Origin of the sequence: Aeromonas allosaccharophila, from assembly GCF_000819685.1 — a bacterium.
GTDB lineage: Bacteria > Pseudomonadota > Gammaproteobacteria > Enterobacterales > Aeromonadaceae > Aeromonas > Aeromonas allosaccharophila.
Genome location: NZ_CDBR01000053.1, coordinates 57,344 through 115,014 on the forward strand (window position 1 = coordinate 57,344; position 57,671 = coordinate 115,014).

The window sequence follows — 57,671 nt, forward strand, 5'->3', positions numbered from 1 at the left end:
AGGGTTGGCCTGAGAGGGTCCAGCTCAGCTGATAATCAAGGCCATGTTTATCCAGCAGCGCTTCGACCCGCTCGCGGATATCCATGTCGGTCAGTTGGGTGCTGAAGCGGAAGTTGAACTGCACCTGCAACTCGCCCGGAATGACGTTGGAGGCGCCAGTGCCCGCCGAAATGTTGGCGATCTGGAAGCTGGTGGGGGGGAAGTAGGCGTTACCCTCATCCCACACGGTGGCGGCGAGCTCAGCCAACGCTGGCGCGGCGTTGTGAATGGGGTTGTCCGCCAGATGGGGATAGGCCACATGCCCCTGCACCCCGCGCACCAGTAGATCGCCGGTGATGGAGCCGCGGCGGCCGTTCTTCACCACATCCCCCACCACGGCGGTAGAGGAGGGCTCGCCGACGATGCACCAGCGGATCTTCTCGTTGCGGGCCTCCAGGGTGTCGATCACCCGGGTGGTGCCATTGATAAAGGGCCCCTCCTCATCTGAGGTGATAAGGAAGGCGATGGACCCTGCGTGATCCGGATGCTCGGCCACGAAACGCTCGACCGCCACCACCATGGACGCCAGCGAGCCCTTCATATCGGCGGCGCCACGGCCGTAGAGTACGCCATCCTTGATGGTCGGCTCGAACGGCGGGGTGTGCCATTTGTCCAGCGGCCCGGCGGGCACCACGTCGGTGTGTCCGGCGAAGCAGAACAGCGGCCCCTCGCTGCCACGGCGGGCCCAGAGGTTGGTGGTGTCTTCAAACACCATGGGCTCGATAACGAACCCGATCCTGGCGAGGCGCTCCGCCATCAGGGTCTGGCACCCTTCATCGAGGGGGGTAACGGAGGGGCGGCGGATCAGATCCTTGGCCAGTGCGATGACATCCGACATCAGTTGTCCTTAGTTGTCCTTAACGGGAGAAGAGGGATTGGTAGTGATCGGCCTTGAAGCCCAGGGTCAGCTCGCCGTCACGATCCAGCAGCGGGCGCTTGATCATGGCCGGGTGCTCCAGCAGCAGGGTACGCGCCTTGGCGGTGTCGAGCCCCTGTTTGGCCTCATCCGGCAGTGCGCGGAAGGTGGTGCCGCGGCTGTTGAGCAGGGCTTCCCAGCCGAGTTGTGCCAGCCAGCAGTCCAGATCGTCCGGGTTCAGGCCGTCGGCGCGGTGGTCGTGAAAGCGGTAGTCGATACCGGCCTCATCCAGCCACTTGCGGGCTTTCTTGATGGTGTCGCAGTTCTTGATGCCATAGAGGGTGATGGCCATGGGGAGTCCTTCTCTTGTGGGCGCTGCCGTGGGCCGCGTCCCGAAAATCCGAATCAATACAGTGCAAGGGCCTGATTCTGGCATTGTGGCGATCTCATGGCAACGCCGATGGTCTGGAGTGAGGGGATTCTCGTGACTGGTCGCACCTGAACGGCGCTTTTGAGCTCAAGGTCAGGAGCACTGTAGCGGGAGTGCCCAATGGCGCGGTTATTGCGGGAGAAAAGCGGTTATTGCGGAAAAAAAGAGACGGGGGTAAACGCCAGATAGCCAAAACGCGCCAGCGGGCGCGTTTTGGTCGGCATCTTCAAGCACGTCAATCAGTGCAGGGTGGTCCACTCATGGTCAAAGACCCGGGCCCGTTCCCAGGGGGCATCAGGCAGGCTGGAAGAGAGGCCTGTGTATTTGCCCACGTCGTCCACCACGATGGCGGAGAGGATCGGCAGGTTGTTTTCAGTGCAGTACATGCGGATGCGTTGCAGCAGGGTGCGCAGTTCATCCTGGCACTGCTCCAGCCCGGCCTGCTTGGCCAGTTTGGAGTAACGAATGGTAGTGCGTTCCTTTGCAGACTCGACGAGGATGTCCCACAGCTTGTAGTCGCAGGTCGAAGCACCTGCGGTGGCTTGGCTTGTCATAACTCTCTCCGGCGCGAAATGGTCGCTATATGTCGAAGCGCATCTTCGCCACTTCGGCGCCGTCATATGTTGATCCAACGCAAAAAAGAGGGGAGTCACGTCACACAATTCCCCGATAAGGGCGGACAAAGGTTTTCCTGCAGTTGAAATAACGAAAATTTGTTACATGACCGACATATTATGCTGATGAATCCCGATGACGGCACCTTTCTTGATAGGGATCAAAGGCAAACTGTGGTCAGAACACTAGATTTCGCTCTTCGATAAATTTATCAGGAGTGAATATTGGAACTGCTATTCGTCTTGCTCGTACTGGTTGCCGTGGTCTACGGCATTATCAAGGATTACAACCCGCAGGCGGTGCTGGCGCTGGCGGGCATGGCCATTTTTGCGGTGGCCTACTGGCTGGGGCTGCACCCCATTCTCCCCGCTGACAAGAGCACCGGCTTCGCCCTGTTCGACCTGTTCGAAGTGTTCAAGGGGATCTTCTCCTACCGCGCGGCGGGGCTCGGCCTCACCATCATGGCGGTCGCGGGCTTTGCCACCTACATGTCCCATATCGGGGCCTCCCAGGCGCTGGTGCGGGTGGCGGTCAAACCGGTGGCGGGCATCCAGTCCAGCTACCTGATGCTCTCCATCTGTTATCTGGTGGCGGTATTTGTCTCCCTATTCGTCACCTCCGCCACCGGTCTCGGCCTGCTGTTGATGGTCACCATGTATCCGGTGATGCGCAACCTCGGCATCAGTCCGGCCTCCGCCTGCGGCGTCATCGCTACCTCCCAGGCGTTCGAGATTGGCCCGACCCAGACCAACGCCATCTTCTCCGCCGGTCAATCCGGCATGGATCCGACCAGCTATTTTGTCGACTACCAGATCTGGTTGGTGGCCCCCATGCTGCTGGTGACCATGGTGCTGCACTTCTTCTGGCAGCGTCACTGCGATAGCAAGGATGGCTGGGATCCGGCCCAGCATCGCGGCGATCACGCCGAGCTGGACGAGCAGGGCGCCGAGAGCGTGCAGGCGCCCACCTGGTATGCCCTGCTGCCCGTCATCCCCTTCGTGTTGATGATGACCTTCTCCAAGCTGCTGGTGAGCGATATCAAGATGAGCGTGGAGGTAGCCATGCTGCTGTCGGTCTTTATCGGCATGCTGTGCGAGCTGCTGCGTAGCCGCTCGGTGCGCACAGCCATGGCGGGGCTCTCCAGCTTCCTCGATGGCATGGGCAAGGTGTTTGGCCCGGTAGTGGCGCTGATCGTCTGTGCCGAGCTGTTTGCCGAATCGCTGAAAGCCATCGGCGCCATCGATACCCTGCTGCACTCTGCCAGCAATGCCGGTATCGGCAGCGGTCTGATGACGCTGGTGATGGTGGCGCTGATCATGGTGGCGGCGGTCATCATGGGCTCCGGCAACGCGGCGTTCCTCAGCTTCTCGACCCTGGCACCGGCGGTGGCGGCCAAGTTTGGCGTGCCTGCGGTGACCATGCTGCTGCCGATGCAGCTGGCCTCCAGCATTGGCCGCACCATCTCCCCCATTGCGGCGGTGCTGATCGCCTGTGCGGGGATTGCCAAGGTATCGCCCTTCACTGTGGTCAAGCGCACCAGCGTGCCGATGGCGGGGGCACTGGTGACGGCGTTGACCCTCAACTATCTGCTGTTCATGTAGTGATATGAGTTATGTAGTGGTGTTTGGAATTTAGCGGTCGGGCGGGTGGCATGGCTGCCCGCCTTTTTCTCACTGTGTCGCATTGTTGCAATTGACGATTGGCCATCAACGCTGATTGTTGCATGGAGAAGATAATGACAGTTGTAAAGAGCCCGTTTTCCCTCGAGAGCTATCTGGCCGATCTGGCCCCGCTGATCAATCTCGATTGCGGCACCCGCACCCCGGCCGGGGTGGCTCGGGTGGCCGACATCATGACCGAGAAATATGAGGCCATCGGCTGGCAGGTGACCCGTCACCAGTTCGCCGCCGAGTGCGGCCCCTGTCTCGAGATCACCAATGCGCCGGGCGCCGATCACTACGACGTGATGCTGTGCGGCCACATGGATACCGTCTTCCCCGAGGGGACGGCGGCCAAGCGCCCGCTGAAAATCGAAGGCAATCAAGCCTTTGGCCCCGGCGTGTCGGACATGAAGAGCGGCCTGCTCTCTATCTGGTATGCCCTCAAAGAGATGGATCCGGCGCAGCTGGCCAAGCTCAAGGTGCTGGTCTGCTACAACTGCGACGAAGAGATTGGCTCCCCCTGGTCGAAGAATTGGCTGGTCGAGCGAGCCAAGCAGAGTGGCTGCGTGCTGGTAGCTGAAGCGGCGCGCCCCAACGGGGATCTCATAAGTGCTCGCAAGGGCAATGCCAAGTACCGCATCACCTTCCACGGCAAGGCGTCCCATGCCGGTTCGGCGCTGACCGAAGGGGTCTCTGCCATCACCGAGCTGGCGCACTGGGTGCTGGCCATCAACGAGCAGGTCAACATGACCACGGGCACCACCATGAACGTCGGCGTGGTACAGGGCGGCACCGGCGTTAACGTGGTGCCGGACTTTGCCGAGGCGATCGTGGACCTGCGCTTCTGGAGCAACGAAGAGGCCGCTGCGGTGCACGACCGGCTCACCTTTATGGCCAACAACCCCTTCCTTGCGGGCTGTCGGGTCGAGGTGGATCGCCAGACCTTCAAGCCAGCGATGCGCCCGAGTGGCGATACCGAGGCGCTGATGACGCTGGTAGAGGCAGCAGCCAAGGAGGAGGGGATCCCCTTCAACTGGCTGGAGGCCGGTGGCGGCTCGGATGCCAACTTTACCGCCGCCGCGGGCGTACCGTCGCTGGATGGCTTCGGCCCCATGGGGGGCGGCTTCCACTCGGAGGCGGAGTTTCTGCTGCTGGGCAGCATCGAGCCGCGCATCCGCCTGTTGCAGCGGGTGCTGGGCAAGCTGGCGAAATAAGCCGGTTTATCCCTTGTTCTGGTCGCTATTGGTCCGCTCAAAATTGGCCCGCTAAAGCCCAAACGGGAGACTGTTGCCTCCCGTTTTTTTATCTCGATTTTGCGCGCACTGAGTGAGCGGGCCAGATAGTTTGGCGCCGTTATTACCCCTGCGGCTTGGCCAGATAGGCCAGATGATCCTGCCGCGCCACCTGCCAGCCATCGAGGCGCAGCGGGGCGGCAAAACCCGGGCCGTCAGTCACCATTGTGTGGTATTCCCCCTGCTCGCCGCAGGCATCAAATCCTTCACGCTCGGCCAGTTGCTGCAATTCGGCGAGGGTGTCGGCATTGAGCGTGCGTCCAGTCCACTCGGGGGCCAGCACCCGGGTATCGACGCAGGAGAGGTGGGCGACGATGCCGCGGGCCAGCATATCCGCCAGCAAGGTTTGACGAGATTGCTGCCAGAGCGGGGTATGGACGGTGAGCCCGAGCGGGCGGCAGCGTTCGCGGATCCAGTTTGGTGCGCCCCCCACGCTGTCGATATCGCCGGTCACCACCCCATCCAGAATCCACTCCTGCTGCAAGCGGCTCAGCGCCGTCTCATAACTCTGCTCGAATGGCGCTTCTATGGTGACCAGCAGATGGGGCAGCCCGAGGGCCGCCGCCTGACGGCGCACCAGCAGCAGGGGATGAGCGAGAAAGCGAGGCGCTGGCGGGGCAAAGGTGGCCAGTGCCACCACCTGATGGCCCGCAGCGCGGGCATGACAGAGCGCCAGCATGGCATCTTTGCCACCGCTCCAGAGCAGGATGACGCGAGACATGGATGAGATTCCGGTGGTGAACGAGGGGGCATGCTACCCAGCGGCGGGGGCGCAGGTAAAGCGGATGGGTCAATCGGAGCGCAAAAAAGCAACGGGCCCGCGATGGGGCCCGTTGAGCGGTGACGTGATAAACGCCGCTGCGATTACAGCAAAATGGTGGTCAGCAGATAACCCACGGCACTGGCGCTGCTCACCCCGATCAGCCCCGGAATGATGAAGCTGTGGTTGATGATGAACTTGCCGATGCGGGTGGTGCCGGAGCGGTCGAAACCGATACAGGCCAGATCGCTCGGGTAGGTCGGCAGCACGAAGTAGCCGTAGCTGGCCGGCAGGAAGGCGATCAGCAGTTTCGGCTCAACGCCCAGTGCCAGACCCATGGGGGCGATGGCGGTCAGGGCGGCGGCCTGGCTGTTCACCAGCTTGGAGATAAGGAACAGGACCAGGGCGTAGGTCCAGGGCTGGGCCTGTACTACGTGGGCCAGGGTCTCTTTGAGCAGCGGCATGTGGGCCTGGAAGAAGGTCTCACTCATCCATGCAACCCCGAACACGGAGAAGATGGCGACCATGCCAGCCTTGAAGACGGCGCCGTTGGAGATATCACCCGGCTTGACCTTGCAGCGCATCAGGATGATGGCACCGGCGATCAGCATCATCATCTGGATCACCAGGTTCATGGAGAGCGGGCCGGTCTTGTCCTTGATGGTGAACACCGGACGCAGACCTTCGTTGGCACCGAGCAATACCACGGCGGCGATGGCGGCGAAGAAGATCCAGGTAGACCAGTAGGCCTCTTTCGGGAACTTGGTGTTGAGCAGGGTTTCACCGCCGCCGTAGATGAAGGCGCGTTGCTCCGGATCCTTGATCTTGGCCTGGAACTCTTCGTCCTTGTCCAGATCCTTGCCGCGACGCAGGCTCCACAGGGCCGCCATGGCCACACCGGTCAGTGAGGAGGGGATGGCGACCATCAGGATGTCGAGCAGGCCGTAAGCCTGACCGATGCCGTGACCGGCAGCCAGAATGGAGACCATGGAGACCACGGCAACGGAGACCGGGGAGGCACAGATCGCCATCTGGGAGGCAACGGATGCCACGGCCATCGGACGCTCGGGACGGATGTTCTTCTGCAGCGCGATGTCAGCGATGATGGGGAACATGGTGTAGACCACGTGGCCGGTACCGCACAGGAAGGTGAGGGTCCAGGTCGTCAGCGGCGCCAGGATAGTGATGTATTGCGGGTGACGGCGCAGCAGACGCTCGGCCACTTGCATCATCAGGTTGAGGCCACCGGCAGTCTGCAGGGTGGCGGCACAGCCGATCACCGCCAGAATGGTCAGCATCACCTGCACCGGCGGTTCGCCCGGCACCAGGCCGAAGACGAAGGTCAGCAGGAAGAGACCGATACCACTGATGAGACCGAGTCCCATGCCCCCAAAGCGGGTACCCAGCAGCAAGCAGCCGAGTACCACTAAAAATTCCATCAAGATCATTCCGTTACCTCGTGTGATTCAACCCATATTGCCGCGGGTAGCCTGAACCATGAATTGTCGTTGTCTGTTTTATTTAGCCCAAAAGGGTTAGTTGCTATTCTGCTCCCCTGCAAAAGTGAAAAAATTGAGTTACTTCAATAACTCGATGAATTTTAGATTAAACCACTTAAAAACCACGTGCTGATAAAAGCATCACTTCTTCACGGGTATGGTATCACTCTGGACTCACCCGTCAGGTCGCCACAGAGGGCGTCATGACGGGAAAAAAGGCTGCAAGGGAGGCGTCAGAAAAGGTCTGGATCACCGGAGAATAGGTGCTAAAAGCGAGGGTTCGGATGATATTTCCCGCCAAGTTGGGGGTTCTGTGAGTCTGATTGTCAGGGGGCAGGCGGTGACTGCAGATAGCGGCGCTGATAATCCTCGCTCAGCTGCACAATATCGAGTCTTGCAATGGCCTGTGCCACCCGTTGTTGCAGTGCCTGCTGGTCGGGGTGAAACATGATATGCAGGCTCTTGTGCTCGAGGATCCGCGGGTGAAACTGCAATCCGGCCACTTGCAGTTGGCGATCGTGATTGATCAGCCAATGAAAGACATCCCGGTCGATGACTGCCAGATCGAGCCGGTTGCGCTGCAGTTTGCGCAGATTGAGCAGGTCTTCATCGACGGCAAACGTATTAAGGCGCTTGTTCACCATCAGGGTATCGAACTCTCGGGTATTGACGTACCCCTCCACCACGCCGATCCGGTAGGGGGCGAGATCCTCGAGCTGCTGCCAGAGGATAGGCGCCCCGGCCCGCTGCGCCATGCCAAGCACGCTGTCGCCCACGCTGGGGGATCTGCGCCACAGGGTGGGCAGGGTGTCGGAGAGGTACTCGGGAAAATAGCCGCTGTAGGGCTCGGCCGGATCGGCCGCCAGCCGCACCGCCCGTTGCCAGGGGTAGAAGTCGAACTCCACTTCCAGTCCCGCCTCGGCAAAGGCGCGCTTGACGATGTGACCGGTGAGGCCGCCATCGGGCAGGCTCTGGCTGGTGTAGGGGGGCCACTCCAGCGTGGCCAGCCGAACGGGCTTGGCCCACAGTGGAACAGGCATGCAGAACAGCAATAGCGAGAGCAGCAGGCGATATCCCATGGGCGACCAGTTCCTTGTGCCGATTGGTTCTGAGTATCACCCATAACGGTGACAATAAAAAAGCCGACCCACAGGTCGGCTTTTGCAATGCAGTGGCAAGATGCCGCTGATCAGAACTCGGCGGTACGCGGTGTACGCGGGAACGGGATCACGTCGCGGACGTTGCCCATGCCGGTCACATAGACCACCAGACGCTCGAAGCCCAGACCGAAGCCGGAGTGCGGCACGGTACCGTAGCGACGCAGGTCGCGATACCACCAGTAATCTTCCTTGTTCAGGCCCATCTCGGCCAGGCGGGCATCCAGTACCTCCAGACGCTCTTCACGCTGGGAACCACCGATGATCTCGCCGATGCCCGGTGCCAGTACGTCCATGGCGGCAACGGTCTTGCCGTCGTCGTTGAGGCGCATGTAGAAGGCCTTGATATCTTTCGGGTAGTTCTTCACCACCACCGGAGACTTGAAGTGCTCCTCGGCCAGATAGCGCTCGTGCTCGGAGGAGAGGTCGATACCCCAGGAGACCGGGAACTCGAACTTCTTGCCGCAGTTCTTCAGCACTTCGATGGCAGCGGTGTAGTCGATCTGGGCGAAGTCGGAGGAGACGAAACGCTCCAGACGGTCGATGGCATCCTTGTCCACGTGCTGGGCGAAGAACTCCAGATCGTCGCGACGCTCGGTCAGCACGGCGTTGAAGACATACTTCAGCATGGCTTCGGCCAGTGCGGCGTTGGCGGCCAGATCGTTGAAGGCCACTTCCGGCTCAACCATCCAGAACTCGGCCAGGTGACGGCTGGTGTTGGAATTCTCGGCGCGGAAGGTCGGGCCGAAGGTGTAGACCTTGGAGAGGGCGCAGGCATAGGTTTCGGCGTTCAGCTGGCCGGATACGGTCAGGAAGGCCTCTTTGCCAAAGAAATCTTCGTTGTAGTCCACCTTGCCGGCATCGGTGCGTGGCAGGTTTTCCAGATCCAGGGTGGAGACGCGGAACATCTCGCCGGCACCTTCGGTGTCAGAGGCGGTGATGAGCGGAGTCGCAACCCAGAGGAAACCCTCTTCGTGGAAGAAGCGGTGGATGGCTTGCGCCAGGCAGTGACGAACGCGGGTCACGGCGCCAACAATGTTGGTGCGCGGGCGCAGGTGGGCCTGTTCACGCAGGTATTCGATGCTGTGGCGCTTGGCGGCCATCGGGTAGGTGTCCGGATCTTCGACCCAGCCCACGACCTTGACCTCGGTCGCTTGCAGTTCGAAAGCCTGGCCGCTGCCCTGGGAGGCGGCAACCACGCCGGTCACTTCCACGGAGCAGGCAGTGGTCAGACGCAGCACTTCATTCTCGTAATTGGCCAGGGTATTGGGAACAACCGCCTGTACCGGATGGAAACAGGAGCCATCGGATACGGCCAAAAATGAGATCCCCGCCTTGGAATCACGGCGAGTCCGGATCCACCCTTTTACTGTTTGGGTGGTGCCAACCGGATACTTACCGGCCAGCACATCTACTACGGATGCGTGCGTCATCGAAATATTGTCTCCAGCTTGTTCTTGCAGCGCTATTTGCAACACTAGGGGTCTGACCCGGGCACAGATGGCCCACCATGGCAGACTAAGCCGACAATCTTACCCGCGCGGGTTTGATAAACAAGCAAAAATGTCGGACTCTGGTGGGGTTTTCAGCATGGTTCACCCAAGCAGGGTTCCCTCGGGACAGGAGATGCGAGTGAAAGAGAGGCGGCAGGGGCCAGATTGGCTGACACGGGTGTTGCGGGTGCTGGTGCTGCTCTGCTGGAGCGGCTTTATCGTGCTGCTCTCGCTCTATCACTATGCCCGCCCGGAGATTGCCTACGGTTTTCTGGTCTACGGCGGGATCAAGGTGCGCGACTATTGGGACCCGGCGCTCACCCCCTGGCTGGTGTACGGGCTCTGGGGCTGCTGCGGTCTGACGCTGGCGGTCTTGCTGCTGGAGCGCAAGCGCAGCCGCCGTCGCGATGACGCCCTGCATGTCAATCTGGCGATCCTGTTGCTGGTGCTGATCGCCGGATTGCTCTTCTATTACGTCGGCTAATCGCCCGCCTCAACGGGGCTGATCCGGCTCCTGCCTGCTGGCCTTGGGGCGCTTGCCGAGCTGGCGCTCCACGCTGTCGAGCATCTGGTTGTAGGCCACGGCCACCCGGCCAATCTCGTCTCCGTCATCCCCCTCCAGCCGGTGGCCGAAGTCGTGCAAATCGGTCGCCTCTTCCATGGAGCGGGTCAACTGGTTGAGAGGCCGCACGATCCAGGTGCGGATGACCCAGAGGGTCAGCAGCAGTCCCAGCCCGAAGATGCCGGTGAGAATGAGCGCCGAGGTGAGGATATTCTGCTCGACCCGGGTAAACAGCGAGTCGAGGGAGTAGTCAAAGCGCACCGCGCCGAGCACGGTATTCTCCGGCACCAGATGGCAGCTGGTGCAGTCGGTGCCGCGAAAATCCTTCTTGGCCAGCAGCGGTCGGGTGACCACCAGACGGCTGTGCATGCCGTCGTGCACCACCTCCAGACTCCCTTTACCGGCCAGTGCCAGCTGATCATATTCATCCTTGCTCTGTTCGCTCTCCCGGCCCGGCCCGTACTGTTTGCTCACCGCCTCGCCACGGACGATGCGGGCATCTTCCACATGGGCGTGATCGAGAAACTTGCCGCGCAGGGTATCGCGGGCATCCATCTTGCCGGTCAGCATCAGCATGTTGAGGCCGTCGAAGTAGGCTTCGGTCTGCTCGCGGCTCTGCTCCTTGATGAGGGTCAGGATGAGATCGCGCTCGCGCACCGCCTGATAGGCGGCGGAGAAGACCAGTACCATGGAGAAGATGAAGAGCAGGAAAAAGTTGATTTTGGCAGCAATGGAGAGGCGCATGGGCAGTCTTTCTTGATGGTAAAACCGCAGCAGTTTACCCCTCTTGGCGCCTCAGGTCTGGTGTTTTGCTCACATTACGGCAAGTGAAACTGCAGTGACGGGGATAAAGTCGCCCTCTTTATATATCAAATGCGGATAGTCAAACGGGCGGCTGCGATGGCCGCCCGTCGCTTGCCTTAAAACTCGCTCTCGGCGATGGCCTGACTGATGGCGCCGGTCAATACACGCAGTTCTTCCGGGGTGATGACGAAGGGAGGCATCAGGTAGACCAGCTTGCCAAACGGGCGGATCCAGGCGCCCAGTTCGACAAACTTGCGCTGGATGCGCGCCACATCGACTCGCTCTTTCATCTCCACCACCCCGATGGCGCCGAGTACCCGCACATCGGCGACCGCCGGGTGCAGGGTCAGCTGCACCAGCTCGGTACGCAACTGATGCTCGATGGCGCGCACCCGCTCCTGCCACGGTGAGGCCAGCAGCAGATCGATGGAGGCGTTGGCCACCGCGCAGGCGAGGGGATTACCCATAAAAGTAGGGCCGTGCATAAAGACCCCCGCCTTGCCGTCGCAGATGGTGCGGGCGACATGCTCGGTGGTCAGGGTCGCCGAGAGGGTGAGATAGCCGCCGGTAAGCGCCTTGCCCAGACACAGGATGTCGGGGCTGATCCCCGCCCAGTCGCAGGCAAACAGCTGGCCGGTGCGGCCAAAGCCGGTGGCAATCTCGTCGGCAATCAGCAGCACACCGAACTCGTCGCACAGGGCGCGCACCCACTGCAGGTAGCGGGGGTGATAGAAGCGCATGCCGCCAGCCCCTTGCACGATGGGCTCCAGCACGATGGCGGCGATCTCTTCGTGATGATCGGCCACCAGCGTTGCCAGCTCTACCACGCACTGCTCGTCCCACTCGGCGTGGAAGCGGCAGCTGGGGGCCGGGGCGAAGTAGTGCTCTGGCAGGAATCCCTGGTAGAGCTCATGCATACCGCCGTCCGGATCGCAGACGCTCATGGCGCCAAAGGTATCGCCGTGATAGCCGCCGCGCAGGGTGAGGAACTTGGCTCTGGGCGTCCCTTTGCTGTGCCAGTACTGCTGGGCCATCTTGAGCGCCACTTCCACTGCCACCGAGCCGGAATCGGCCAGAAACACCCGATCCAGACCTGCCGGGGTGATCTCCACCAGCTTGCGACAGAGCTCGACCGCCGGAGCGTGGGTCAGGCCGCCAAACATCACGTGGGACATCTTGCCGAGCTGGGCGGTGGCGGCAGCATCCAGTTCCGGCACCTGATAACCGTGCACGCAAGCCCACCAGGAGCTCATGCCATCCACCAGTTCGCGGCCGTCGCTGAGGGTGAGGGTCACGCCCTTGGCGCTGGCCACTTCATAGCAGGGCAGGGGGTGAGTGAGGGAGGTATAGGGGTGCCAGATGTGGTGCAGGTCGAATTCTTGATTGGTCATTTGTTGTTCTGTTGTCAATTGGTTTGATCTGGTCGGTGTTGACAGTCTACGCGTGCTCTCTACACTAGCCAACAATTTCAGCCACTTGGCACTGCGCATCACCATGAGCGCGCAGGCCCGGCGGCGGGTTTTGTGGTCGCCCATCCCGGGATGGCGGGCGCAGGATCCCACTAATAACAACCGGAAGCCATGTATGAATGCTCTCACCGCGGGCGGTCACGCCCTTCGTCATGACTGGACCCTCGCCGAGGTTCAGGCCCTGTTTGCCCTGCCGTTCAACGATCTGCTGTTCCAGGCCCAGACTGTCCATCGCGCTCATTTCGACCCGAACGAAGTGCAAGTGAGCACTTTGCTCTCCATCAAGACCGGCGCCTGCCCGGAAGATTGCAAATATTGCCCCCAGAGTGCCCGCTACCATACCGGCCTTGAGGCCGAGCGGCTGATGGAGGTGGAAAAAGTGCTGGAGCGGGCTCGCGAAGCCAAGGCCAACGGCTCGTCCCGTTTCTGCATGGGGGCCGCCTGGCGCAACCCCAAAGAAAAAGACATGCCCTACATCATCCGGATGATTGAAGAGGTGCGCGGGCTGGGGATGGAGACCTGCATGACCCTGGGGATGCTCACTGCCGATCAGGCGGCGCGTCTGGGCGCTGCGGGGCTCGATTACTACAACCACAACCTCGACACCTCGCCGGAGTTCTATGGCGAGATCATCTCCACCCGCACCTATCAGGATCGGCTCGATACGCTGGAGCATGTGCGCGGCGCCGGCATGAAGGTCTGCTCCGGCGGCATCGTCGGCATGGGCGAACAGGCCAAGGATCGGGCAGGCCTCTTGATGGCGCTCGCCAACTTGCCCCGTCACCCCGAGAGCGTGCCCATCAACATGCTGGTCAAGGTGAAGGGGACGCCGCTGGAAAACGAAGAGAGCCTCGACCCGTTCGAATTTATCCGCACCATCGCGGTAGCGCGGATCATGATGCCTGCCTCCCATGTACGCCTCTCCGCCGGGCGGGAGAAGATGAACGAGCAGATGCAGGCGATGTGCTTTATGGCGGGCGCCAACTCCATCTTCTACGGCTGCAAGCTGCTGACCACGCCAAACCCGGATGAGAACAGCGACATGCAGCTGTTCAAGCGACTCGGCATTCGCCCTGCCCAGCGCGCCCAGAAGCCGGATCAGGTCCAAGAAGAGGAGCTGCTGGCCGAGGTTAGTCGCCAGAGCGAACCTGCCGAGATGTTTTATGACGCCACCCGCCCCCGTGCCGGGGCCGTGCGGTCATGACTGGCCCTGCAGTCACAGGCCCCTTTGCATTGGGCGCGGCGCTGGACGGGCGCGAGCAGGTCGGCCTGCTGCGTACCCGCATCGCGACCGACGGGGCGAGTGGCGGGCGACTCAGGGTAGCGGGGCGCGACTACCTCAATTTTTCCGCCAACGACTATCTGGGGCTGGCGGATCACCCTGCCATCAAGGCCGCTTTCAAGGAGGGGATTGAGCGTTATGGCACGGGCTCCGGCGCTTCGCCGCTGGTGACCGGTTATAGCCGTGCCCATCAACAGCTGGAAGAGACCCTGGCCGAGTGGCTGGGGGTGGAGTCGGTGCTGCTGTTCAACTGCGGCTTTTCCGCCAATCAGGCGGTGCTCAAGGCACTGCTCGGCAAGGAGCATCTGCTGTGGCAGGACAAACTCAACCACGCCTCCCTGCAGGAGATGGGCAGCCAGCTGCCCTGCAAGATGAAGCGCTTCGGCCACAACGACATGGCGGCCCTTGAGCGGCAGCTTGAGCCGAATCGCGGGCTGATTGTCTCTGAAGGTGTGTTCAGCATGGATGGGGATCAGGCTCCCTGGCGCGAGCTCGCAACACTCGCCGCCCAAAGCGGCAACTGGCTGATGATCGACGATGCCCACGGCCTCGGCGTGCTGGGGCCCGAGGGGCGCGGCACGCTGGCTGCGCAGGGAGTAGATCCGGCCAGCATACACATCCAGATGGGCACCTTTGGCAAGGCGCTCGGCGTCGCCGGTGCCTTTGTCGGCGGCAGCCGCGAGCTGGTGGAGTATCTGGTCAACTTCGCCCGCCACTATGTCTACAGCACCCATATGCCCGCCGCGCAGGCGTGCGCAGTCAGCAAGAGTATCGAACTGGTGCGTGCCGCCGATGATGCTCGTGCTCATCTTGGTCAGCTGATCGCCCGCTTTCGGCAGGGAGCAGAGGGGCTGGGTTGGCAACTCGGTGCGAGCGACACCCCGATCCAGCCGCTGCTGGTGGGAGAGAGCAGTGCGGCGCTGCAACTGGCCGAACGGCTGCGGGATCGCGGCGTCTGGGTGAGCGCCATTCGCCCGCCCACGGTGCCGGTCGGTACGGCGCGGCTGCGCATTACCCTGAGCGCGGCTCACCGCGAACAGGATGTGGATCGCCTGCTCGATGCCCTTGGCCCCTGTTCGGGCAGGGCTACTGCGGAGGGCATTCACCATGGATGAGCGCTTCCAGTTGGTGGACAAGGCGCAGCTTGCTCGCCGTTTCGGCGCCGCCGCCCGTCATTACGATGCTCACGCCCGCTTTCAGCAGGAGGTGGGTCAGGCGCTGCTGGAATGGATGCTGGACAGGCCGGTTGGCACTGATCTGACGGTGAGCGGGCTGGATCTGGGCTGCGGCACCGGTTTTTTCTTGCCCCAACTGGCGAACCGTTGTCACCAGCTGGTGGGGCTGGATCTCGCCCCCGGCATGCTGGCGCAGGCCGCCTTGCGTGACAGCGGTGCTCGCCTGCTCTGCGGTGATGCGGAGCAGCTTCCTTTCGCCGATAACGCGTTCGACTGGGTCTTCTCCAGTCTGGCGTTGCAGTGGTGCGAACGTCCGGCCCACGCCTTCGGCGAGCTGCTGCGGGTGGTCAAACCGGGCGGCCAGATCTTTTTCTCGACCCTGCTTGATGAGTCGCTCTGGCAGTTGCGAGCCGCCTGGCAGCAGCTTGATGGTCGCGCCCATGTCAATCGCTTCCTCAGCCTGCCACAATTGGAGCAGGCGCTCGCCGCCGCCGGGGTAGCCTCTCCCGAGTTGCGGTGTGTCACCTGGGATCTCGCCTATCTTGAATTGCCGCAGATGTTGCGCGATCTCAAGGGGATCGGGGCCAATCAGGTCAACGACAATCAGGGGGGCACCGCCTCGGCCGGTCTGAGCGGTCGCGCCAGATTGCAGCAGCTGGCTCAGGCGTATGAGGCGTTTCGCCAGCCCGACGGCAGGCTGGTCGCCAGTTATCGGGTGTGCCTCGGTCGTCTCAGCAAGCCTCGCTGAGCGCCGGGAATCGCAGTATGTGCAGGGCAGTGTGCCACTCCCTGCCAAGGAGAGAACCGTATGAAATCATTCTTTATCACCGGCACCGATACCGATGTGGGCAAGACGCTGGTGGCGCGCACCCTGCTGCGCGAATTCAGCGCACAGGGGATCAAGTGCGCAGGCTACAAGCCGATCTCGGCGGGGTGTGCCCGCACTCCGGACGGGTTGCGCAACCTCGATGCCGTCCTGTTGCAGGAGGCAGCGAGCCTGCCGCTGCCCTACGAGGTGGTCAATCCGTTTGCCTACGAGCCGCCGATTGCGCCCCACATCGCCGCCAGCGAGGCGCGTCAGCCCATCACCCTGGAGGGGTTGAGCGATGGGCTGCGCAAGATAGAGCAGGCTGGCGCCGAGATCACGGTGGTGGAGGGGGCGGGGGGCTGGTATCTGCCGCTCGATCGCAAGCATTTGCTGTCGGACTGGGTCAAGCAGGAGAACATGGCGGTGATCATGGTGGTGGGGGCCAAGCTGGGTTGCCTCAACCATGCGCTGCTCACCTTTGCCGCCATTCGCAACGATCAGCTGCCGGTGGCGGGCTGGGTAATTAATCGGCTCCATGGTTCCATGAGTCATTATCAGGAAAATCTGGACACCCTGAGGGGCCTGCTGCCAGCCCCCTTCCTCGGTGAAATTCCGTTTATAAACAATCCGCTTGAAGCCAATTTGCAGGGGCGTATCGATATCTCGCCGCTACTGTGACGGCATATTCAGCGAACATTCATCGAATCTCCCTAGAATGTCGACATTAACATGATCAGGTGGGGATCCCGAGTGGTCCCCGGTCATGTCCTTTATCTTCACAAGGAGTCTATATGAAGCGAATTATGCTATTCCTGGTGACCAACCTGGCCGTCATGCTGGTGCTGGGGGTGGTACTCAATATCCTGTTCTCGGTTCTGGGGATCAACAAGTCCAGCATTTCCGGGCTGTTGGTGTTCTGTGCCGTGTTCGGTTTTGGGGGTTCCTTTATCTCCTTGCTGATGTCCAAGTGGATGGCCAAGCGCAGCTATGGCGTCCAGGTCATCGAGCAACCCCGTAACGAGACCGAGCACTGGCTGGTGAGCACTGTGGCTCGTCAGGCCCGCGAAGCGGGTATCAAGATGCCGGAAGTGGGGATCTACGACTCGCCCGAGATGAACGCCTTTGCAACCGGTGCCCGCCGCGATGATTCGCTGGTGGCTGTCTCCTCCGGTCTGCTCTACAGCATGAGCCGTGACGAGGCGGAAGCGGTGCTGGCCCACGAAGTGAGCCACGTGGCCAACGGCGACATGGTGACCCTGACCCTGATCCAGGGGGTGGTGAACACCTTCGTGATGTTCTTCGCCCGCATCGTGGCTGGCGTCATCAGCAACTTCTTCAGCTCCAACAACGAGGAAGAGAGCAGCAGCACCGGCGGTTTTGCCTACATGATCACCGTGTTTGTGCTGGAGATGCTGTTTGGTATTCTGGCCTCCATCATCGTCATGTGGTTCAGCCGTCAGCGCGAATTCCGTGCCGATGCCGGTGCCGCCAAGCTGGCCGGTCGTGACAAGATGATTGCCGCCCTTGAGCGCCTCTCCCGCGGTGCCGAGCCGCAGCTGGAAGGCTCCATGATGGCCTTTGGCATCAACGGCAAGCGCTCCATGAGCGAGCTGTTCATGAGCCACCCGCCCATCGAGCAGCGCATCGCCGCCCTGCGTGGTTGATAGATGCTGGATGACAGGGGATAACCCTGAATAAAAAAACGGCTGCCTTTGGGCAGCCGTTTTGCTTTGCAGCGTTTCTTAAAGTTTGAAGTGCCCCATCTCCTGGCGCAGCACCCGCGACAGCTGCTTGAGCTTGGCCGCCTCTTGCGACACGTGGCGGGCGGCATCCCCCGATTGCTCGGAGAGAGAGGTGATGTTGCCGACGGTGGAGACCACCTCGTTGGCGGCGGTGGACTGCTCGCGCAGGGTGTGGCTGATCTCCCCCATCAGGCCGGTGAGGTTGGAGGCGTGACTCTGGATACTGGCGATTGCCTCGCCGGTCTGGTTGGCCAGCGTGACCCCGCGAGAGACGTTGTTGACCGTGTTCTCCATGCTGCGGATGGAGGCATCCGCCCCGCTCTGGATCTTGCTGATCATCCCGGTGATCTGCTGGGTTGACGCCGCCGAGCGACTGGCCAGATTGCGCACCTCGTCGGCCACCACCGCAAAGCCGCGCCCTTGTTCACCCGCCCGCGCCGCCTCGATGGCGGCGTTGAGCGCCAGCAGGTTGGTCTGATCGGCAATGCCGCGGATCACCCCGATGATCTCCGAAATCTGCTGGGTATGACCGTTGAGTTCGGAGATGGTGCTGGCCGCTTCCCCTACCGTGGTGGAGATGTTCTCGATGCTGCCGAGGGTCTCCTTGATAACGCCGGATCCCTCCTCCAGGGTATTGGCGGAGACCTTGCTCAGCTCGTCGGCATGGGTGGCATTGTCGGAGAGGTGGCTGATGCTCACCACCAGCTCCTCGATGGCAGCGGCCATGGTCTGGGTACTGGTCTGCTGGGAGGTGGCGAACTGGGCTGTCTGTTCGGCGATCTGGGCGATGCTGTCGGCAGAGTCGGACAACTCTTCGGTGGAGTGGGAGACCTTGGCGATAATCCCTTTGAGGGTGGTCTGCATACCGCCGAGCAGGCCGATCAGGCTCTCTTTCGAGCCTTGCGGCACCTTGATGGGGCGCGAGAAGTCTCCTTCCGCCAGCAGATGGAGATCGGTCTTGAGCTGTTCGACCGAGGTGCCCACCAGATCGAGCAGGGAGCGATAGGTGCGCCAGAGGAAGAACATCAACACCAGACCGAGGGCGATAAAGAGATAGCGCAACATATCGGTATTGGCGATGGCGCTCTCGACCGCCTCCTGGTTGCGCTGCTCCATCATCACGTAAAAGTCATCGATGGGGGACATGATGCGTCCCTTGTTCTGGTGGTAGGCCTTGTCATGCATCATGGCGATGGCCTGTTGCTGATTGGCGGCGAGATCGCCCTCGGTCTGTTGCACCAGCTTGAAGGCGGCCACTTCGGTGTTGACCAGTGCATCCGAGTTGTTTTTGGCTTCGTTTAGTTTGGCGAGCTCCCCGTCGGTAAAACCGGCATCCTTCATCAGGTCGATCAGGCCGCGGCGCTGGTTGCTATCGGGTCGTGGATTCTGACCGTTGGCGGCGACAAAGTCCCAGTAGATACGGTTGTAGCCTTCCGGCCTCGGTTGCTCGCCGTTGCGAATGGCCAGGATCCGCATGTACTGCTGCTCGTAGGCGGGATCCTTGGTGATGACGTAGGTACGACCGAGTCGGGTCAGATCATCGGAGGATTGGCGCAGCTCATCGGCCAGCAGGTAGGAGACATATTGTTGCCGATAGCTCTCTTCCAGCTGTTTCCCCGCCCAGCTGTAGGCGAAAAATACCAGTGACAGCAGGATCAGGGTAATGACGGATAGCAGCAGGTTGAGCTGAAAGGCGGGCTTGTTCTGTTCCATGGTGGAGCGTCCTTATTCTCATCAGGGAGCGTCTTGTGGCGCATTGCCAAGTCAATGGCTGGCAAGGCTTTTTGCTCTGTGATTATAGGAAGGGAAAGCTTGCTCCGAGGACGATGAACGGAAATAAGCAGAAACCGGGCGGTGGCATTGGCAAAAAAATGACCGGGGTCAATTCCCCGGTCATCTGAGTGAGAGTGAGTTAACGCGGCCCGATCACCAGATCACAAGATCTCCAGATCGGTCAGCGGCACGGCGCAGCAGGTGAGGATCTTGCCCTCGGCACGTTCGGTGGCGGTGATGGCGGGGGCGTCGGGGTGATCCACCTCGCCCGAGACCAGCGTCTGCTTGCAACTGCCGCAGATGCCAGCGCGGCAGCTCCAGGGCAGCTCAACACCCTGTTTGTTGGCCTGATCCAGCACGGTACCCTGATTGTTGCCGGTGAAGGCTTGGGCGCCGATGCGCAGTTGCACCGCCTGATGGGGGCGGGCTACCGAGAGAATGGCGCCGCCAAAACTCTCCTGGCGGATGCGTGCGGCCGGTACGCCGAGGGCGGCGACTCGGGCGGCGGCATCGGCCATAAAGCCGTGGGGGCCGCAGATAAAGACCTCTTTTGCGGCCAGCCCGTTGACCCGTCTCAGATGCTCATCATTGAGTCGCCCTTGCAGCCCCTGCCAGTGATTGTCTGGCTGGCTCAGGATAATGGTCAGGGTCATCCCTTGCTGCGCCATGGCGTGCAGTTCGCTGGCGGCGGGAATGTCCGCTTCGCTGCGGCACAGGTGCATAAAATGAACGTCTTCCAGCTCCCCGCGCAGCGCCAGGGTGCGGGCTATCGCCAGCATGGGGGTGACGCCTGAGCCTGCGGATAGCAACAGCAGATCGCGCTCGCGGCCAAGGTGAAACTCGCCAGCAGGATTGGCGGCCAGCAGCCGATCACCCACCTGCAACTGCTGGTGCAGCCAGTGGGAGATGCGGCCCCCCGCCACCTTCTTGACGCTGATGCTGCAGCGATCAGGCTGCTCCGGCGTGGAGCTCAGGGTATAGCGCCGCTGAACTCGCTCGTGTTTGATATCGAGACTGATGGGCAGATGCTGGCCCGGCAGGTAGTCGGGCAGGGGCTCGCCATCGGCCGCCTCGAACCAGAAGGTCTCCAGATCCCGCGCCAGCGGTTCGCGGGCCACGCAGACCAGCTCCCGCTTCTTCGGTGCGGCGTTGGGGTAGACAGGGGGGCGTGTCGTCTCCAGCACCTCGATCTCGCTGCCCGCCTCAATCCACCCTTCGTTCAGCGCCACCAGATTCTGGCCGAAGTAGACCTCGCCATCCTCGCCACGGCGGTAGCGGGTGAGGGTCGCCAGCGGCTCTTTCAGGGCGTTGAACCGATCGGTGCCCGCTTCCACCGTGGTCATGATGCAGCGGCTGCAGGGCTTGACCACCTTAAATTCCACCTCGCCGATGCGGATCCGCTTCCAGCCATCCTCCTCGAAGGGACGGGTGCCGCTTGCCACCAGATTGGTGCGAAATTGACTCATCTGGTGCAGCGCATCGGAGCGCAGGTTGAGATCCTCAAGGGAGGCCTGGCTTATCAGCAGCAGCGGATAACCGTCGGCAAAGCTGACCCGGGTGCCGGTCTTTTCACGAAAACGATCAGAGGTTTCACCCAGCCACAGTAGTTGCACAGTTTCCCCTGCAACCCGGCTTAGCCAGCCATCGGCTTTGGGGTAGGTATGCAGGGCGGTGAAGCGGTCGCTCCAGACGCCGGTAGCTTGCGGGGTGCGGCTGAAGTCGGCCTCTTGCAGGATGAGCGGTTCAAAGCCTGGATAGCGCAGTTGCAAACCGCCTTCGATGGGGGTGGCCACGACCTGTTGCAGTTGGGGGTGGGTGCGGGCGGTGATAAAGGTGCCGTCGGGCTTGACCACCATGTAGCGGCGATCCCCGGCGAGCCCCTCTTCGGTCACCCGGGCGCGAGCCAGTGGCATGCCTGCAGTCGATTTGATGGGGTAGAGGTGAATGCTGGCTAGCCTTGGCATGTCCGGATCCTTGTGAAGTGGCTGTTTTCGTTCGGGAAGGGGGCAACATAGCGGTTCCGTGGCGATCCGGCAATCCTTTCACGGCGGCAGTCTATAGTTGGAAAAACAGTACAAGAGGGCATCGGGATGAAAATGAGCTGGTTGCTGGCGGGGAGCCTTTTTTGCCACGGGCTCTGGGCGCAGGAGCTGACCCTGACCACGGGGGAGTATCCGCCCTACTGCTCCGAGACGCTGAAATATCAGGGGCTGATCCCCCATATAGTGAGCGAGGCATTCAAGAGTGAGGGGGTGAGCGTCAAGTTCCAGTTTTTGCCCTGGAAGCGGGCCTTTCGCTTGTCGGAGGAGGGGGTGGTGGATGGCACTGTCCACTGGTATGAGTCGAGCGAGCGGCGCAAAAGCCATCTCTACAGCGATCCCATCTTGAGCGAGACCTATGTCTGGTTCTATCTCAAGTCAGTTCCACTTGAATGGAATGAGTACCGGGATCTGGCAGAACGCAGGCTGGCTGCGGTCAGTGGCTATACCTACAATGCAGATTTTTTTGCAGCCATCGAACAGGTGCCACTGCAGGTGCAGTTCGTCACCCGGCTGCGCCAGAGCTTCGATCTGCTGCTCTCGGGCCGCGCCGACCTGACCCTGGAGAACATCGATGTCGGTTACTACTCCCTGCGTCAATTCTACCCGGCCAGCACGGTCGATCTGTTCACAACCCATTCAAAACCCGTGATGAAAGTCGAAGGTCACCTGCTGATCAGCCGCAAGCGCGAGAATGCTGACGAGCTGATCCAAACCTTCAATCGGGGGCTCGCCAAACTGAAAGCCAGCGGTCAGCTGGAGAAGATGTTACTTGAGTCACGTTCTGGTCTCTATGAACCATAAAGTGCAACATTTTTTGATCCTGATTCGCTAATCAGTACAAAAAAGCCGCCATTATCGACTCAGTTCCCAGTTTCTAACGCTTTCGCTTCTTCCCTCTCTGGCCACCGTCCGCTTCGGCTACACGGTATCAAGTGCTATCTGAGCGGGCCTGTTACCCAACAAGAAGAAAGCAATGTATGAGCAAACAACTGGACATGACCCCATTGCCGGATCTCTCCCTGAAAACGGGAACAGGCCCGGTGCGTACCCGGCTACCCGTTTGGCGGCCGGCCCTGCCACCCTGCAATCACGCCTGCCCGGCCGGAGAAAATATTCAGGCCTGGCTCTCTTTGGCGCAGGCCGGTCGCTTTGAGGCGGCCTGGCAGACTCTGATCGAAGAGAACCCCTTACCCGCCATTCATGGCCGGGTCTGCTACCACCCTTGCGAGAGCGCCTGCAACCGCGGTCAGGTGGATGAATCCGTCTCCATTCACGCCATCGAGCGTTTCCTCGGCGACGAGGCACTGGTCCATGGCTGGCTGCCTGCACCGCCTGCCCCTGCCAGTGGCAAGAAGGTGCTGGTCATTGGCGCCGGGCCCTCCGGCCTCTCCTGCGCCTGGCATCTCAACCGGCTCGGCCATCAGGTGGAGATCCGCGAAGCGGGGCCGCTCGCCGGGGGCATGCTGCGCTTTGGTATTCCTGCTTACCGCTTGCCCCGCGATGTGCTGGATCGGGAGGTGGCCCGCATCGTGGCCGCAGGTGTCACTCTCACCCTCAACCACAAGGTGGAGGATGTGCTGCGCGAGCGCGATGGGGGGGGCTTTGACGCCGTCTTTATGGCTATCGGTGCCCATCTGGCCAAGCGGGTCGATATTCCGGCCCGGGAGGTGGGCAAGATCCTTGATGCGGTGAGTTTCCTCGAGCAGGCCAGCCTGGCCGAAGAGCAGGGCTTGCCGCCCCCCAAACTGGGACGGCGGGTGGCCATCTATGGCGGCGGCAACACCGCCATGGACGCTGCCCGCACCGCCCGCCGCCTCGGTGTGGAAGAGGCGATGATCATCTACCGCCGCGACCGGGATCATATGCCCGCCCACGCCTTTGAAGCCGACGAGGCCGAAGAGGAGGGGATCAAGATCAACTGGCTGCGCAGCATTCGCCAGCTCGACAACACCAGCATCGAAGTGGAAGTGATGGCGCTGGATGCCGAGGGCAAGCCGGTGCCCACCGGCAAGTTTGAAACCCTCGAAGCGGACTCCCTGATCCTGGCGCTCGGTCAGGAGGTAGACCTCTCGGTGCTGGAGAGCATTCCCGGCGTGCGGGTCAACAAGGAAGGCGTGGTACAGGTGGCGGGCAACCTGATGACGGATGTGCCCGGTCTCTTTGCCGGTGGCGACATGGTGCCCTCCGAGCGCACCGTCACCATCGCCACCGGCCACGGCAAGAAGGCGGCGCGCCATATGGATGCCTGGCTGCGCGGTCGCCACTACCACAAGCCGCTCTCCTACCCGCTGGTGGGGCCGGAGCAGTTGCAACTCTGGTTCCAGACCCACGCCCCAGCCAGCAGTCAGCCGGTCAAACCGGCGTGGGCGCGGGATGACTTTGGCGAGATCATCGGCGGGCTGGATGAGGTGGCCGCCCGTTACGAGGCGGCGCGCTGCTACTCCTGCGGCAACTGCTTCGAGTGCGACGGCTGCTATGGCAGTTGCCCCGAACAGGCCATCGCCAAGTTGGGGCCGGGCAAAGGCTATCAGGTGGATGCCGAGCGCTGCACCGGCTGCGGTGCCTGTCACGACCAGTGCCCCTGTCACGCCATCGAGCTGCGCCAACCGGAGGAGTCCCAATGAAACATGAATTGATCATGGTCGACGGCAACGAAGCTGCGGCCCGGGTGGCGTACCAGCTGAGCGAAGTGTGTGCCATCTACCCCATTACCCCGAGCTCGACCATGGCCGAACTGGCCGATGCCTGGGCGGCGGAGGGGCAGACCAACCTTTGGGGCAACATTCCCACAGTGGTGGAGATGCAAAGCGAAGGGGGGGCGGCTGGCACGGTACACGGCGCCCTGCAGGCGGGGGCGCTCGCCACCACCTTCACCGCCAGTCAGGGGCTGATGCTGATGCTGCCAAACATGTACAAGATCGCCGGTGAATTGACCTCGGCGGTGTTCCATGTGGCAGCCCGTTCGCTGGCGGCGCAGGGGCTGTCGATTTTTGGCGACCATCAGGATGTGATGGCGGCGCGCAGCACCGGCTTTGCCATGCTTGCCTCCGGCTCGGTGCAGGAGGCGCAGGACCTGGCCTTGGTTGCCCACAGCGTCACCCTGCAGTGCCGGGTGCCCTTTATCCACTTCTTCGACGGCTTTCGCACCTCCCACGAGGTGAACAAGATCACTGCCCTGCATCGGGATGAAATTCGCGCCCTTATCGACAACGACTGGGTGCGGGCTCACCGTGCGCGGGCGCTCAACCCGGATCATCCGGTGATGCGCGGCACAGCCCAGAACCCGGATACCTATTTCCAGTCCCGCGAGAGCGTTAACCCCTTCTACGAGGCGGTACCGGCGCGGGTGCAGCAGTGCATGGACAACCTCGGCGAGCTGACCGGCCGACACTACCGGCTGGTGGAGTATCACGGCGCGCCCGATGCCACCGATGTCATTGTGCTGATGGGCTCGGGGGCGGCTACCGCCCGCACCACTGTGGATTGGCTCAACCAACAGGATCGCAAGACCGGGGTCTTGGTTGTGCGCCTCTATCGCCCCTTCCCGGTACAGGCGCTGCTCGATGCGCTGCCCGCGAGCGTGCGTCGCATGGCGGTGCTGGATCGCACCAAGGAGCCGGGGGCGGGCGGCGAGCCGCTGCTGCTGGATGTGCAGAGCGCCCTTATCGACGGTTTGCAGCGCGGCCTTATCAAGCGGCTGCCCTGGCTCAGTGGTGGTCGCTATGGCCTCTCCTCCAAGGAGTTCACCCCCGCCATGTGTGCGGCCGTGTTCGAGGAGCTGGCATCCGATGCGCCGCGCCCGCGCTTTACCGTGGGGATTGTCGATGACGTGTCGGGGCTCAGTCTGGCCTGGCATCCCATCGGTGATCTGGAGCCCGCCAGCCGGGTGCGGGCGCTCTTCTTCGGTCTCGGTGCCGACGGCACGGTGGGTGCCAACAAGAACAGCATCAAGATCATCGGCGAGCTGGAGGGGTTCCACGCCCAGGGCTACTTTGTCTACGACTCCAAGAAGTCGGGCTCGCGCACCGTCTCCCACCTGCGCTTTGGCCCCGAGCCCATCGACGCCCCCTGGCTTATCGAGCAGGCGAGCTTTATCGGCTGCCACCAGTGGGGCTTTGTTGAATCGGTCGATCTGCTGGAGCACGCCGCAGAAGGGGCGACCCTGCTGCTCAATGCCCCCTATGAGGCGGACAAGGTGTGGGGTCAGCTGCCCGAGCGACTGCGCGCCCGCATCCGCGCCCTCAATATCCAGCTCTACTGCATCGATGGGGATCGGGTGGCCGAGCAAAACGGCATGGGCAATCGCATCAACACCATTATGCAGACCTGCTTCTTCGCCCTGGCCGGAGTCTTGCCACGGGACGAGGCTATTGCGCTGATCAAGGAGAGCATCGAGAAGAGTTATGCCCGCAAGGGGCCCGAGGTGGTGGCGCGCAACTTCGCGGCGGTGGACGATACCCTGGCTCACCTCTGCAAGGTGGCGATCCCGGCCGGTGACGAGCAGATCAGCGACTATCCGCTGCCATTGGCACCGGGGGGCAGCGAGTTTGTCCAGCGGGTCACTGGCGAGATGCTGGCGGGGCGCGGCGATCTGATCCCTGTCTCCATGCTGCCGGTGGATGGCACTTACCCCACGGCCACCAGCCGCTTCGAGAAGCGGGATATCGCCCGCGAGATCCCGATCTGGCATTCGGATATCTGCATCCAGTGCGGCAACTGCGTCTTTGTCTGCCCCCACGCGGCGCTGCGGGCCAAGTTCTACCATCAGGACTGGCTGGCGACCGCCCCCGAGGCGGCCCAGTCGGTGCCCGTCACCGCCAAGGGCTTCCCCGATAGCCGCTACACCTTGCAGCTCTATCCGGAAGATTGCACCGGCTGCGGTCAGTGTGTGCAGGCCTGTCCGGTGCGGGCTGGGGCCGATGAGGAACACGAGGGCGAGCGCGCCATCACCATGATGGACAAGGCGCCCCATCTGGCTGGCCAGAAACAGGCGCTGCGCTGGTTCGAGAGCCTGCCCTGGCCTGCCCGCGAGCGGGTGGATTTCTCCACGGTGCGCGGTGCCCAGTTCCTCGAACCCCTGTTCGAGTTCTCCGGCGCCTGCGCCGGTTGTGGCGAGACTCCCTATCTCAAGCTGCTGACCCAGCTGTTTGGCGATCGCATGCTGGTGGCCAACGCCACCGGTTGCTCCTCCATCTACGGCGGCAACCTGCCGACCACGCCGTGGGCCAAGAACGCGGAAGGGAAGGGGCCGGCCTGGTCCAACTCCCTGTTTGAGGACAACGCCGAGTTCGGCTTTGGTTTTCGTCTCACCGCCGATCAGCATCACGGTCAGGCGGTGGCGGCCTTGCAGGCGATGAAGGGGGAGCTGGGCGCAGAGCTGGTCGATACCCTGATTAGCGCCCCGCAGCGGCTGGAGTCGGAGATCCGCGCCCAGCGCACCCGGGTGGCACAAGTGCGCGAGCGGCTGGAGGAGGTGAAGTCCGGCAAGGCCCGCGAGCTGCTCTCCTTGATTGATCAACTGGTGCGCCGCTCGGTCTGGATCATCGGCGGCGATGGCTGGGCTTATGACATCGGCTCATCGGGGCTCGATCATGTGCTCGCCTCCGGGCGCGATGTGAACGTGCTGGTGATGGATACCGAGGTCTACTCCAACACTGGCGGCCAGATGTCGAAATCGACCCCGCTCGGTGCCGTCGCCAAATTCGCGGCGGGAGGCAAGACGCTGGCCAAGAAGGATGTGGCGCTGCAAGCCATCTCCTACGGCAACGTTTATGTTGCCCGCATCGCCTTTGGTGCCAACCCGCAGCAGGCGCTGCAGGCCTTGCGTGAGGCGGAGGCCTATCCGGGCCCGTCGCTGATCATCGCCTACAGCCACTGCATCGCCCACGGCATCGATATGGAGTTTGGTTTGACTCAACAAAAACGGGCCGTGGCTTCCGGTCACTGGCCGCTGATGCGCTACAACCCGGTATTACGCAGATCGGGGCAGAACCCCTTCAGTCTCGACAGCCTGCGCCCCTCCATCCCCCTCGCTGAATACCGGCAGGAGGAGACCCGTTATCGGGTATTGGCCCAGAGCCATCCGGAGGAGGCCGAACGGCTGATGCAGGTGGCGCAACAAGTGGCGTGGCAGAAGTGGGCCACCTACGAGGAGATGGCCACCCGCGAAGCCAGCCATTTCCATCCGCCGGTGTGATGGTGAAGTGAGTGAAATATAACCAAGCGGGCCATTGGCCCGCTTTTTATTAGCAGGTCATGGATGCCTATTTCTGCAATCTGATCACCATCATAATATGTGTAGTGAAGAAAGGTGTTGATATGTTGGAAGAAGCTGGGCAGGATACTTTTAATAAAATCTAATGGCTTTGTTTTATGTAATTAAAGACTGGAAAAGAGGTTGGTATGCAAAACACTTATACGCTATATGTTGCGACTGCTGCATTAGCCGCAGCATGGCTTACTGCTGCGTTTGCTTTTTTCTCTCAATTAAACTCCAAGCATTCAAAAATATCTAATTTTCGACAGGATTGGATAAACAATTTACGCTCTGAAGTTTCTAATTTTATTAGCAACTTTAATAAATGTGTATTTCTTCAGAAAAAAAGAGACAGAAGCAGAGCTCAGAATGAGGAAGCCATGAGAAAGGAGTTAGATCAGCAGTTTTACGATACGTATGGATTGTTGTTGCAGAATAAAATTATGATTCATTTAAGACTTAACAAGAATGACTCTGACAAAAGATTGAAAAAGTTGAATTGCGAATTGTTAAAGTCACTGGATGACGCTGTGTTAGCGTTGAACGAAAATAGATGTCCGAATCATGATGCCATGAATGATAAAATAATTAACCCTGCTGGAGATATATTGAAATTGGAGTGGTGTAGAGTTAAGAGGGGTGAGATTGGATTTATTGTCACATATATTATGTGTTCTTTGATTTTAATCTTAGGTGTTGTTGGTTTGGCCGCAATTTACCGAACGTTACCTCAAGTACTTTATTGAAAGCATTAGGACCGTTTTCATTCAACCTCTAATGGGAGGTTGAACAACGAAGTAAAAGTAGGCACTGGCTTTTTAAGTTCAGTAGAGAGGCTTCCCTTTTATACTGTGGCAGGTAAGCTGCGGGGCACATAGCGTCAAGCAGGAGAAGGGACGATGACAGAGCAAGATATCGCCGGGACGATCGGCATTCTGGGGGCGGGATGGCTGGGGCTGCCGCTGGCGCGGGCCCTGCTGGCGGCAGGCAAGCAGGTGGCGGTGACGGTCAGCAGCGCCGAGAAGGCGGCCCGTCTGCAGGGGGAGGGGATCGATGCCCATCCGCTGACGATTTCTGCCCATATGTCGGATGCATGGCCCATCCCCTGCGAATCGCTGGTTATCTGCGTACCGCCCAGCAAGACCGATGACTATCCGCAGGCGGTGGCAAAGGCCTGCGCGTTGGCCAAAGCGAGCGGCACCCGGCGGGGGCTGTTTGTCAGCGCCACCTCGGTATGGGGGGCGGGGCAGCAGGAGGGGGAAGAACCCCAACCCCGCCATGCCCGTGGCGAGCGGATGCTGGCAGCGGAGCAGGCGGTGCTGGCGGCCGGTTTCGAGGCAGTGATGATAGTGCGCCCCTCCGGCCTTTATGGCCCGGATCGCCATCCCGGCCGTTTTCTGGCGGGCAAGACGCTGGATGGCGGCGCCCAGTCGGTCAATCTGGTCCATCTGGACGATGTGGTGGCGGCTTGCATGCTGCTGCTGGAACGGGGCAAGGACGGGGATGTTTTCAACCTGAGCGCGCCTGTGCATCCGCGCCGCGAGCAGTTTTACCCCTTTGCGGCGCGCCAGCAGGGGCTGCCCGCGCCGGTCTTTATCGAGCCTGCCGGTGAATTTCAGCCCATCGACGGTCAGCTGATTTGCCAGCAGATGGGATTCAACTATCGCTGGCCCGATCCGGCCCACTGGTTTGCCGAGCTCGCCGCCTCGGGCAATTGAGGTTTGCCAAGGGGGTGATCGCCCCCTATCATGCCGCCATCCATGAGAGAGAGGCGGTAATGATGGTAGATACAAAACGTCACCCCGATGGGGAGTTGTTGCTGAGAACCCTGGCAATGCCAGCCGATACCAACCCCAATGGCGACATCTTTGGTGGCTGGATCATGTCCCAGATGGATATAGGTGGGGGCATTATGGCCAAGGAGCTGGCAAAAGGACGTATTTGTACCGTATCCGTCGAAGGCATGACCTTTCACAGTCCGGTCAAGGTGGGTGATGTGGTCTGCTGCTACGGCCGCTGCATGAAGATCGGCCGCAGCTCCATGAAGCTCAAGCTGGAAGTGTGGGTCAAGCCGGTACTGCGGGAAAACGACGCCCAGCGTTACTGTGTGACTGAGGGGATCTTCACCTATGTCGCCATCGACGAACAGGGCAAATCCCGCCCGGTTCCGGTGAGTGCCTGATTAAATCAGCCGGGCATTGATGATGGATATTTCCTGCTCAAGCCCGGTTTTTTGCCGTATCATGCGTTCCAGCATCTCTTCCGAGCCCACATATTGCAGGGTGTCGAACAGGCAGAGATCGCATTGAGGATCCCGTCTTATCTGATAGACGGTGGACAGCTCCACTTGATGACAATTTCCTTGTTGATCATAAAACGTCACGTTGTACCGAAGTTCTTTCGCCATGAGACAGCGTCCTTCTGGTTGGGTGGAACAGGGACTATCAGCTTAGTCGGCGTGGATGACGTTTGTGATGGTCGCAACAAAAAGCAAAGGCGGGCGGTTGTTAGCCAATGAAAAATAGTTATCGCATTCTTGGCACCTCCCTGCTGACCTTGGGGTTGGTAGGTTGTTTTGAGGTGCCGGATCAGAACCATCTGGTCACAGCTCAAGGGATTGTGCCGGGACTCGACTGCCAGCGTCCGCCGCTGGTAGCGTTGGCGACCACGGCGCTGCCCCGTGAATTCGGGGTGACGGTGTGGAATCTCTACAAGGGCCAGCGCAAGAACTGGCGTGAAGGGATGGACAGTTACGCCAAGGGGCAGGATCTGGTGCTGCTGCAAGAGTCGGCCACCCGTCCCGATATGCTCGACTGGCTGCGCGCCGGTGATTTCCAGTGGCAACAGCTGCAAGCCTTCACCCAGGGCGGCGTGTCGTTCGGGGTGATGACGGTGGCCAAGACCCCGCAGGCGTTCGTCTGTGGCGTGCGCTCCCCCGAGCCCTTGCTGCGCATCCCCAAATCCGGGCTGGTGAGCCTCTATCCGCTGCAGGGCGATCCTGACGGCGTCATGGTCATCAATATCCATGCGGTCAATTTCGAGCTGGGGATGGCTACCTTCCGCGAGCAGCTCAACGATCTGACTTCCTTGGTGCGTCGTCATCAGGGGCCGGTGATCCTGGCCGGTGATTTCAACACCTGGAGTGACAAACGTCAGTTCTGGCTGAACAAGCTGGTGGACGAGCTGGGTCTGCAAGAGGCCGTGCCGGTGCCTGACTTGCGTCGCACCGCCTTCGGTCGTCCGCTGGATCACCTCTACTACCGCAATCTGGACCTGATTGAGGTGAGTTCACCGGCGACCGATTCCTCAGATCACAACCCCATCATCGCGCGCTTTGCTGCCCAGTCTGTGACTCCCTGACCCCAGTCTGTGACTTCCTGACAAGGGATGGTGCAATTTCCGCTCATAAAAAAATCCGGCGCCTGATGGCGCCGGATTTTTTAAATGCTCTGGCGGTCAACCCGCTAGGGATGACCCGCAGGAATTACTGGTAGAGACCCAGATTCGCTTTGGCGTAGGCTTCGAAATCGGTGCAGCCACCGATGTGCTGCTCATCCAGGAAGATCTGCGGCACGGTATTGACCGGCTTGCCGGCGCTCTTGGCCAGATCTTCTTTGGTGATCCCTTCGGCATGGATATCCACGTAGCGGAATTTGAAGTCATCGCGCTGTTCGGTCAGCTGCTCGGCGATCTGTACGGCACGGACACAGTAGGGGCAACCCGGGCGACCAAAAATCACTGCAAACATATTTTCTCTCCGTTTTTTAAGCCGTTTATGTATGGCCGTTGATATGAGGCAGGCAACAGCATAGCCCTGCCTCGTGGCGACTTGAAGCCGAAATTATCGATACCGTGATTCGAGTGGGCCTATTGGCTCAGCTCTCGTCGGCGATCTGGATCGGCTGCTGCTGATAGATGCTCTCCAGCACCCCCTTCTCGAATACGGTCCAGGGCCACGGCGCCTTGCTGGCACGGTAGCGCTCATGGGTGGCCGGATCTTGGGACAGGCCGCGCTGGAACATCACGAACGCCTTGCGCTGGCCGCCTGCCGTGTCGATAAAGCCCACCAGATTGGAGGTGCCGGTGATGGTACCGGTCTTGGCGTGCACCTTGTTCTTCATCATGGGGGCGGTGACACTGCGGCGCCACGCCAGGGTGCCATCAACCTGGGAGCTTGGCAGCAGCTTGATCAGGCCAAGCTCGGCATCATTCTTCTGGATGAAGTTGAGCACCGACATCATCTGACGGGCGCTGATGAGATTGTGAGCGGAGAGACCGGAGCCATCGGCCAGGGTGGCGTTGCCCAGATCGATGCCGTTCTTGGTCAGGATGGCGCGCACCGCCATGGTGCCGCTGCGATAGCTGCCCGGCTTGTTGTAGTAGTGACGACCCACGGTTTTGAGGAAGGTATCGGCATAGAGGTTGTCCGATTTCTTCAGCATCTTGGCCAGCATCACCGGCAGGGAGACCGAGTAGTGGGTGCCGAGGGTCTCTGCCCCTTCAGGGGCCTTGTGGGTGACCCGCAGCAGGCCATCATGCTTGATACCGGCACGGTTCATCGCCCAGCGGATGTTGTCCCAGCCCCAGGCTTCCACGTCGTGGATGGCGAAACGCAGACCCTGCGGCTCCTTGTTCGGGGTGATGCAGCCCTTGAGCTCGTAGAAGTTGCCCTTGGCCATGTCCACTTCCAGCGCGCAGAACTGGCGCGCCATGTCGCCATAGCTCATCACCTCCACGTTGTCGGCACCGATGCCGATGGGCACGCCGGTGGCTACATTGCCCACCGCCGGTTTGCCAATCTGGGTGGCAGTGATGGTGCCGTAGGCGCAGTTCTTGTCGATGATGACCGAGGAGACGGGCGCGGCGAAGCAGAGGGTCTGATCCCCCCACGACCAGCCGTTGCCGCGTTCGTAGCCGTTGTAGGCGCCGGTGTTGACGTAGACATTGCCCTTGATGCTGGTGACGCCGAGCTGTTTGAACAGGGCCAGCAGATCCATGCGGGAGAGGGTGGGGTCGCCGACGAAGTTGATCCAGATATCGCCGTTGATGGTGTCACCCTGTTTGGCACCGGGTTGGGCCTGAATGTCGGTGGCGAAGCGGAAGTCGGCACCCAGCTCGAGGCGGGCCGCCAGCGCGGTGAGCACCTTCATGGTGGAGGCGGGGGCGATCATCTGATCCGCGTGGCGGGCGAACTCGACGCCGTTATTGCCCTGCACCATGATGGCGTACTGGCCACCCTGAGGGGGCGTCAGCGGGGCGGCATGAGCCGCCAGAGAAGAAAAGAGAGCACAAAAACCAATCAACAGCCGCTGCATAACATCCTCTAACGTGACGAAGGGCCCGGCAGTGGTGCCGACCCTGATAATTCAACCAGCCGATGCGGGATCGACGGGGGGTAACGCAATTCATGCCATGTATGCCGGTCGCCATCATGCCAGCGAGTTGGCGGTACGATAGCGACCCTCATAATCAAAAATTTTCTCTTTTATCTGCCAGAAGCGCCCCGATTTGCGGGCGATGACAAAATCCGGATGACGGAACTGGCTTTGCGCGGCCAGCACGCTCGCCAGGGTGGCAAATTCGGGCTCCAGCCCCGGGGCGGGCCAATGATGACGCACAAAGTGCTGTTGAAACAAGCGCCGCGCGCCCGGGGAGTGAAATCCGAAGTATTCACTGAGGGTCAACCCATCCTCATCGTGGTAGGTCACCTCCAGCCGCTCCCCCTGTTTGCCGCGCCCGGCTGTGAGGGTTAGCCCGGCGCAGCGGATCACCATGCAATCTTTGAGATTGAGCGCCTCTTTGAGCTTGTCGTCAGGGTCCACCAGCAGCTGATCGCAGCTCTGGCAGCGGCGGGCGGCGATGTCATTCTCCGCGCCGCAGCCGGGGCAGATCTTGGCGCGAAAGCGGTAGTCACACTCCTCGCGGTTGCCCTCGTCATCTTCAAACAGCCCCTGACAGCGGCGGCCGTAGTGCTCGATCACCTTGCCATCCTCGTCGGTCTTGCCCCAGAAGGTGTTGGCAAAGCCGCAGGCGGGGCAGGGCACCTGTACCGGCTCGGTACCGGCGTGGGGGCGGGGCTCCCCCACTTCGGGGGCGAACAGGTTGAAGTTGTTGCCGGCGTAGTCGAGCACCAGACAATCGCTCTTGCCCGGCGAGAGACGCAGGCCCCGCCCGACGATCTGCTGGTAGAGGGAGACCGACTCAGTGGGCCTGAGCATCACGATAAGATCGACATGGGGGGCATCAAAGCCGGTGGTGAGCACCGCCACGTTGACCAGAAACTTGAGCTCGCGCGCCTTGAAGGCGTTGATGAGGGCATCGCGCTCCGGCCCCGGCGTCTCGCCGGTGATAAGGGCCGCCTGCTGGCCTCTGGCCCCAAGCAGGCCGTGAATTTCCCGTGCATGCTCGACGGTGGCGGCGAAGATCATCACCCCCTGCCGGTCGGCGGCATACTCCAGCACCTGACTCAGGATATGGGGGGTGACCCGCTGCTGGCGCTTGAGCTCTCCGTTGAGATCTGCCTCGCTAAAGAGGCCGTTCTCCCGCGGCACCAGCTTGCTGAAGTCGTAGTGGACTATGGGGGCATCCACCATGCGCGGTGGGGTCAGGTAGCCGTTTTTGACCATAAAGCGCAGGGGCAGCTCGAACACGCAGTCGCCGAACAGCCGCTCGCCGTGGCTCTTGACCATGCCGTGGTAGTGGCGCCGGTAGATCCAGCCCAGCCCGAGCCGATAGGGGGTGGCGGTGAGGCCGAGGATCTTGAGGGCGGGATTGGCGGCCTTGAGGTGGTCGATCACCTGATGGTACTGGCTATCGTCATCGAGCGAGACCCGATGGCACTCATCGATGATCAGCAGCGAAAACGCCCCGTCGAAGGCAGCCAGATTGCGGGCGACCGACTGCACCGAGCCGAACACCACCTGGGCGCTTGCCTCCTTGCGATCCAGACCGGCAGCGAAGATATCGGCCTTGAGCCCCCACGCCTCGTACTTGCCGTGGTTCTGCTCCACCAGCTCCTTGACGTGGGCCAGCACCAGCACCCGACCGCGCGCCTTGCGGGCCAGCTCGGCGATCACCAGACTCTTGCCGGCCCCGGTGGGCAGCACTACCACGGCGGGATCCGGGTGTTTGCGAAAGTGGCTGATCACGGCGTTGACGGCGTCGGTCTGATAGGGTCTGAGAACGAACATGGGGGCGTGGTGTTTTGGCATGGTACGGCGCAGGGTGGCGCCATTATAGGGTGCTTGCCGTCACAAAAACAGCGGGCCGGCATGATGCCGGCCCGCAGGGTGCTTGGTTGCTGATCAATGGAACGGGAAGATGTAGTTCATCCAGCTTGCCATGCGCAGCAGCACTTTGCGCATCACAGATACATGGTGGAAGTACTGGGTGTAGACCGCAGCCTGCCCGCTGGCACCGGCAATCATCTGATACTTGGCCCACTCGGGGTCGGTAATGGAGATAACTACCGGCAGGCGACCCGGACGCACCGCCGTGGTCTGATCCAGCAGACCGGCGTTAGCCTGCACGTTACCGGCGGCAATGGCCGGGATCACCGCAGTCACCTTGCCCTTGAAGATCTTGCCGGGGATGCCATCGATCACCACTTCGGCCTCGTCGCCAATCGCCAGACGCTGCATGCTGTTTTGCCAGAACCAGCCAACATAGGCGGTCTCATCCTTGTGGATGAAGGTCATTACCGGGCGGTACATGAAGGGGGTGGCGATCATGCCGGGGCGCAGGGCCAGCTGTACTACATGGCCATCGCTCGGGGCATAGACCACGGTCTGTGCCAGCTGGTATTTGGCTTCATCCAGCTGGGCTTGCAGATCTTCCATCGTGGCCTTCTGCTGGTCAATCTGGGCCACGATATCGTCCACATTGGCCTGGGTCACGTCGAGGTCGCGTTGCTTGCCCACGCCACGGCGCATCAGGTCGCTGGCGCGATCCCGATCCAGCTTGGCGGAGCGCAGCCGCGCTTCGATGGATTTGAGATGTTCGCGGTTGGATTCGACCCGAGCGGTGAGGCTGTCTGCCTTCAGGCGGAACGGCTCGTCATCAAGGCGAAACAGTACATCCCCTTTTTTCACCAGCTGGTTGGGTTTCACCGGGACTTCAACGACCCGGCCCTTGACCAGCGGCACAATCGGGGTGGAGATGTAGTAGTTGCGCGCCATCTCCGAGTAGGGATGGTTGTAGTTCATCAGTATGATCAGGGCGCCGATGATGATGATGCCACCCAGTGCTGCGGTGGGAACCGTCCACTTGTTGAGCGGGATACGGAAGATTTTGAATACGGCCACACACAGTGCCGTATAAGTCAGGATCAGTAGCAGGTCCATGGTTTATCCCTGTTGCTCACTCTGTTCGATAGTGTTGATACGGCTCTTCAGATCGGCCAGCTCCTGCTTGAGGGCGGCCAGATCGTCTTCATCTTTTTCCAGCCGTTGGCTAAAGCCCCAGCCGCGATCCGGCCGATAGAGGGTTGCCCAGATCCAGAGGAAGGGCCACAACACATGCAGGGTAAACAGGCTGACCCAACCCGCGACATGAATAGCGTCCTGATGAGGGTGATTCCGGTGTTTGGCAATATCGTAGGGAATATCGTGGATCACGATGACTCCATAAAAAATGACCAGCCCGACAAAGACGAGCAGGCCAAGAGCAAAATAATCAAGGGCCATTTATAACCTCCACTGGCATGACGCGCAGCTTAATCATGGGTTCCAACAAGCGCTAAAGCAATTAAGAATCACATATTTATCGTTATTTCGCACGGAATCTTAAGCGCTTTCGCTGTATTGAAGCTGAAGCCATCACACAGTTTTGTTATTACTCTATTTGTCATTAAAAAAGGCGCCATAAGGCGCCTTTTTATGCTGTTTTTTGCAGCATTTTTTGCGTATTACCCTTCACTGGCACGGCTGACCAGCGGTTGGCGGAATTTCACCAGGAAGGCAACGGTAATCACTGCGGTGGCGGCCAGACCGATGATGGTGGAGATCCCCATCTCCAGCCCGAACCCGATGGGGGCGTTGGCCAGATAAGTGAACACCACGGCGGTCATGAACATGGCGGGAATGGTGCAGACCCAGTGCAGCTTGCCCTCTTTGATGAGGAAGGCAGCCGCAGCCCACAGCATGATGACGGCGGTGGTCTGGTTGGCCCAGCCGAAGTAGCGCCAGATCACCCCGAATTCAGCCTTGGAGATGATAAAACCAAGGATAAACATGGGGATGGCAATCAGCAGACGCTTGGCCAGCGGCTTCTGGGTCATCTTCAGGAAGTCCGCCACGATCAGACGAGCACTGCGAAACGCGGTGTCACCAGAGGTGATGGGCAGGATCACCACGCCGAGGATGGCCAGAATGCCACCGACTGTGCCGAGCAGGCTGGTGGAGACTTCGTGTACCACGGCTGCCGGGCCGCCGTTGGCCATGGTAGCGTTGAGTGCTTCGGTGCTGTCGTAGAAGGAGAGACCCAGGGTGCACCAGATAAGGGCGATGATCCCTTCACCGATCATTGCACCGTAGAAGATGAAGCGGCCGGATTTTTCGTTCTGCATGCAGCGCGCCATCAGCGGTGACTGGGTGGCGTGGAAGCCGGATACCGCGCCACAGGCGATGGTGATGAACAGCAGCGGCCACAGTGGCAGTTCGGTCGGGTGCAGGTTGGAGAAGTCCATCCCGGTGTTGTAGAAGCCTTTGCCGGAGGCGATCAGGCCAACGATGAGGCCGACCGACATGAAGACCAGCAGGGCGCCGAAGATGGGATAGAAGCGACCGATGATCTTGTCGATGGGGACTATGGTCGCGAGGATGTAGTAGGCAAAAATTGCCACAATCCAGTAGACCAGATCGGTGGAGGTGAGGTTGGCGAGCAGCCCTGCCGGGCTCAGCACGAATACCACGCCCACCAGCATCAGCAGCACTACGGCAAACAGGTTCATGAAGTGCTTGGCGGCGGTGCCCAGATGTTCACCGACCACGGTCGGCACCGAGGCACCCTTGGCGCGCACCGACAGCATGCCGGAGAAGTAGTCGTGTACCGCACCGGCGAAGATGCAGCCAAAGACGATCCAGAGCATGGCGACCGGACCGTAGAGGGCACCGAGGATCGGGCCGAAGATGGGGCCGACGCCTGCGATGTTGAGCAGTTGCACCAGATAGACTTTTTTGTCCGACATGGGGACATAGTCCACCCCGTCAGCCATGGTAATGGCGGGGGTTTTCAGCTCGGGTTTCGGGCCAAATATCCGCTCGATGAACTTGCCATATATGAAGTAGCCGGCCACAAGCAAGCCGACACAGAGGAAGAACCAGATCATTGTTACGCTCCTGCATTGTTATTTTTTAGTGTGCAGAGCGAGTCTAAAACGGTTGCGCCTGTCTGGCAGGTGAAACCACCCGAGCGGCGTTTTGGCGCGCCGAGCGGTCGGCGGCTGTGATCAGGCGCACACTCTTGGCTCAGTCCAGTCCCAGCTGATCCTTCAGTTCCTTGAGATAGCGGCGGCTGACCGGCACCCGGGCGCCGCTTGGGGTGACGATTTCCGCCAGCTGGTTATCCAGCAGCCGGATCTCGAAGATGGCGTTGGGGGAGACCAGATACTGGCGGTGGCAGCGCAGCAGCGGACTCTTTTCTTCCAGAGATTTGAGGGTGAGCTGGGTGTGGAACAGCTCGCCCTGACAAGCCACATGGACGCCACCGAGATCGGAGAAGGCATACTCCACCTGTGCGATGGGCAGCAACCTGACCCGATTGTGCAGATAGCCCGGAATGTGTTCGATGGTGGGGGCCAGCCGCTCGATGGGCTGCGGGGAGATATCCTGCTTGAGGCGAGCGAGGGTTTTGGCGAGGCGCGCGGGCTCCACCGGTTTGAGCAGGTAGTCGAAGGCGTTCTCTTCGAAGGCCTGAATGGCATACTCGTCAAAGGCGGTGACAAAGACGATGCGGGGTAGGGGATCGAGCATGGCAACCAGTTCCATACCGCTCAGCTTGGGCATCTGGATATCGAGGAACACCACGTCGGGCTTGAGCCGTTGAATAAGCGGCAGCGCCTCGATGGCGTTGGCCGCTTCCCCGACTATCTCGATGGCGGGATCGCAGGCAAGGAGCTGTTTCAGCTCCTCACGGGCGTAGAGTTCGTCATCGACAATCAGGGTGCGGATCATGGTTGCTCCTTGGGGATGGTGAACGAAACCCGGGTCCACTGCTCCGGCTCGCAGTTAATGGTCACGCCATAACGTTCGCCAAAGGCACTCTTCAATCGCCGGTCGACGATGGTCATGCCAAGACCATCGCCAGCGGGGCGCGCTTGCCAGGCACCGGCGTTGTCTTCCACATGGATGGTGACGCTGGCGGGCTGTTCCTCGGTCCAGAGGCGAATGCGCCCCTGCGCCAGCAGGGTCGAGATGCCGTGCTTGATGGCATTCTCGATCAGTGGTTGCAGGGTGAAGCTGGGTAGCCGCAGTGTGGCCAGATGGGGCGGAATGTCGTTTATCACCGTCAGCCGATCGCCAAAGCGGGCCAGCTCGATCTCCAGATAGGATTGGCAGTGCTCCTGCTCCTCCTGCAGGGTGGCAAGACCGCTCTGGCGCTTGAGGTTCTTGCGAAAGAACAGCGACAGATGCAGCAGCAGGTCTCGCGCCTTGTCCGGATCGCGCCGGGTGATGGCACTGATGGTGTTGAGGGTGTTGAACAGAAAGTGGGGGTTGATCTGGGCCTGGATAAGTTTCAACTCGGACTGCACCAGCAGCCGCTGATGCTGCTCCAGCCGACCGGCCAGCAACTGCTGTGACAGCAGGTTGGCAATCCCTTCCCCCAGGGTGTGGTTGATCTTGAGAAACAGCCGTTTCTTCGGCTCGTAGAGCTTGATGGTGCCGATCACCCCCTTGTCTCCCTGCAGCGGGATCACCAGCACCGAGCCCAACTGGCAAGCGGGGGAGAGGCTGCAGCGATAGGGCTGGCTGTTGCCATCGGCAAACAGCACCTTGTTGTGGGCGATGGCCTTCATGGTGATGGCCGATGCAATGGGGGTGCCCGGCAGATGGTGATCTTCCCCGGTGCCGATAAAGGCGAGGATCTTCTCGGTGTCCGTGATGGCGACTGCCCCTACGCCAGTCTCTTCCTGAATGATGCGGGCAATCTTGCTGCTCGCCTCTGGCGTAAAGCCCTGACTCATGGTCCCCACGGTGCGGTTGGCGATATTGAGCGCCTTGGCGGAGAAGACTCGGGAGAACTTCTCATACATCCGCTGCTGGTCGCGGATCATGCTGATAAAGAGCGCCGCGCCACAGGAGTTGGCCAGGATCATCGGGGTCGCGATGGTGCGCACCAGCAGCAGGGATTTGTCGAACGGGGTTGCCACCAGCAGGATGATTATCATCTGCAGGATCTCGGCGTAGAGGGTGGTAAAGAAGGCGATGCGCGGTTCAAACAGGGCGTCCGTTCGTCCCGAGCGCATCAGCCGCCAGTGCACAATGCCCCCGAGCAACCCCTCGCAGGTGGTGGAGATGGCGCAGGCGAGATCAGTAAATCCCCCCAGCGTATAGCGGTGCAGACCGCCGGTCAGTCCCACCAGAAAGCCCACCAGCGGGCCCCCCAGCAACCCTCCGAGCACGGCGCCGACCGCCCGGGTGTTGGCGATGGCATCGTCGATATCGAGGCCCACATAGGTGCCGAGGATACAAAAGCTGGAAAAGATGATGTATATCAGTATCTTGTGAGGTAGTCTCACCGAATAGTTGGCAAGTGGGCGCAGCAGCGGGCTCTTCGAGAAGAGATAGGCGATCACCAGGCTGACGCTCATCTGTTGCAGCAAGGAGAGGACCAACTGCATAAAAAACGCTCCTCATAAGCCAGCCGAAAAAATCACCAGCCCGTGAATAAGTGTGATCAGGATCTTGTTCTGTTGGCCCACATGGCCGCAATCGGCGGTCAGTTTGCCAGAACAAGTGAATAAAACCATATTAAATCAGCACGTTAAATTGATATTTGTGTAAGCGACAGCGGGTTGGTATTGATGGATAGAGCATGAATGTATCCGCTGGATACGCCACACGGAGGTGGCATGCTCCGCCCGGCCCCTTGGCTGGGCGTTTTTTATACATGGTCAGATGGCAACCTTCCGATGGGAGTTCGAGCAATTATTCCGGTTTGTCCAATGAGTTATCCCCAGCTTCTGGGGATAACTCAGAAGGCAAAGTAGTAGCAGAAGCGGCGGGTCAGGTTGAAGAACTGCCGTTGTCCCTCATCCAGCTCATCCTGTTTGATAAAGGAGGTGATAGTGCGCTCGTCTTCCCGCAGATCGATCATGGCCACCCCTTCGGGCCGCTGGGCCTTGATATAGGGCAGGATCTTCGGTTTGAGGGGCATGGTGGGCTCGGTGGAGAGCACCAGCGCGATGCTCTCGTCGGAGAGTTTCACCAGCGATCCCGGCGGATAGACCCCCAGCACCTTGACCAACAACTTGACCAGATTCTGGTCGAATTTCTTCTGGGATAACTTGTAGAGCTGACTGATGGCCTGACTCGGCGCGGCCGGGTTGCCGCTATTGCGGGGATGGAGCAGCTCGTCGTAGAAGTCGACCAGCCCGATCAACCGAGCCAGCGGCGGGATCTCCCCGCCCTTGATCCCGAGCGGATAACCGCTGCCATCGAGTCGCTCGTGGTGCAGATGGGCGACCTGACGGATTTTCGGCTCAAAGGCGTTGAGCTGGGTCAGCATCTCCAGCCCGTACTGGGGATGCATATTGAGGAAGTTCTGCTCGGCCTTGCTGAGATCGCCGCGTTTCTGGGTGATCTGACTCGGGATTTTCAGCTCGCCGATGTCGTGGATAAGTCCCGCAAGCCCGGCCTCCTCCAGTTCGATGGGGTTCATCCCCAGCTCGCGCGCCATCAGCATGGCGATAAAGGCAACGTTGAGACTGTGCTGCAGCAAGATGTCGGTGTGGGGGCTGCGAATAAGGTGCAGTCCGAGGGGTCCTTCGTGCTGACTGAGGGTGAAAGCGGCATTGCGGACGATCTGGGCGGTGTTGGCCAGCCCTTCATCCGGTTTGAGATTGAGCGCCCCGAGCGCATCGCGCAGATCGCTCATGGACTGGCCAAAGGCTTTGTCGGCGGCGCGCATGGAGCGGCGAAAGGCTTTCTCATCAAAAGAGGGTGGGCCCGAGGCAATCAGCTCTTCCAACTCGTCAAGATCGGGCCCTGCATCGGGAATATCACCGCGCAGCAGCGGCTCGATGGGTAGATCGCTCTTGTCGGGGTCGACCATCAGCAGGGTGAGATCAAGGTGACGGATAATGTCGAGCTGCTGCTGATCCTTGATCTTGAAGGTATTGAACATAAAAGGGTGGTTAGTCCATCCCGTGGGGAGATGGATATAGTGGCCTACTCTCAACTGCTCTATGGAAGCCTGGATCAGTGCCATCGGTTAACCTGCATTTCGTGAATGCCTACTCAACAAGCTAGCAAAATCCGATGGATAGACAACTAAAAATCCATTTCGGGACCGCGGAGCACCCCGTGCTGTGATGGGGCGCACGAGCCCCCTGCTTTCCCTCTTAATTCGCTCTTAAGTTTTACTTCCTACGCTGGCTCCATCGTTTTGTTGGCTTGACCGGCCCCTTGCGCTGCTGGCAGGTATGTAGGAGTTGTTTATGCGAGTAACCTTCGGTGTACTGCAGACCAATCTATTACTGGTGCTTTTTTTTGCCCTGGTACTGAACTGGCCGATCTTTTTGCATTTTTATACGGTGCTCAGCGCCCTGACCCATGTCAAAGCCGGATTTGCCATCTCGATCCCGCTGGTGCTGAGCGCGGCGCTCAATGCCGTGTTTATTCCCTTCACGTTCCGGTTTGTGCTCAAGCCCTTTTTTACCGTGCTCATTCTGACTGGCTCCATCGTCAGCTACGCCATGCTCAAATACGGCGTCATCTTTGATGCCGGCATGATCCAGAACATAGTGGAGACCAACAGTGGTGAGGCGGGGGCCTATTTGAATGGCTCGGTTGCGCTCTGGTTTATGCTGACCGGGCTGTTGCCTGTTCTGGTGCTCTGGTCACTGCGGATCCGCTATCCGGCTCGCTGGTATCAGGGGTTGGCGTTGCGGGCTGGTGCACTGGCTATCTCTCTGCTGTTTATCGGGGGCGTCGCGTCACTTTACTATCAGGATTACGCTTCGGTCGGGCGCAACAACAAGTCGCTGGCCAAAGAGATTGTGCCTGCCAACTATGTGCACGGCCTCTACAAATATGGGCGGGATGTGCTGTTTGCCACGCCGATCCCCTACCAGCACTTGGGAACCGATGCCAAGGTGGTGGCACGGGGAAGCAAGCCGACTTTGATGTTCCTGGTGGTGGGGGAGACGGCGCGCAGCCAGAACTACTCCCTTAACGGGTATGGCAAGGCGACCAACAGCTTTACGGCAAAAGAGCAGGGAGTGGTGTCGTTCAGGAATGTGCGCTCTTGCGGTACAGCAACAGCCGTTTCGGTGCCCTGCATGTTCTCCAACCTCACGCGCCGTGGCTACGATGACCAGCTTGCCAGCTCCCGTGACGGCCTGCTCGATGTGCTGCAACATGCCGGAGTCTCGGTATTGTGGAAAGAGAACGATGGCGGCTGCAAAGGGGTGTGCCGCAATGTGCCGACCATCGAGATCCTTCCCAAATCCTATCCTGCGCTCTGTCAGGGGGAGTCTTGCTATGACGAGGTGCTGCTGGAGGGGCTGGATCAACAGATTGCAGGCATGAAGGGCAACAAGCTGGTGGCCTTTCATCTGATGGGCAGCCATGGCCCGACCTATTTCCGTCGTTACCCTGCCAGCGAGCGCGTCTTTATGCCGGACTGCCCGCGTAGCGACATTGAAAACTGCAGCAACGAAGAGCTGGTCAACACCTATGACAACACCATCCGCTACACCGATAAGGTGGTGGGACTGCTGATAGACAAGCTCAAGTCGCTGGAGAGCCAGTACGATGTGGGGCTGGTCTATCTCTCCGATCACGGCGAATCCCTTGGGGCCATGGGGCTCTATCTGCACGGCACGCCCTACAAGTTTGCGCCGGATGATCAGACCCGGGTGCCGCTGCTGACCTGGTTCTCGCCTCAGTTACAGGCCGATCGCCAGCTGGATATGGGTTGCCTGGCAGCGGAGGCGAGCAGTCAGCGTTTCTCCCATGACAACCTCTTTCACTCCATGCTGGGGATCATGGATGTGCAGACGAGTGTTTACGACAACAAGCTGGATCTGTTCAAGCCATGTCGGGCGGGCTAAACCGCTAGCAAGCACACAATAGAAAACGGCAGCCAGTGGCTGCCGTTTTGTTATCTCGCAAGATCAGTGTCTTACTTCTGCTCCATGATGATCTGTAGCAGATCTCCCTCCAACAGGGCGCGCTTGACCAGCGCAAAGCCGCCATAGGTCGGCTGGTTCTGGAAGCGGGCTTTCACGATGGGCAGGCCACGGTGGAAGCTCGGCAGGGATTGATGCTCGACGCAGCGACGGATGGCCGGGAAGAGGATCTCTTCGGCGGCGGTGATTTCGCCGGCGATCAGCACCTTCTGCGGGTTGAACAGGTTGACCGTGATGGCCACGGCTCGTCCCAGATGCTCACCCACGTTCTCGATGACACTGCGGGCCAGTTCATCGCCTGCCAGCGCAGCCTTGCACACCTCCTGAATGGTGATGTGCTTCTCTTGCAGCGCGCTCTGGTGACCGCGGCTGATGAGCTCCTTCACCTTGTCGATGATCGCTTCGTTGGAGGCGATGGTCTCGAGGCAGCCGAAGTTGCCACAGTGGCAGCGCTTGCCGAGCGGCTCGACCTGGATATGGCCGATCTCGCCGACGTTGCGGTTCTGACCGAGGAACACCTGACCCTTGGTGATGATCCCCGAGCCCGTCCCCTGGTGGACACTCACCAGAATGGAGTCCATGCAGTCGCGGGACTCTCCGAAGAAGTGTTCGGCCAGCGCCAGCGAGCGGGTGTCGTTGCCCACGTAGCAGGGGAGGTTGAAGTGGTTCTCAAGCAGCTTCGCCAGTCCCAGATTGCGGATCTGGTACTTGGGGGTGTAGATGACCATGCCGGATTCCGGGTTAACCAGACCCGGCATGGTCAGCGCGATGCTGATCAGGTTGCGGCTGCGTTCGCGGTTGGCATCGATAAAGGCGCCAATCTCCCGCAGCAGCATGTCGACCACGGGTTGCTGGTCGATCTCGGTCACCTGAGTGACGTGCTGGTCGAGCTCCTTGCCATCGAGGTCATAGAGACTCAGTTGCAGGTAGCCACGGCCCAGCTTGGCAGAGACAAACTGAAAGCGTTGTTTGATGGTGGTCAACGAGATGGCCCGCCGCCCGCCGGTAGAGGCTTGCGGTGAGGTCTCCTTGATCAGGCCATGCTCGATCAGTTGCCGGGTTATCTTGGTCACGCTGGCCGGGGCCAGCTGACTCAACTCGGCAATCTTGACCCGGGAGATGGGGCCTTGCAGGTCAATGAGCCGATATACGGCGGCACTGTTCACCTGCTTGATAAGATCTACGTTTGCTATTTGTCCGCCAGTCATGATGTCACTGTTGTGTGTAGTGTCCGTTAACCACGGTCCCACGGACCGTGAAGTCCTGATCGAAGACAGTGAGGTTGGCTACTTTACCGACCTGGATACTACCGAGACGTGAGTCCCATCCAATGGCGCGAGCGGGGTAGAGGCTGGCCATTCTCAGTGCTTCATCGAGCGGTAATCCGACCTGCTTGACCAGATTTTCCACCCCCTCAATCATGGTGAGGGAGGAACCGCCGAGTGTACCATTCTCGTCGACACACTGACCATCGCGTAAAAAGACGGTGGTGCCACAAAAATCAAATTTCTCAAAGCCTTCCGGCGCACCGGCAGCGGCGGTGGCGTCGGTGACCAGCACCAGTCGCTCACCCAGCACCTTGTGTGCCAGTCGTACGTTGGCCCAGTGAACGTGGTGACCATCGACGATGATGCCGGCATAGACATCCTTGCGGTCATAGATGGCACCCACCACGCCTGGCTCACGACCGTTGAGGGTCGGGGTCATGGCGTTGTAGAGGTGGGTCGCAAAGCGGATCCCATTATCGAATCCGGCCATCGCCTGATCGTAACTGGCGGCAGTGTGACCGGCCGAGACCAGAATGCCCGCGTCCACCAGACGGCGGATATGGGCTGGCTCGTTGCGCTCCGGCGCTAGGGTGATCTTGGTGATGGCATCCGCGTTGGCGCAGAAGAAGTCGATCATCTCGTCCGCTGGCTGGCGAATTTGCGCGGCAGGGTGGATCCCCTTGCGCTTGAGGTTGGTGTAGGGCCCTTCCAGATGGACGCCCAGCACCTCGTTGGGGTTGGCCGCCATGTAGTCGCGGGTGACCGCAACGGCCTGCTTCATGTCGGCATCCGGACTGGTGATCAGGGTCGGCAGGAAGCTGGTGGTACCGGATTTGAGGTTGGCGGCCTGCATGGTCGCCAGGGTCTCGGTGGTGATGTCGGTGTTGAACATCACCCCGCCACAGCCGTTGAGCTGCACGTCGATAAAACCGGCGGTCAGGTTGGCGCCCTTGAGGTCAATCTGCTCGATGCCCGCTGGCAGCTCGGCCAGGTGAGAGATGGCGACAATCTTGTCGCCCTCGACAAGCACCCCGTAGCCGGTCAGCACGCAGCTGCCGGTGTAGAGGGTGCAGTTGGTCAATGCGTACATGACGACTCCTTACAGACGGCCGATATTGGCGGCTTCCAGCTGCTGGAAGTAGCGGACGGTCTTGACCTTGAGCTCCATGGTGGAGGGCTCGTCGCACACCATCATTCCCTTCGGATGCAGTTGCAGGGTGGAGATGGTCCACATGTGGTTGACACTGCCTTCCACGGCGGCTTGCAGGGCCAGTGCCTTGCTGTGACCGGTCACCAGGATCATGATCTCTTCGGCATCCATCAAGGTGCCGACACCCACGGTCAGCGCCAGCTTGGGCACCTGCTCCATGTCGCCGCCAAAGAAGCGGGAGTTGGCGATGCGGGTATCTTCGGTCAGGGTCTTGACCCGGGTGCGGGAGGAGAGGGAAGAGGCCGGCTCGTTGAATGCGATGTGGCCGTCGTTACCCACGCCACCCATGAACAGGTGGATCTTGCCGTAGGACTTGATCTTCTCTTCGTAGCGCTTGCACTCGGCCACCAGATCGTCGGCATTGCCGTTGAGGATGTTGATGTTCTCGGGGCGAATGTCGATGTGACAGAAGAAGTTGTTGTGCATGAAGCTGTGGTAGCTCTCCGGGTGATCTTCCGGCAGGCCGACGTACTCGTCCATGTTGAAGGTGACCACGTTCTGGAAGCTCACTTCACCGGCTTTGTGCAACTCGATCAGGCGCTTGTAGGTGTTGAGCGGAGTACCACCGGTAGGCAGACCCAGTACGAAGGGGCGATCCGCCGTCGGCTTGAACGCGTTGATGCGGTCAACGATGTAACGGGCAGACCAGAGGCCTACTTGGCTGGCAGATTTCAACGGGATCAGGCGCATGATGGATACCTCTGTTTCGGGTTGCGACCGGGTTGGCGGTGGCAATTGGCTAAGACGGATTCAAGTTGTTTTATAGCGTAAATAAAGATTGCGAACTAAGCCACATCTATCCACCACCTTTATCTTGTTTGGGTGATAACGATCACGATTATTGGTTTATTAATTTGCGCAGCGAAATAAAAGCCCTAGACTGCCAATCAAGCCTTGATGGCTTATGCGTCAAACGTGATAAGCACTTAATTTCTAGAAAAACATTAACTAAGGAGAGGAACCGTGAACATTCTCGGTTATTTGCAAAAGATCGGCCGTGCCCTGATGGTGCCGGTAGCGGTATTGCCTGCCGCAGCGATCCTGATGGGGGTTGGCTACTGGATTGACCCGAATGGTTGGGGTGGTGACAGCGCGCTGGCTGCCTTCCTGATTAAGGCGGGTGCAGCCATTATCGATAACATGTCCGTACTGTTCGCAGTCGGTGTCGCTTACGGTATGTCCAAGGATAAAGACGGTTCTGCTGCCCTGGCAGGTCTGGTCGGCTTCCTGGTTGTTACCACCCTGCTGAGCCCGGGTGCTGTGGCCCAGATCAAGAGCATCCCGGTGGATCAGGTTCCTGCCGCGTTTGCCAAGATCAGCAACCAGTTCGTCGGTATCCTGTGTGGTGTTATCGCCGCTGAGCTGTACAACCGCTTCAGCAGCGTCGAACTGCACAAGGCACTCTCCTTCTTCTCCGGTCGTCGTCTGGTACCGATCGTAACTTCCGTCGTGATGATCGTCGTCTCCTTCATCCTGATGGCGGTATGGCCGGCAATCTACGGTGGTCTGGTCTCCTTCGGTGAATCCATCGTGAGCCTGGGTTCCACTGGCGCCGGTATCTACGCCTTCTTCAACCGTCTGCTGATCCCGATTGGTCTGCACCACGCCCTGAACTCCGTGTTCTGGTTCAACGTGGCCGGTATCAACGACATCCCGAACTTCCTGGGTGGTCAGGTTACCATCGATGCCGCGCTGGCCGCTGGCAAGAGCCTGGATCAGGTGAAAGGCGTGGTCGGTATGTACCAGGCTGGCTTCTTCCCCATCATGATGTTCGGTCTGCCGGGTGCCGCTCTGGCCATCTACCACTCCGCCAAGAAAGAGAACAAAGAGAAAGTTGCTTCCATCATGATCGCAGCTGCCTTTGCCTCCTTCTTCACCGGTGTAACCGAGCCGCTCGAGTTCTCCTTCATGTTCGTGGCGCCGGTACTGTATGTCATCCACGCCGTACTGACCGGTATCTCCGTGTTCATCGCGGCCTCTATGCACTGGATGGCTGGTTTCGGCTTCAGTGCCGGCCTGGTGGATATGGTGCTCTCCAGCCGTAACCCGCTGGCGACCAACTGGTACATGCTGATTGCTCAGGGTCTGGTGTTCTTCGGCCTCTACTACGTGGTGTTCCGCGCAGTGATTGCCAAGCTGAACCTGAAAACCCCGGGTCGTGAGGAAGATGAGGACACAGCTCCGGCTGTCGCCCAATCTACCAACCGTACCGAGCTGGCCAAGCAATACCTGGAAGTGCTGGGTGGTCAAGAGAACCTGGTCTCCATCGATGCCTGCATCACCCGTCTGCGTCTGACTCTGAAAGACCGCAGCGTCGTCGATGAGCGCAAGCTGAAAGCCCTGGGTGCGGCCGGTGTGGTCAAACTCGGTGAGCAGAACCTGCAGGTGATTCTGGGCCCCTTGGCCGAAATCATCGCCGGTGAGATGAAAGCCCTGCGTTAATCGAGCACTCGCTCACCTCAAGTCTAAGTCCATTGTTGACATAACTAAGGGCCCCGCTCCGGGGCCCAATATAAAAAAGCCAAGAAAATCCAACCTTTACTTCAAATGAGAGCAGCAGTTATGAACTTGAAACATTCTCTGTTAGCCATTGCCATGTCTACCGTTTTTGCCGGCCCTGCGCTGGCAGCCGATGCCGCCAAGCAGGCCGTGGTCGACTCCCTCGCCAGTAACCTGGTGGTCAAGTATGAAGTGGTCACCAACGACGGTGCCGGTGCCGGCCTCGATTGCCAGGCGCTCGGTTCCGAGTGGGCGAGCTGCGGCGTTGCCAAGCTGCACCTGACCAACACCGGTGCTGACGTGACCTCCAAAGACTGGAGCATCTACGTCTCCTCCATCCGTCGTATCCAGCGTGTGGATAACGACCAGTTCACCATCACTCACCTGACCGGCGATCTTTATCGTTTGACGCCAACCGAGAAGTTCCAGGGCTTTGCCAAGGATGCCACGGTCGAAGTGCCGCTGGTGGTGGAATATTGGGTACTGTTCGAATCCGACATCATGCCGAACTGGTATGTCGCCAGCGAAGGTGCCGAGCCGAAAGTGCTGGCCAGCATGAGCAACATCGATGATGCCAGCACCTACGAGAAGCCGATGCCAGCCGATGGCTGGAAGCGCACCAAGGATGACAAGAACATCCTGATGAACAGCGAAACCCGTTTCGCGGCCAACCAGACCAGCGCGCTGCTGCCTGCTGGCAAGATTGAAAACCAGATCCTGCCAACCCCACTCAAGCAAGTGGTCAAGGCTGGCCCGCAGGTTGACTTCTCTACCATCAAACTCAATGCCCTGGACTTGCCGAGCGATCGCGCCGAGGCCCTGAAGGCTCAACTGACCAAGCTGGGTGTTACCCTCTCCGACACCGGCTACCCAGTGACCATCAAGCTCGGCAGCAAGCTCAAGCAGGCTGAAGGCTATGACATGACCATCGGTCAGAAAGGCACCGTGATCCAGGGTCGCGACATCGACGGGGCATTCTGGGGGGCGCAATCCCTGATCTCCCTGCTGGGTGTTGATGACAAGCTGGTGAGCCCGATGACCGTCGAGGATGCGCCGCGCTTTGAATACCGTGGCATGCAGACCGACGTGGCCCGTCATTTCCGCAGCCTGGATACCATGAAGACGCTGGTTGACCAGATGTCTGCGACCAAGCTCAACGTGCTGCACCTTGGCCTGACCAACGATGAAGGCTGGCGTCTGGAGATCCCGGGTCTGCCGGAATTGACCCAGGTCGGTAGCCAGCGTTGCCACGACGAGTCCGAAACCAAGTGCCTGATGCCGCAACTGGGTTCCGGCCCGACCAGCGACAACCAGGGTTCCGGTTTCTACAGCAAGTCTGACTACGTGGATCTGGTGCGTTATGCCAAGGCCCGCGGTGTGACCGTGGTGCCAGAGATCAACATGCCGGCCCACGCCCGTGCTGCCGTGGTCTCCATGGAAGCGCGCTACAAGCGTCTGATGGCGGAAGGCAAAGAAGCGGAAGCCAACCAGTTCCGTCTGACTGACCCGGCGGATACCTCCAACGTCACCTCGGTCCAGTTCTACGACAAGATGTCCTTCATCAACCCTTGCCAGCCGGGTGCTGCCACCTTCGTGGCCAAGGTAATGGATGAAGTTGCCCAGATGCACCAGGCCGCCGGCCAGCCGCTGACCGCATGGCACTACGGTGGTGATGAAGCGAAGAACATCATGCAGGGCGGTGGCTATCAGGATCCGGCCGTCACCAAGAAAGAAGAGCTGGTCGCCTGGAAAGGCAACGTCGACTCCAGCAAGCAGGACAAGCCGTTTGGCAAGTCCCCGATGTGCCAGAAGATGATCGACGATGGCAAGATCAAGGAAGTGGGCGAGCTGCCGGTTTACTTCGCCAAGGAAGTGGGCCAGATGGTCAAAGACCGTGGCTTCTCTACCCTGCAGGCGTGGGAAGATGGCCTGAAGTACGCCAGCGGTGCCAAAGACTTCGCCACCGACAACACCCGTGTCAACTTCTGGGAAACCCTCTACTGGGGTGGCTTCAACGAAGCGATGAAGTGGGCGCACAAGGGTTACGAAGTGGTGCTGTCCAACCCGGATTACCTCTACTTCGACTTCCCGAACGAAGTACATCCGGCTGAGCGTGGCTACTACTGGGCAACCCGTTTCAACGACACTCGCAAGGTGTTCGCCTTCGCCCCGGAAAACCTGCCGCAGAACGCCGAGACCTCGGTTGACCGCGACGGCAACGCCTTCGTGGCCAAGGGTGACCAGGATCCGGTCAAGTTCAAGGGGATCTCCGGTCAGCAGTGGAGTGAAACCGTGCGTACCGATGCTCAGTACGAGTACATGGTCTACCCGCGTATTTTCTCCGTGGCCGAGCGTGCCTGGCACAAAGGCGGCTTCGAGCTGGATTACGTGAAGAACCGCGAGTTCTCCGGCGAGACCAAGCATGTCAACAAGGCCACCCTCAACAAAGAGTGGAACCAGTTTGCCAACGTCCTGGGTCAGCGCGTGCTGCCGAAACTGGATCAGGCCGGTGTTGAATACCGCCTCTCCGTACCGGGTGCCAAAGTGGTGAACGGTGTGTTGGAAGCGAACGTGGACCTGCCGGGTCTGCCCATCCAGTACAGCCTGGACGGCAGCAACTGGAGTGCCTATGACGCCGCGGCCAAGCCGAGCGTGAATGGCAAGGTCTACCTGCGTACCACCAGCTTCGATGGCAAGCGCACCAGCCGCGTCACCGAACTGAACTGATAGCAGTCAACCGTTAATGCAAGGTGGGTCGCAAGACCCGCCTTTCCCAAGGGCGATGGCGTATCGGGTTTGGGAAAGGTTGACTGTGCGTGTGAGCCTTTGTTGTGTGTAATTGTCTGTTTTGTTTTTCATCACTTTCAGCCCCGCCTTGTGCGGGGCTTTTTTATCCATTTGCTGCGCAATGTGCCAACCCTGCCCGTTTTTAGTGGCGCAATGGCCGGGAAATGGCCCGGAAGTGCCAAATTCAGGTTGAGGCAGCGCCCGTAATGAGGGATCATACCCGGCTTGACGGCGGGGGGATGTAGGGTGCCAGCCGGCACAACTTCCGCCAGTGACGCTTTTTTGAGGTGAGCCATGAGTCAGGCGAACAGCCCAACTAACTTTATTCGTCAGATCATTGATGAAGATCTGGCCAGCGGTAAGCACAGCAGCGTGCATACCCGTTTTCCGCCCGAGCCGAACGGTTATCTCCATATCGGCCACGCCAAGTCCATCTGCCTGAACTTCGGCATCGCTCGTGACTATCAGGGCCAGTGCAACCTGCGTTTCGATGACACCAACCCGGCGAAGGAAGACATCGAGTTCGTAGAGTCCATCAAGCAGGACGTACAGTGGCTCGGCTTCCAGTGGAGCGGCGAGATCTGCTACTCCTCCGACTATTTCGACAAGCTGCACGGCTACGCCATCGAGCTGATTGAAAAGGGTCTGGCCTATGTGGACGAGCTCTCTCCCGAGCAGATGCGCGAGTACCGTGGCACCCTGACTGAAGCCGGCAAGAACAGCCCGTTCCGTGATCGCAGCGTGGAAGAGAACCTGGCGCTGTTTGCCAAGATGAAGAATGGCGAGTTTGCCGAAGGCACCGCCTGCCTGCGCGCCAAGATCGACATGGCATCTCCCTTCATGGTGATGCGTGATCCGGTTATCTACCGCATCAAGTTTGCCCACCACCACCAGACCGGTGACAAGTGGTGCATCTACCCGATGTATGACTTCACCCACTGTATCTCGGACGCGCTGGAAGGGATCACCCACTCCATCTGTACCTTGGAGTTCCAGGACAACCGTCGTCTGTACGACTGGGTGCTGGACAACATCACCATCGACTGCCACCCCCGTCAGTACGAGTTCTCTCGTCTGAACCTCGAATACACCGTCATGTCCAAGCGCAAGCTGAACCTGCTGGTGACCGAGAAGCACGTCGATGGTTGGGATGACCCGCGCATGCTGACCGTCTCCGGTCTGCGTCGTCGAGGTTACACTCCGGCCTCCATCCGCGAGTTCTGCAAGCGCATCGGCGTGACCAAGCAGGACAACATCGTCGAGATGAGCATGCTGGAAGCCTGCATCCGCGAAGACCTCAACGAGCATGCCCCGCGCGCCATGGCCGTGCTGCATCCGGTGAAAGTGGTTATCGAGAATCTGGCTGCCGATGAAGTGCTGACTGCCCCGGCCCACCCGAGCAATGCCGAGATGGGTACCCGCGAGCTGAACTTCACCCGCGAGATCTTCATCGACGAAGCGGACTTCAAAGAAGAGGCGAACAAGCAGTTCAAGCGTCTGGTGCTGGGCAAGGAAGTGCGCCTGCGCAATGCCTATGTGATCAAGGCCGAGCGCATCGAGAAAGATGCCGATGGCAAGGTCACCTGCATCTACTGCTCCTACGATCCCGAGACTCTGGGCAAGGATCCGGCCGATGGCCGCAAGGTGAAAGGGGTGATCCACTGGGTCAGCGCCACTCACTCCCTGCCGGCTGAAGTGCGTCTCTACGATCGTCTGTTCAAGGTCCCGAACCCGGGCGCCGAGGATGACTTCGAAGCCGCGCTGAACCCGGATTCACTGGTGATCATCGAGGGTGCCCGTGTCGAGGCTTCCCTGAAGAGCGCCCAGCCGGAGCAGGCTTACCAGTTCGAGCGTGAAGGCTACTTCTGCGCCGACAACAAGCTCTCCAGCCCGGAGCATCTGGTGTTCAACCGCACCGTTGCCCTGCGCGACTCCTGGGGCAAAGTCGAAGGCTAAACCTGTAGGGCAGGGGAGACCCTGCCCTGTGCGATGCCACGGCCTGCGCCGGACAATAAACCTGCGCCGGACAATAAAAAAGCCAGCTGATGCTGGCTTTTTTATTGTCCGTTATCTGCAAGTCGCGGGCGACTTATTCGTCGTGCTTGCACTCACCGGTAGCACAGTGACCGTAGAGGTAGAGGCTGTGGTTGGTGAGACGGATATTGAATTTCTTGGCGATCTCGCGCTGACGCTGTTCGATCACTTCGTCGGAGAACTCGATCACCTTGCCGCAGTCGAGGCAAACCAGGTGGTCGTGGTGCTCCTGAGTGGCCAGCTCGAATACCGACTTGCCACCTTCGAAGTGGTGACGGGTAACGATACCGGCATCATCAAACTGGTTGAGAACGCGATAGACGGTAGCGAGACCAATCTCTTCACCCAGGTCGATCAGTCGTTTATAGAGATCTTCGGCGCTGGTGTGCTGGCAATCCGGCTGTTGCAGGATTTCCAGGATTTTGACCCGGGGCAGGGTGATCTTGAGCCCGGCCTTTTTTAACGCTTGGTTGTTGTCTGCCATATTCTACTTATTCGCATTCTCGAAGGTGGGGTTATTCTGATGGACTGCCGCAGGAATGGCAACCTTGAACTCGCTTGGCCTGTCATTATAGGTCGTAGCCTCCCTAAAAATAAACCCAGTAATTCAAGGGGTTTAGTCCTAAATGGCCGATTGGATTGAAATAATCAATCGTGTCGTCCGACTTGCCGGCATGGCAGATGTTGATAAGATGTAACTTTCATATTTCTGGTCGGATGAGATCCATGGATTGGCTTTTTGACAATGCGGCCTGGGTGCGTCGCGCACTCAACGCCTGGCCCCCCTTCTGGGGCGCCGGTATCAAGATAGAAACCCTGAGCGATGACTTTCGCTACTGCCGGGTCACCCTGAAATCCCGCTGGTGGAACAAGAACGCCAACCGCACCCAGTTTGGCGGCAGCATGTTTGCCATGACGGATCCCATTTATCCGCTGATGCTGATGGGCTACTTCAAGAACCGCTATTACGTCTGGGACAAGGCGGGCAGCATCAACTACATCAAGCCGGGCAAGGGCAAGCTGGTGGCCGAGTTTAACCTGACCGAGGGCAAGTTGGCCGATATCGTGGCGGCGACCGAGGGGGGCAACAAGCACTTCCCCGAATTCGAGGTCACGGTACAGGACAAGAGCGGCGAACTGGTGGCACAGGTCAGGCGCACCCTCTATGTGCGTGCCAAACCGGAGCACAGGGGTGAATAACAGGGGCGAATAAAGTCAGGCATCGCCACTTGCAGATACAACAAGGGCCCCGCCGGGGCCCTTGTTGTCAGAGGTATGAGGGGAAGCGGATTACTCCAGCTCGCCCAGGCACATCTCTTCGTGCAGCTGCTTGCACCAGCCCTTGACGCGCTCTGCGGTCAGCTCCGGCTGGCGATCTTCATCGATACCCAGACCGACAAAGTGCTTGTCATCGACCAGCGCCTTGGAGGCTTCAAACTCGTAGCCGGCAGTCGGCCAGTGACCGATGATGATGGCGCCTTTGGCTTCGACGATGTCACGCAGGGTGCCCATGGCGTCGAGGAAGTACTCGGAGTAGTCTTCCTGATCTCCGCAACCGAAGATGGCGACCAGCTTGTTGGTGAAGTCGATTTCGCCCAGATCAGGGAAAAAGTCGTCCCAGTCGGCCTGGGCTTCGCCATAGTACCAAGTCGGGATGCCGAACATCAGCAGGTCAAAGCTCTCGATGTCGGCCTTGCTGCTCTTGGCGATGTCGCGGACTTCAATCAGGTTTTTGCCCAGCTCTTTCTGGATCATCTTGGCGACAGCTTCGGTGTTACCGGTATCGCTGCCAAAAAACAGACCTACACTTGCCATAGTGTTTAGTTACCCGTATTTGGTGTTAATGCTCAACGCTCAGACTGCAATGTCCACCGCAAAGGCGGACTCAATCTGTTGTTTCAGAATAGATTGGATCAGCTCGGCTCGGCTGATGTTCTGTTGTAACGCAAGTTGGTTCAGGCGCTCCAGCAACTCGGCCTCCACCTTTAACTCTACCCGCTTCAGCCCATTTTCCCGATCGCGCTTAAGCTGGTTACGCTTGTTGATCTTGAGCTGGGTCTCGCGGGGGAGTGGATTGGTCTTTGGCCTGCCGGGGCGCTTCTCATTTGCGAACAGATCCAGTGTTGTTCGATCAGTTTGCTGTTTGGCCATACATCACAGATGAAAATAAGTTAGCCGAGTCCTGAGCCTTCCCAGCCCAGTTCGATCAGCCCCTTGGCGACAAAACCCGCACAACCCAGAAACAGTACCAACCAGACGATAAAACGGCCGAAACGGGGCACATTGCCGCGTTTGAGCACGTCATGAATGGCAAGACCAATCAAGATGAAAATCGCCAGAAAAAATAATTTCAGGCCCAAACTTTCGATCAGGTCGATATGTTCACTTAGCATGGATTGCGCACACTCCTTATGACGGGCGCACTATATCACAAAGGATTTGAAACTGTTAACCGCCTGTCGACAGGAAATCCACAACCAATTTGTTGAACAGAGCCGGTTTTTCCGCATGCAGCCAGTGGCCGGTACCCGCGATGACACGCACCTTTGCCGCCGGGAATTGGGCCAGTGCCGCCTCGCTGTATTGCGGCTGCATATAGTCAGAATCCCCCCCCTTGATAAAGAGCACCGGCCCCTCGAAGCGGCGATCATCCTCTGGCCAGCCCATGATGTCGGCGTAGTTTTGCTCAAGCGCCGGCACATTGAAGCGCCAACCCCAGCCATGCTCGCCTCTGGCGAAGGATTTGAGCAGGAACTGGCGTACCCCGGCGATCTCGATATGTTCGGCCAACATGGCTTCCGCTTCGCTGCGGCTTTGCGGCGGCGTGTGCAGTGTGGCGTTGAGTCCGGCGAACACATTCTGGTGGCGGGAGTGGGGATAGGCGACCGGTGCCATATCGGCGACGACTAGACGGCTTACACGTGCTGGCGCCAGCTTGGCGACCTGCATCGCCACTTTGCCCCCCATCGAGTGGCCAATCAGGGTGGCGTCGGCAATATTCAGCCGATCCATCAGGGTCAGAATATCGGCCGCCTGCGCCGGATAGCTCATCTCGCTGCCATGAAAGGAGGCGCCGTGGTTACGCAGATCGACGCTGATAACCCGGTATTGCTCGCAGAGAGCACGGGCCAGCAGGCCGAGGTTATCGAGGCTGCCAAACAGGCCGTGGATCAGAATGACCGCCGGGCCCTGACCCTGCTCCTTGAAGTTCAATATGCTGTTTTGTTGCAAAATGACACCTTGTCGGTCGTGGGTGCGTATCGCTGTTTTATTTAACGCACTGGAAAGAAAAGGATTTCGTCCAACGGATAGGAAATTCATGTGGTTTTTTTTCTAAAAAATCCCGTCCGGATCGGCTATCAGTGCGGCTGATCACACACTTGGCCCGCTATTATGCCGTATTCTCGATGAGATTCATGTACATCTGCCAGCCCCTTGCTTGGGCTGTCGGGTTTGCCTATGTATAATCGCCGCATCCGAATTTCGACGAGTCCAGCGCATCCCTATGAAAACCATCGAGCTTGATGACGATCTCTACTTCTATATCGCCAGCCAGACCCGGCACATTGGTGAGAGTGCCTCCGATATCCTGCGCCGTCTGCTGGAACAGCCTGCTCACGAACGTGTGCCGGTTGCCGAGCCCGTTGCCGTCGTGCAGCCCAGTGCGGTAGCCACCCGGCAAGGGCTGCAAGCCCTGCTCGATTCCGGTGAGCTGCAAAAAGAAGAGAAGTCCATCAACCGCTTCATGCAGGTGCTCAGTACCCTCTACCGGGACGATCCGGTCGGGTTTACCCAGGCCACCGAAAT

At 59.8% G+C, this 57,671-nt stretch carries 50 protein-coding genes (2 of these 50 running past the window's edge); 21 read left to right on the forward strand and 29 right to left on the reverse strand.

Annotated features, from left to right (window positions below; genetic code table 11):
• From dapE to BN1115_RS10130, 3 genes are all read right to left on the reverse strand, one after another.
• On the reverse strand, nt 1-877 hold the 5' portion of the coding sequence (gene dapE, locus BN1115_RS10120) for a succinyl-diaminopimelate desuccinylase (protein ID WP_042657059.1). 251 nt of this gene lie to the left of the window's left edge; only the first 877 of its 1,128 coding nucleotides appear in the window; the start codon lies at nt 875-877; its stop codon lies off the left edge, out of view.
• 19 nt (nt 878-896) lie between these two features.
• Complete coding sequence (locus BN1115_RS10125; protein ID WP_042657060.1) at nt 897-1,247, reverse strand: ArsC family reductase; 351 nt, start codon at nt 1,245-1,247, stop codon at nt 897-899.
• Nucleotides 1,248-1,564: 317 nt separating this feature from the next.
• Nucleotides 1,565-1,879: a hypothetical protein gene (locus tag BN1115_RS10130; protein WP_005337929.1), complete on the reverse strand. Its 315-nt coding sequence runs from the start codon at nt 1,877-1,879 to the stop codon at nt 1,565-1,567.
• A 285-nt stretch (nt 1,880-2,164) separates the two neighbouring features.
• Here BN1115_RS10130 and dcuC point away from each other — a divergent pair, with 285 nt between their 5' ends.
• Nucleotides 2,165-3,541, forward strand: a complete 1,377-nt coding sequence (gene dcuC, locus BN1115_RS10135; RefSeq protein ID WP_042657061.1) for a C4-dicarboxylate transporter DcuC — start codon at nt 2,165-2,167, stop codon at nt 3,539-3,541.
• 134 nt (nt 3,542-3,675) lie between these two features.
• A complete protein-coding gene (locus tag BN1115_RS10140) occupies nt 3,676-4,815 on the forward strand; it encodes a M20 family metallopeptidase (RefSeq protein ID WP_042657062.1) in 1,140 nt (379 codons plus the stop codon).
• Nucleotides 4,816-4,957: 142 nt separating this feature from the next.
• Here BN1115_RS10140 and BN1115_RS10145 read toward each other — a convergent pair whose 3' ends face one another.
• The 4 genes from BN1115_RS10145 to asnS form a co-directional block, all read right to left on the reverse strand.
• Complete coding sequence (locus BN1115_RS10145) at nt 4,958-5,614, reverse strand: Dph6-related ATP pyrophosphatase (RefSeq protein WP_042657063.1); 657 nt, start codon at nt 5,612-5,614, stop codon at nt 4,958-4,960.
• 143 nt (nt 5,615-5,757) lie between these two features.
• On the reverse strand, nt 5,758-7,101 hold the full coding sequence (locus BN1115_RS10150) for an anaerobic C4-dicarboxylate transporter (RefSeq protein WP_042657064.1): 1,344 nt from the start codon (nt 7,099-7,101) through the stop codon (nt 5,758-5,760).
• A gap of 377 nt (nt 7,102-7,478) precedes the next feature.
• Nucleotides 7,479-8,231 carry a substrate-binding periplasmic protein gene (locus BN1115_RS10155; protein WP_042657065.1) on the reverse strand — a complete coding sequence of 251 codons (753 nt, stop codon included), beginning with the start codon at nt 8,229-8,231 and terminating at the stop codon, nt 7,479-7,481.
• Between the two features lie 110 nt (nt 8,232-8,341).
• Complete coding sequence (gene asnS / locus BN1115_RS10160; RefSeq protein ID WP_042657066.1) at nt 8,342-9,742, reverse strand: asparagine--tRNA ligase; 1,401 nt, start codon at nt 9,740-9,742, stop codon at nt 8,342-8,344.
• Between the two features lie 193 nt (nt 9,743-9,935).
• Between asnS and BN1115_RS10165 the strand changes: the two genes are divergently transcribed.
• Entirely contained in the window at nt 9,936-10,286 is a 351-nt protein-coding gene (locus tag BN1115_RS10165; protein ID WP_042657067.1) for a hypothetical protein, read from the forward strand.
• Nucleotides 10,287-10,295: 9 nt separating this feature from the next.
• Here BN1115_RS10165 and BN1115_RS10170 read toward each other — a convergent pair whose 3' ends face one another.
• The gene (locus BN1115_RS10170; RefSeq protein ID WP_042062542.1) at nt 10,296-11,108 is read right to left on the reverse strand and encodes a HAMP domain-containing protein; all 813 of its coding nucleotides are present in this window, start codon (nt 11,106-11,108) and stop codon (nt 10,296-10,298) included.
• 176 nt (nt 11,109-11,284) lie between these two features.
• Nucleotides 11,285-12,559 (reverse strand): adenosylmethionine--8-amino-7-oxononanoate transaminase, encoded by a 1,275-nt coding sequence (gene bioA / locus BN1115_RS10175; RefSeq protein WP_042657068.1) that lies wholly within the window; start codon nt 12,557-12,559, stop codon nt 11,285-11,287.
• A 193-nt stretch (nt 12,560-12,752) separates the two neighbouring features.
• Between bioA and bioB the strand changes: the two genes are divergently transcribed.
• The 5 genes from bioB to htpX all read left to right on the forward strand — a co-directional run bounded on the left by bioB (nt 12,753) and on the right by htpX (nt 17,566).
• Nucleotides 12,753-13,841: a biotin synthase BioB gene (bioB, locus tag BN1115_RS10180; RefSeq protein ID WP_042657069.1), complete on the forward strand. Its 1,089-nt coding sequence runs from the start codon at nt 12,753-12,755 to the stop codon at nt 13,839-13,841.
• On the forward strand, nt 13,838-15,034 hold the full coding sequence (gene bioF / locus BN1115_RS10185; RefSeq protein WP_042657070.1) for an 8-amino-7-oxononanoate synthase: 1,197 nt from the start codon (nt 13,838-13,840) through the stop codon (nt 15,032-15,034). The genes bioB and bioF overlap by 4 nt, the downstream gene beginning before the upstream one ends.
• Nucleotides 15,027-15,842: a malonyl-ACP O-methyltransferase BioC gene (bioC, locus tag BN1115_RS10190; protein ID WP_042657071.1), complete on the forward strand. Its 816-nt coding sequence runs from the start codon at nt 15,027-15,029 to the stop codon at nt 15,840-15,842. Before bioF ends, bioC begins: the two co-directional genes overlap by 8 nt.
• Before the next feature lie 60 nt (nt 15,843-15,902).
• On the forward strand, nt 15,903-16,580 hold the full coding sequence (gene bioD, locus BN1115_RS10195) for a dethiobiotin synthase (protein ID WP_042657072.1): 678 nt from the start codon (nt 15,903-15,905) through the stop codon (nt 16,578-16,580).
• A gap of 113 nt (nt 16,581-16,693) precedes the next feature.
• A complete protein-coding gene (htpX, locus tag BN1115_RS10200) occupies nt 16,694-17,566 on the forward strand; it encodes a protease HtpX (protein ID WP_005337890.1) in 873 nt (290 codons plus the stop codon).
• Between the two features lie 78 nt (nt 17,567-17,644).
• Here the strand turns inward: htpX and BN1115_RS10205 are convergent, their stop codons facing one another.
• Nucleotides 17,645-19,357: a methyl-accepting chemotaxis protein gene (locus tag BN1115_RS10205; RefSeq protein WP_042657073.1), complete on the reverse strand. Its 1,713-nt coding sequence runs from the start codon at nt 19,355-19,357 to the stop codon at nt 17,645-17,647.
• A gap of 221 nt (nt 19,358-19,578) precedes the next feature.
• Entirely contained in the window at nt 19,579-21,381 is a 1,803-nt protein-coding gene (locus BN1115_RS10210) for an MOSC N-terminal beta barrel domain-containing protein (protein WP_042657074.1), read from the reverse strand.
• Between the two features lie 126 nt (nt 21,382-21,507).
• On the opposite strand from BN1115_RS10210, the gene BN1115_RS10215 reads away from it, so the two are divergent.
• The 6 genes from BN1115_RS10215 (at nt 21,508) to yciA (ending at nt 29,897) form a co-directional block, all read left to right on the forward strand.
• Nucleotides 21,508-22,260, forward strand: coding sequence for a substrate-binding periplasmic protein (locus BN1115_RS10215; RefSeq protein WP_042657075.1), 753 nt, complete (start codon nt 21,508-21,510; stop codon nt 22,258-22,260).
• Between the two features lie 176 nt (nt 22,261-22,436).
• Complete coding sequence (locus BN1115_RS10220; protein ID WP_042657076.1) at nt 22,437-24,083, forward strand: NAD(P)-binding protein; 1,647 nt, start codon at nt 22,437-22,439, stop codon at nt 24,081-24,083.
• Entirely contained in the window at nt 24,080-27,655 is a 3,576-nt protein-coding gene (nifJ, locus tag BN1115_RS10225) for a pyruvate:ferredoxin (flavodoxin) oxidoreductase (RefSeq protein ID WP_042657077.1), read from the forward strand. The genes BN1115_RS10220 and nifJ overlap by 4 nt, the downstream gene beginning before the upstream one ends.
• A gap of 206 nt (nt 27,656-27,861) precedes the next feature.
• On the forward strand, nt 27,862-28,461 hold the full coding sequence (locus BN1115_RS22240) for a hypothetical protein (RefSeq protein WP_128821451.1): 600 nt from the start codon (nt 27,862-27,864) through the stop codon (nt 28,459-28,461).
• A gap of 153 nt (nt 28,462-28,614) precedes the next feature.
• Complete coding sequence (locus tag BN1115_RS10235; RefSeq protein ID WP_042657079.1) at nt 28,615-29,433, forward strand: NAD-dependent epimerase/dehydratase family protein; 819 nt, start codon at nt 28,615-28,617, stop codon at nt 29,431-29,433.
• A 59-nt stretch (nt 29,434-29,492) separates the two neighbouring features.
• On the forward strand, nt 29,493-29,897 hold the full coding sequence (gene yciA, locus BN1115_RS10240; protein ID WP_005337875.1) for an acyl-CoA thioester hydrolase YciA: 405 nt from the start codon (nt 29,493-29,495) through the stop codon (nt 29,895-29,897).
• Here the strand turns inward: yciA and BN1115_RS10245 are convergent, their stop codons facing one another.
• Nucleotides 29,898-30,122: a hypothetical protein gene (locus BN1115_RS10245; protein WP_005344394.1), complete on the reverse strand. Its 225-nt coding sequence runs from the start codon at nt 30,120-30,122 to the stop codon at nt 29,898-29,900.
• Nucleotides 30,123-30,229: 107 nt separating this feature from the next.
• On the opposite strand from BN1115_RS10245, the gene BN1115_RS10250 reads away from it, so the two are divergent.
• Nucleotides 30,230-31,075 (forward strand): endonuclease/exonuclease/phosphatase family protein, encoded by an 846-nt coding sequence (locus BN1115_RS10250; protein WP_042657080.1) that lies wholly within the window; start codon nt 30,230-30,232, stop codon nt 31,073-31,075.
• Nucleotides 31,076-31,199: 124 nt separating this feature from the next.
• Here the strand turns inward: BN1115_RS10250 and BN1115_RS10255 are convergent, their stop codons facing one another.
• From BN1115_RS10255 to BN1115_RS10295, 9 genes are all read right to left on the reverse strand, one after another.
• The gene (locus BN1115_RS10255; protein WP_223849348.1) at nt 31,200-31,496 is read right to left on the reverse strand and encodes a GrxA family glutaredoxin; all 297 of its coding nucleotides are present in this window, start codon (nt 31,494-31,496) and stop codon (nt 31,200-31,202) included.
• Nucleotides 31,497-31,590: 94 nt separating this feature from the next.
• The gene (gene dacB / locus BN1115_RS10260; RefSeq protein WP_005350510.1) at nt 31,591-33,030 is read right to left on the reverse strand and encodes a D-alanyl-D-alanine carboxypeptidase/D-alanyl-D-alanine endopeptidase; all 1,440 of its coding nucleotides are present in this window, start codon (nt 33,028-33,030) and stop codon (nt 31,591-31,593) included.
• A gap of 114 nt (nt 33,031-33,144) precedes the next feature.
• Nucleotides 33,145-34,905: a DNA repair helicase RadD gene (radD, locus tag BN1115_RS10265; RefSeq protein WP_042657081.1), complete on the reverse strand. Its 1,761-nt coding sequence runs from the start codon at nt 34,903-34,905 to the stop codon at nt 33,145-33,147.
• 114 nt (nt 34,906-35,019) lie between these two features.
• Nucleotides 35,020-36,057 (reverse strand): HlyD family secretion protein, encoded by a 1,038-nt coding sequence (locus BN1115_RS10270; protein WP_042657082.1) that lies wholly within the window; start codon nt 36,055-36,057, stop codon nt 35,020-35,022.
• Nucleotides 36,058-36,060: 3 nt separating this feature from the next.
• On the reverse strand, nt 36,061-36,399 hold the full coding sequence (locus BN1115_RS10275) for a DUF3302 domain-containing protein (protein WP_042657083.1): 339 nt from the start codon (nt 36,397-36,399) through the stop codon (nt 36,061-36,063).
• A 221-nt stretch (nt 36,400-36,620) separates the two neighbouring features.
• Nucleotides 36,621-38,042: a carbon starvation CstA family protein gene (locus BN1115_RS10280; RefSeq protein WP_042657084.1), complete on the reverse strand. Its 1,422-nt coding sequence runs from the start codon at nt 38,040-38,042 to the stop codon at nt 36,621-36,623.
• A 139-nt stretch (nt 38,043-38,181) separates the two neighbouring features.
• Nucleotides 38,182-38,886, reverse strand: a complete 705-nt coding sequence (gene btsR, locus BN1115_RS10285) for a two-component system response regulator BtsR (protein ID WP_042657085.1) — start codon at nt 38,884-38,886, stop codon at nt 38,182-38,184.
• Nucleotides 38,883-40,553 carry a sensor histidine kinase gene (locus tag BN1115_RS10290; RefSeq protein WP_042657086.1) on the reverse strand — a complete coding sequence of 557 codons (1,671 nt, stop codon included), beginning with the start codon at nt 40,551-40,553 and terminating at the stop codon, nt 38,883-38,885. The genes btsR and BN1115_RS10290 overlap by 4 nt, the downstream gene beginning before the upstream one ends.
• Before the next feature lie 353 nt (nt 40,554-40,906).
• Nucleotides 40,907-42,142, reverse strand: coding sequence for a cyclic di-GMP phosphodiesterase (locus BN1115_RS10295; RefSeq protein ID WP_042657087.1), 1,236 nt, complete (start codon nt 42,140-42,142; stop codon nt 40,907-40,909).
• Nucleotides 42,143-42,371: 229 nt separating this feature from the next.
• On the opposite strand from BN1115_RS10295, the gene BN1115_RS10300 reads away from it, so the two are divergent.
• A complete protein-coding gene (locus BN1115_RS10300; RefSeq protein WP_042657088.1) occupies nt 42,372-43,988 on the forward strand; it encodes a phosphoethanolamine transferase in 1,617 nt (538 codons plus the stop codon).
• Between the two features lie 71 nt (nt 43,989-44,059).
• On the opposite strand, the gene nagC is transcribed toward BN1115_RS10300, so the two are convergent.
• The 3 genes from nagC to nagB are packed head-to-tail and all read right to left on the reverse strand — an operon-like array spanning nt 44,060 to nt 47,234.
• On the reverse strand, nt 44,060-45,274 hold the full coding sequence (nagC, locus tag BN1115_RS10305) for a DNA-binding transcriptional regulator NagC (protein ID WP_042657089.1): 1,215 nt from the start codon (nt 45,272-45,274) through the stop codon (nt 44,060-44,062).
• A 4-nt stretch (nt 45,275-45,278) separates the two neighbouring features.
• Nucleotides 45,279-46,424, reverse strand: a complete 1,146-nt coding sequence (gene nagA / locus BN1115_RS10310; protein WP_042657090.1) for an N-acetylglucosamine-6-phosphate deacetylase — start codon at nt 46,422-46,424, stop codon at nt 45,279-45,281.
• Nucleotides 46,425-46,433: 9 nt separating this feature from the next.
• Complete coding sequence (nagB, locus tag BN1115_RS10315; RefSeq protein ID WP_042057494.1) at nt 46,434-47,234, reverse strand: glucosamine-6-phosphate deaminase; 801 nt, start codon at nt 47,232-47,234, stop codon at nt 46,434-46,436.
• 273 nt (nt 47,235-47,507) lie between these two features.
• Between nagB and nagE the strand changes: the two genes are divergently transcribed.
• The 3 genes from nagE to glnS all read left to right on the forward strand — a co-directional run bounded on the left by nagE (nt 47,508) and on the right by glnS (nt 53,786).
• The gene (nagE, locus tag BN1115_RS10320; RefSeq protein WP_042657091.1) at nt 47,508-48,986 is read left to right on the forward strand and encodes an N-acetylglucosamine-specific PTS transporter subunit IIBC; all 1,479 of its coding nucleotides are present in this window, start codon (nt 47,508-47,510) and stop codon (nt 48,984-48,986) included.
• A 120-nt stretch (nt 48,987-49,106) separates the two neighbouring features.
• Entirely contained in the window at nt 49,107-51,770 is a 2,664-nt protein-coding gene (locus tag BN1115_RS10325; protein ID WP_042657092.1) for a beta-N-acetylhexosaminidase, read from the forward strand.
• A 354-nt stretch (nt 51,771-52,124) separates the two neighbouring features.
• Nucleotides 52,125-53,786 carry a glutamine--tRNA ligase gene (gene glnS / locus BN1115_RS10330; protein ID WP_042657093.1) on the forward strand — a complete coding sequence of 554 codons (1,662 nt, stop codon included), beginning with the start codon at nt 52,125-52,127 and terminating at the stop codon, nt 53,784-53,786.
• Between the two features lie 133 nt (nt 53,787-53,919).
• Here the strand turns inward: glnS and fur are convergent, their stop codons facing one another.
• Nucleotides 53,920-54,348 (reverse strand): ferric iron uptake transcriptional regulator, encoded by a 429-nt coding sequence (gene fur, locus BN1115_RS10335; RefSeq protein WP_005334301.1) that lies wholly within the window; start codon nt 54,346-54,348, stop codon nt 53,920-53,922.
• Nucleotides 54,349-54,590: 242 nt separating this feature from the next.
• Between fur and BN1115_RS10340 the strand changes: the two genes are divergently transcribed.
• Nucleotides 54,591-55,064, forward strand: a complete 474-nt coding sequence (locus tag BN1115_RS10340; RefSeq protein ID WP_042657094.1) for a DUF4442 domain-containing protein — start codon at nt 54,591-54,593, stop codon at nt 55,062-55,064.
• Nucleotides 55,065-55,154: 90 nt separating this feature from the next.
• On the opposite strand, the gene fldA is transcribed toward BN1115_RS10340, so the two are convergent.
• Genes fldA through BN1115_RS10360 form a run of 4 tightly spaced genes read right to left on the reverse strand, consistent with a single transcriptional unit; the run spans nt 55,155 to nt 57,095 of the window.
• Nucleotides 55,155-55,679, reverse strand: coding sequence for a flavodoxin FldA (fldA, locus tag BN1115_RS10345; RefSeq protein WP_005334298.1), 525 nt, complete (start codon nt 55,677-55,679; stop codon nt 55,155-55,157).
• Nucleotides 55,680-55,718: 39 nt separating this feature from the next.
• Complete coding sequence (gene ybfE / locus BN1115_RS10350; RefSeq protein WP_005334297.1) at nt 55,719-56,015, reverse strand: LexA regulated protein; 297 nt, start codon at nt 56,013-56,015, stop codon at nt 55,719-55,721.
• Between the two features lie 20 nt (nt 56,016-56,035).
• Nucleotides 56,036-56,257 (reverse strand): DUF2788 domain-containing protein, encoded by a 222-nt coding sequence (locus BN1115_RS10355; protein ID WP_033138903.1) that lies wholly within the window; start codon nt 56,255-56,257, stop codon nt 56,036-56,038.
• 55 nt (nt 56,258-56,312) lie between these two features.
• Entirely contained in the window at nt 56,313-57,095 is a 783-nt protein-coding gene (locus tag BN1115_RS10360; RefSeq protein ID WP_082034827.1) for an alpha/beta fold hydrolase, read from the reverse strand.
• Between the two features lie 274 nt (nt 57,096-57,369).
• Between BN1115_RS10360 and seqA the strand changes: the two genes are divergently transcribed.
• Nucleotides 57,370-57,671: the 5' portion of a replication initiation negative regulator SeqA gene (seqA, locus tag BN1115_RS10365; protein ID WP_042657095.1), read on the forward strand. It continues 208 nt past the right edge of the window; 302 of the gene's 510 nt are visible here — the first part of the coding sequence; its start codon is at nt 57,370-57,372; its stop codon lies off the right edge, out of view.

Bases quoted from the DNA above. Each gene is read 5' to 3' on its own strand.
- bioB (WP_042657069.1), top strand. From the start codon at position 12,753: ATGAATGCTCTCACCGCGGGCGGTCACGCCCTTCGTCATGACTGGACC.
- fldA (WP_005334298.1), bottom strand. From the start codon at position 55,679: ATGGCAAGTGTAGGTCTGTTTTTTGGCAGCGATACCGGTAACACCGAA.
- BN1115_RS10325 (WP_042657092.1), top strand. From the start codon at position 49,107: ATGAACTTGAAACATTCTCTGTTAGCCATTGCCATGTCTACCGTTTTT.
- BN1115_RS10355 (WP_033138903.1), bottom strand. From the start codon at position 56,257: ATGCTAAGTGAACATATCGACCTGATCGAAAGTTTGGGCCTGAAATTA.
- fur (WP_005334301.1), bottom strand. From the start codon at position 54,348: ATGGCAGACAACAACCAAGCGTTAAAAAAGGCCGGGCTCAAGATCACC.
- BN1115_RS22240 (WP_128821451.1), top strand. From the start codon at position 27,862: ATGCAAAACACTTATACGCTATATGTTGCGACTGCTGCATTAGCCGCA.
- BN1115_RS10145 (WP_042657063.1), bottom strand. From the start codon at position 5,614: ATGTCTCGCGTCATCCTGCTCTGGAGCGGTGGCAAAGATGCCATGCTG.
- BN1115_RS10270 (WP_042657082.1), bottom strand. From the start codon at position 36,057: ATGGACCTGCTACTGATCCTGACTTATACGGCACTGTGTGTGGCCGTA.
- BN1115_RS10170 (WP_042062542.1), bottom strand. From the start codon at position 11,108: ATGCGCCTCTCCATTGCTGCCAAAATCAACTTTTTCCTGCTCTTCATC.
- BN1115_RS10150 (WP_042657064.1), bottom strand. From the start codon at position 7,101: ATGATCTTGATGGAATTTTTAGTGGTACTCGGCTGCTTGCTGCTGGGT.
- radD (WP_042657081.1), bottom strand. From the start codon at position 34,905: ATGTTCGTTCTCAGACCCTATCAGACCGACGCCGTCAACGCCGTGATC.
- dacB (WP_005350510.1), bottom strand. From the start codon at position 33,030: ATGCAGCGGCTGTTGATTGGTTTTTGTGCTCTCTTTTCTTCTCTGGCG.
- BN1115_RS10245 (WP_005344394.1), bottom strand. From the start codon at position 30,122: ATGGCGAAAGAACTTCGGTACAACGTGACGTTTTATGATCAACAAGGA.
- BN1115_RS10290 (WP_042657086.1), bottom strand. From the start codon at position 40,553: ATGCAGTTGGTCCTCTCCTTGCTGCAACAGATGAGCGTCAGCCTGGTG.
- BN1115_RS10220 (WP_042657076.1), top strand. From the start codon at position 22,437: ATGAGCAAACAACTGGACATGACCCCATTGCCGGATCTCTCCCTGAAA.
- BN1115_RS10210 (WP_042657074.1), bottom strand. From the start codon at position 21,381: ATGCCAAGGCTAGCCAGCATTCACCTCTACCCCATCAAATCGACTGCA.
- bioF (WP_042657070.1), top strand. From the start codon at position 13,838: ATGACTGGCCCTGCAGTCACAGGCCCCTTTGCATTGGGCGCGGCGCTG.
- BN1115_RS10300 (WP_042657088.1), top strand. From the start codon at position 42,372: ATGCGAGTAACCTTCGGTGTACTGCAGACCAATCTATTACTGGTGCTT.
- BN1115_RS10140 (WP_042657062.1), top strand. From the start codon at position 3,676: ATGACAGTTGTAAAGAGCCCGTTTTCCCTCGAGAGCTATCTGGCCGAT.
- BN1115_RS10295 (WP_042657087.1), bottom strand. From the start codon at position 42,142: ATGGCACTGATCCAGGCTTCCATAGAGCAGTTGAGAGTAGGCCACTAT.
- BN1115_RS10340 (WP_042657094.1), top strand. From the start codon at position 54,591: ATGGATTGGCTTTTTGACAATGCGGCCTGGGTGCGTCGCGCACTCAAC.
- BN1115_RS10250 (WP_042657080.1), top strand. From the start codon at position 30,230: ATGAAAAATAGTTATCGCATTCTTGGCACCTCCCTGCTGACCTTGGGG.
- bioC (WP_042657071.1), top strand. From the start codon at position 15,027: ATGGATGAGCGCTTCCAGTTGGTGGACAAGGCGCAGCTTGCTCGCCGT.
- BN1115_RS10155 (WP_042657065.1), bottom strand. From the start codon at position 8,231: ATGGGATATCGCCTGCTGCTCTCGCTATTGCTGTTCTGCATGCCTGTT.
- BN1115_RS10235 (WP_042657079.1), top strand. From the start codon at position 28,615: ATGACAGAGCAAGATATCGCCGGGACGATCGGCATTCTGGGGGCGGGA.
- nagA (WP_042657090.1), bottom strand. From the start codon at position 46,424: ATGTACGCATTGACCAACTGCACCCTCTACACCGGCAGCTGCGTGCTG.
- BN1115_RS10280 (WP_042657084.1), bottom strand. From the start codon at position 38,042: ATGATCTGGTTCTTCCTCTGTGTCGGCTTGCTTGTGGCCGGCTACTTC.
- BN1115_RS10215 (WP_042657075.1), top strand. From the start codon at position 21,508: ATGAAAATGAGCTGGTTGCTGGCGGGGAGCCTTTTTTGCCACGGGCTC.
- BN1115_RS10205 (WP_042657073.1), bottom strand. From the start codon at position 19,357: ATGGAACAGAACAAGCCCGCCTTTCAGCTCAACCTGCTGCTATCCGTC.
- bioD (WP_042657072.1), top strand. From the start codon at position 15,903: ATGAAATCATTCTTTATCACCGGCACCGATACCGATGTGGGCAAGACG.
- htpX (WP_005337890.1), top strand. From the start codon at position 16,694: ATGAAGCGAATTATGCTATTCCTGGTGACCAACCTGGCCGTCATGCTG.
- ybfE (WP_005334297.1), bottom strand. From the start codon at position 56,015: ATGGCCAAACAGCAAACTGATCGAACAACACTGGATCTGTTCGCAAAT.
- glnS (WP_042657093.1), top strand. From the start codon at position 52,125: ATGAGTCAGGCGAACAGCCCAACTAACTTTATTCGTCAGATCATTGAT.
- BN1115_RS10165 (WP_042657067.1), top strand. From the start codon at position 9,936: ATGCGAGTGAAAGAGAGGCGGCAGGGGCCAGATTGGCTGACACGGGTG.
- nifJ (WP_042657077.1), top strand. From the start codon at position 24,080: ATGAAACATGAATTGATCATGGTCGACGGCAACGAAGCTGCGGCCCGG.
- BN1115_RS10130 (WP_005337929.1), bottom strand. From the start codon at position 1,879: ATGACAAGCCAAGCCACCGCAGGTGCTTCGACCTGCGACTACAAGCTG.
- BN1115_RS10275 (WP_042657083.1), bottom strand. From the start codon at position 36,399: ATGGCCCTTGATTATTTTGCTCTTGGCCTGCTCGTCTTTGTCGGGCTG.
- nagC (WP_042657089.1), bottom strand. From the start codon at position 45,274: ATGACTGGCGGACAAATAGCAAACGTAGATCTTATCAAGCAGGTGAAC.
- nagB (WP_042057494.1), bottom strand. From the start codon at position 47,234: ATGCGCCTGATCCCGTTGAAATCTGCCAGCCAAGTAGGCCTCTGGTCT.
- yciA (WP_005337875.1), top strand. From the start codon at position 29,493: ATGATGGTAGATACAAAACGTCACCCCGATGGGGAGTTGTTGCTGAGA.
- bioA (WP_042657068.1), bottom strand. From the start codon at position 12,559: ATGACCAATCAAGAATTCGACCTGCACCACATCTGGCACCCCTATACC.
- btsR (WP_042657085.1), bottom strand. From the start codon at position 38,886: ATGATCCGCACCCTGATTGTCGATGACGAACTCTACGCCCGTGAGGAG.
- BN1115_RS10125 (WP_042657060.1), bottom strand. From the start codon at position 1,247: ATGGCCATCACCCTCTATGGCATCAAGAACTGCGACACCATCAAGAAA.
- asnS (WP_042657066.1), bottom strand. From the start codon at position 9,742: ATGACGCACGCATCCGTAGTAGATGTGCTGGCCGGTAAGTATCCGGTT.